The organism is Nitrosomonas sp. Nm166 (genome assembly GCF_900112825.1).
GTDB lineage: Bacteria > Pseudomonadota > Gammaproteobacteria > Burkholderiales > Nitrosomonadaceae > Nitrosomonas.
Genome location: NZ_FONE01000014.1, coordinates 1 through 57,671, shown reverse-complemented (window position 1 = coordinate 57,671; position 57,671 = coordinate 1). Strand labels below are relative to the sequence as shown.

The following is a 57,671-nucleotide window of genomic DNA, read 5'->3' as shown; positions in this document are numbered from 1 at the left end:
GATATGCCCGGAATTCTCACCGCCGAGATGCCATCCCTGCTTGTGCAGTAATTCCAATACATAGCGATCGCCAACATTGGCGCGGAGGAACGGAATATTGAGTTCCTTGAAGTGATTTTCTATCGCAAGATTAGTCATCAAAGTGCCAACAACACCGCCGGTAAGTATTTTTCTTTGTTGGCGATGTTTGGCGATGATATAGATTAGCTGATCACCTTCGTAAAGCCTGCCTTGCTTATCCACCATCATGACGCGATCACCATCACCATCAAATGCAATGCCTAAGTCGGCATGATGATGTTTAACGGCTTTTTGTAGTGTCGCACAATGAGTGGAACCACACTCGAAATTAATATTTAGACCGTTAGGCTGTACACCAATGGTGACGACATCAGCGCCTAATTCATGCAATACATGACCGGCAATATGATAGGTTGCGCCATGTGCACAATCTACCACGATCTTTAATCCGCGTAAGTCAAGATGGTAAGGGAAAGAACTTTTACAGAATTCGATATAACGACCGGTTGCATCTTTAAGGCGCTGTACTTTACCGAGTTTTTCGGAAGGCATGGTTTCAATGGGTGCATCTAACAAAGATTCTATATGATGCTCCATGTCATCGGGTAGCTTGCACCCATCGGCAGAAAAAAACTTAACACCATTATCCTCGAATAAATTATGTGAAGCTGAGATCACAATACCGGCCTGCAATCGCAGGGCGCGAATCAGATAGGCAATGGCTGGGGTCGGCATAGGTCCGGACAGCAACACATCCACACCTGCAGCACATAATCCTGCTTCGAGGGCAGATTCGAGCATATAGCCCGATACTCGCGTATCTTTTCCAATAAGAACTGTTGGGCGTTTTCCTTCTAACAGATGCCAATCAGCAGCAGCCAGAACTTTTCCTGCTGAATATCCCAAATGCATAATGAACTGAGGGGTAATAGGATGCCTACCTACTCGTCCTCGTATACCATCGGTTCCAAAATATTTTTTAGTCAATTTGAGAATTAGATCGAAATGAAAAAGTATGAAACAGTGAGTTATTAAGTTGTTGGTTAATATATATCATATTTTTGCATTGCTGCGTAGACGGCAAGTGCATCTCTGCTTGCTTTAACATCATGCACACGTACAATTTTGGCACCTTTGACGACTGCCAGCAAGGCTGCAGCAACACTTTCATGAATTCGATGATTAACGTTGTTACCAGTGATGGCTCCCAGCATGGATTTACGCGATAATCCGGCTAATACGGGGACCCCGAGTGTTGTAAATTCATTCAATCGGTTAAGTAGCACAAGATTATGCTGGAGCGTTTTACCAAAACCGAAGCCGGGGTCGATAATCAGCCGATTTTTTAAGATGCCTACAGATTCAGCTGCATGGATGCGTTGTTGTAAGAAGTCTTTTACTTCAGAGACAATATTTTTATAGTAAGGGTTTGCTTGCATATTTTGGGGCGTACCCTGCATGTGCATTAAGCAGACCTGTACGTGATCATTTTGCGCAACAATTTCTAGAGCCCCTGGGCTCCGCAGTGCAGTAACATCGTTAATTATAGAGGCACCTGCGGCTATTACATGCTTCATTACTTCAGGCTTGGAAGTATCAATAGAAATAGGAATGCTAGTATTAACTAATGCCTCCAATATAGGCATAACACGGCTGAGTTCTTCATCAATACTGACCGGTTGACTACCTGGGCGCGTTGATTCTCCGCCAATATCTATTATATCAGCACCTTCATCTATCAGATTTCTAGCATGTGCGATGGCTTGCCGAGTCGACAGATAAAGACCTCCATCCGAGAAGGAATCGGGCGTTACATTGACAACACCCATCATCAGTGGATGATGGGTTGAGAAAACGAAATTCTGCTGTAATAAAGGCAGCATTAACGAAATAATAGATGGAAATAAAAGCGGGATACGATCAAAAATCGTATCCCGCTATTTGAACTTATCAAAAATTAATCAACTTCTTTCGCTATTTCCTGCGGTGCCGCGGGTTCATTCTGTGCGTTAGGTTTTACTGATGAAGGTTCGCCGCTGGGGGTTGAAGGCCTTGATTGAGGCGGTTTGGGCGGACGTGGTGGACGACCTTCCATAATGTCCTTAATCTGATCGCTATCAATCGTTTCCCATTCTAATAAAGCCTGAGTCATTGTTTCGATTTTATCTTTATTGGCTTCGATGAGTTTGCGTGCCAGGGCATATTGCTCGTCAACGATACGACGAACCTCCGCGTCAACCTTTTGCATGGTTGCTTCGCTCATGTTTTTATGAGTAGTCACTGAACGTCCAAGAAAAACCTCTCCTTCATTTTCGCCGTATACCATTGGGCCAAGCTCATCAGACATCCCCCATTGGGTTACCATTTGCCGTGCTAATTCTGTTGCACGCTCAAAATCGTTGGATGCTCCCGTTGTCATCTGATTCATGAAGACTTCTTCGGCAATACGTCCACCGAACATTACTGCGATCCTTTGCAGAATTTCTTCACGCTCCATACTGAAGCGATCTTCGGTTGGTAATTGCATGGTTACACCTAAAGCGCGTCCACGTGGAATAATGGTAACTTTGTGCACCGGATCGGTTTTGGGCAGTAACTGAGCTACTACGGCGTGCCCTGATTCATGATAAGCAGTGTTTCGCCGTTCATGTTCAGGCATGACTACTGAACGCCGTTCTGCGCCCATCAGAATTTTATCCTTTGCACGCTCAAAATCTTCCATGTCCACCAAGCGCTTATTACTACGTGCGGCAAACAGCGCTGCTTCGTTGACCAGATTGGCCAGATCAGCACCGGACATGCCCGGTGTACCACGTGCCAGTATATCTGCTTTTACATCAGGTGAAAGTGGCACTTTGCGCATGTGCACATTAAGGATCTGTTCGCGTCCGCGGATATCAGGCAACGGTACAGTTACTTGACGGTCAAAACGGCCGGGGCGCAGCAATGCTGGATCTAACACATCAGGACGGTTGGTGGCTGCGATGACAATTACACCCATTGAACCTTCAAAGCCATCCATCTCTACCAACAACTGATTGAGGGTTTGCTCACGCTCATCGTTTCCCCCGCCTAGACCAGCACCGCGTTGACGGCCTACCGCATCGATCTCGTCAATAAAGATGATGCAAGGGGCGTGTTTTTTGGCTTGCTCAAACATATCGCGTACCCTGGATGCACCTACACCTACAAACATTTCGACAAAATCAGATCCAGAGATGCTGAAAAAAGGTACTTGTGCTTCTCCTGCAATTGCGCGAGCTAGTAATGTTTTACCCGTTCCGGGACTACCTACCATCAGAACGCCCCGTGGAATACGCCCACCCAGTTTCTGAAATTTGGTCGGATCGCGCAGGAATTCGACCAGCTCTGCAACTTCTTCTTTGGCTTCCTCGCAACCTGCAACATCATTAAAAGTTACTGTGTTGGCCGACTTGTCGAGCATGCGCGCCTTGCTTTTACCGAATGAGAATGCGCCTCCATTTCGTCCACCACCTTGCATTTGACGCATGAAGAAGATCCATACAGCGATCAGCAGCAGCATTGGAAACCATGAAATGAAAATACTCATCAGCATGGAAGGTTCTTCTTCCGGTTTGGCTTCGATAATCACGCCGGCTTTCAGTAGATCACTGACCATCCAGGGATCGGAAGGCGCATAAGTAGTAAAACGCCTGCCATCAGACTTTGTACCTTTAAGCGTCCGTCCTTCGATGACAACTTTAGCGATTCTACCTTGATTCAATTCGGTGATGAATTGAGAGTATTCCATTGCTACTTGCGTCGGTTGACGTACGCTGAATTGATTAAATACTGTCATCAACACAAGTGCAATTACTAGCCAAATGGCCATGTTTTTAATTAGATTATTCAAAGTAGCTCCTTGGTTTGCACCTTAAAAATCATTGATTAATCATTCTAACCTATTTTATAAATATAACAGAATAGTTCGTGTTATATATCATTTGCTGTAAGAACTATAATCTACTTATTTACTTATAGTAATATTCAGAGCCCATTTTTATTTTTTAGCAAATTTCCCTGCTTCTTCTCAAGGCCTAATAAATATAATTCATTACTGCGATCACGCGAGGCTTTGGGTTTCCTTATCATAACATTCTTGAATCCAGCGCGCATGTCACGTAGAAACTGATCAAAATCCCGTCCTTGAAACACTTTGACCAGAAAATTTCCGCCATAGTTCAGTTGCTCCATTGCGAACGCCAACGCTAGCTCAGCCAAATGCATACTTCTCGCCTGATCACTGACAACAATACCACTGATATTGGGTGCCATGTCTGAAATTACAAGATCTGGCTGAAGCTCACCCAAATGCTTTTTCAATTCAAGAATAGCGCATTTTTCTCTAAAATCGCTCTGAATGAATTTAACCCCTGGTAGTGGCGCCATCTCCAGAATATCTAATGCAATCACTTTACCTTGATTCCCTACGATATGACTAGCAATCTGAGACCAGCTACCGGGTGCTGCACCTAAGTCGACTACCATCATACCTGGTTGTAGTATGTGATCTCGCTCATTGATTTCGATCAGTTTATACGCGGCACGTGATCGATAGCCCTCTTTTTTGGCCTTCTTAACAAAGAAGTCGTTGACGTGTTCTTTCATCCAGGCTTTGCTGGTTTTAGCTCGTTTCATCAAGTAAAATAGTATATTTAAAGGGAATTCATGTTAACACTAACTATCGCTCATCGGCGTGAACTAAAAGCCCGGGCACATGCACTTCATCCGGTTGTGATGATCGGAAAGACCGGGTTGTCGGTCAACGTTATTGAAGAACTGGATCGCGGACTTGCAAGCCACGAATTAATTAAAGTTAAAGCTCAAATTGATGATCGAATTGCTCGCAATGCACTTTTTGAAGAAATTTGCCGACAATTGGACGCTGCACCGGTACAGCATATTGGTAAAGTTTTTGTTATTTATCGACCTAAACCGGAAGAAATTGATAAAAAGCCTGTGCATGCACCCAATAAAAAGAAACGTGAACCATTTCGCACTAAGCGCAGTTTCCAGAACTGAAGTTTCTATTATTTGCTAGATATGCTAGATATATTTGACATCGAGAATTTCATACTCGCGTCTGCCGCCGGGTGCCTGAACTTCAGCGATATCTCCTGCATATTTACCGATCAGTGCGCGTGAAATGGGAGAGCTGATGGAAATTTTTCCTTCCTTGATATCAGCTTCATCATCACCAACGATTTGATAAGTAACTATGTCACCGCTTTGTAAATCTTCCAATTCCACCGTGGCGCCAAAAACACAGGCACCGTCCGCATTAATAAGTGCCGGATTGATAATTTGTGCGCTGGAGAGTTTACTTTCCAGCTCAGCGATGCGACCTTCAATAAACCCTTGCTTTTCCTTTGCCGCATCATATTCGGCATTTTCAGAAAGATCGCCATGAGAACGCGCTTCAGCAATCGCTGCAATGACGGCAGGGCGATGTATGGTTTTCATTTCACGCAGTTCCTTGCGCAGCGCTTCCGCTCCTGCCACTGTTAATGGAATAGTACTCATCGTAATTTCTTGCCTTTAATTTTTATCCTGTTTTTCAGTAAGTTAAGGAGAATTTTTTTGCTTGTGCATTAAGTTATAAATGTAATTTCTGCAAATTATAAACTTGCAGTTCACGTTTATTAGTGATACCTACACAGGCTGCGCGCGCACCTGCCAGCGTTGTATAGTAGGTCACTTTTGCCTGAAGCGCGGCATGTCGAATCGAGGACGAGTCCCGTATTGCACTGAGTTGATTTTTAACGGTATTAATGATCAGATTGATTTCGCCGTTTTTGATCATATCCACGATATGCGGACGACCTTCCGCTACTTTATTAACAATAGTAACATCGATGCCAGCTTCTGCGATCGCAGCAGCAGTTCCACGAGTAGCATAAAGAGTGAAGCCGAGTTCTGCAAGACTACGCGCAATTTCGACTGCATGCGGCTTATCGGATTGCCGTACGCTGATGAAAATCTTGCCGGAAGCTGGCAGACGAACATCGGTTGCCAATTGAGATTTAACGAAAGCTTCAGCAAAGGTGGCGCCCATTCCCATCACTTCACCCGTTGATTTCATTTCAGGGCCTAATATCGTATCAACACCAGGAAGTTTAATAAAGGGAAATACAGCTTCTTTGACGGAATAAAAATTAGGAATTACTTCTTCAGTAACACCCTGATCAATCAATGTTTTTCCTGTCATACAACGAGCCGAAATTTTTGCTAGCTGAAGGCCGGTTGCTTTGGAGATGAAAGGCACGGTGCGTGATGCTCTGGGATTGACTTCGAGCACATACACCGTATTGTCCTGAATCGCAAACTGTACATTCATAAGTCCTCTGACATCCAGTGCACGTGCCATTGCAGCCGTTTGACGACGCAATTCATCCAATGTTTCAGGCTGCAAGTTAAAGGTCGGCAGAGAACAAGCAGAATCACCCGAGTGCACACCTGCCTGCTCAATATGTTCCATAATGCCACCGATCAGAACGGTTTCTCCATCAGAGACAGCATCAACATCTACTTCCGTTGCATTCGTGAGAAAGTGGTCCAGTAATACGGGAGAATCATTGGAAACCTTAACAGCTTCACGCATATAGCGTTCCAGATCAGATTTTTCATGTACAATTTCCATGGCGCGACCACCTAGTACATAGCTGGGTCGCACGACCAGCGGATAGCCGATTGCTTCAGCAGCGACCAAAGCAGCCTCCGGATTGCGTGCTGTGCAATTAGGCGGTTGTCGTAACCCCAATTGTTGCAGCATTTTCTGAAAACGTTCACGATCTTCGGCACAATCGATCATGTCGGGACTGGTGCCAATAATCGGTACACCATTAGCCTCCAGGTCGCGTGCAAGCTTCAGGGGAGTTTGTCCACCATAGTGGACAATGACGCCATGTGGTTTTTCTATCGCGACAATCTCGAGCACATCTTCCAGGGTCAGCGGTTCAAAATACAAGCGATCCGATGTATCGTAATCAGTTGAAACCGTCTCTGGATTGCAGTTAACCATAATGGTTTCAAAGCCATCTTCGCGGAGAGCCAATGCTGCATGTACACAGCAATAATCAAACTCAATGCCTTGACCAATACGATTGGGTCCGCCGCCCAGTACCATAATTTTCTTTTTATCCGTGGGACATGATTCGCACTCGTCTTCGTAAGTGGAATACATATAAGCCGTGCTGGTAGCAAACTCAGCTGCGCAAGTGTCAACACGCTTGTAAACCGGTCGCAGATTGAGTTGGTGTCGATAAGCGCGGACTGTAGTTTGATCAGTATTGAGTAACTTTGCCAAGCGCCGATCGGAAAAACCTTTGCGCTTGAGTTTGCGTAATGTTTGTTTATCCAGTACTTCTAGTTTGGTATGGATCAGAGCCTGCTCTTGTTTGACCAGATCTTCAATTTGCGCCAGAAACCAAGTATCGATATGTGTTAATTGTTGAACTTCGTCGATGGACATATTGCAGCGGAAAGCATCGGCGATAAACCAGATCCGTTCTGGGCCAGGGTTGGCCAGTTCAGTGCTGATGGTTTCCAGGTTATCGGTTTTCTCATCTAAACCATCCACGCCGGTCTCCAGCCCACGCAAAGCTTTTTGCAAAGATTCCTGGAAAGTACGGCCGATCGCCATGACTTCACCAACCGATTTCATCTGCGTTGTCAGGCGATCGTTGGTTTGCGGGAATTTTTCGAAAGCGAAACGCGGCACCTTGGTGACGATATAGTCAATGGTAGGTTCAAAGGATGCCGGGGTGATGCCACCGGTAATATCATTGCCTAGTTCGTCCAGCGTGTAGCCGACTGCAAGTTTGGCAGCAATCTTGGCGATCGGAAAACCGGTTGCTTTTGAGGCCAATGCCGAAGAGCGTGAAACCCGCGGATTCATTTCAATTACCAGCATACGGCCGTTTTTAGGATTAATCGCAAACTGAACATTGGAGCCGCCTGTTTCTACACCGATTTCACGCAACACAGCAATCGACGCATTGCGCATCAGTTGATACTCCTTATCGGTCAGCGTTTGTGCGGGTGCTACCGTAATGGAGTCACCGGTATGCACACCCATCGGATCGACATTTTCAATGGCGCAGACGATGATGCAATTGTCCTGTTTGTCGCGTACCACTTCCATTTCAAATTCTTTCCAACCAATCACGGATTCTTCAATCAGTAATTCTTTGGTAGGAGAGGTTTCCAATCCGCGTTCACAGATATTCAGGAATTCTTCCCGGTTGTAGGCAATACCACCACCACTGCCGCCCATGGTAAAAGAAGGACGAATAATTACCGGATAGCCTACCATGGCTTGGACTTGCAGCGCTTCTTCCATACTGTGCGCAACTGCCGAACGAGCGGAATTGAGTCCAATGCGCGTCATTGCCTGCTTGAATTTTTCACGATCTTCAGCCATGTCAATGGCTTCACGTGACGCACCGATTAGCTCAACGCCGTATTTTTCCAGTACGCCGTGTTTGACCAGATCCAGTGCACAGTTTAGGGCAGTCTGACCACCCATGGTTGGCAGTAATGCTTCAGGTCGTTCAATGGCAATGATCTTTTCAAGCATGGTCCAGGTAATGGGCTCGATATAGGTAGCATCGGCCATTTCTGGATCCGTCATGATAGTAGCGGGATTGGAATTCACTAAAATGATGCGATAGCCTTCTTCACGCAAGGCTTTGCAGGCTTGTACGCCGGAATAATCAAATTCGCAGGCCTGGCCGATAATAATCGGACCGGCACCGATGATGAGAATGGATTGAATGTCAGTACGTTTAGGCATACTTTTTAGCGGATAAGAATTGCGTAGTAATGAACTTATATGCAAGTTACTAATTAATTTTTAACGTTGCATCATTTTAATAAAGTGATCAAATAAATAATCGGCTTCATGCGGCCCTGGACTGGCTTCCGGGTGACCCTGAAAGCAAAACGCAGGCTTATCCATTAACTTGAATCCTTGCAGACTGCCATCAAACAGGGACACATGGGTGATGCGCACATTGGCAGGCAGCGTATCTGTATCAACAGTAAATCCGTGGTTCTGGCTGGTAATGATTACCCGGTTAGTATCAATATCCCGTACCGGATGATTGGCGCCATGATGGCCAAATTTCATTTTGACGGTACGCGCGCCAGTGGCTATGGCCAATAATTGATGACCGAGACAAATGCCGAATATCGGGATATCCTGTTCCAGTAAGGTGCGGATGGTAAAAATTGCATAGTCACAAGGTTCCGGATCACCGGGGCCATTAGATAGGAATATTCCATCCGGTTGAATTGCCAAAACTTCTTCGGCTCGAGCCTGCGCGGGGAATACTGTTACCTTACAGCCACGTTGCGCCAGTTTACGCAAGATCGTGCGCTTGATACCAAAATCAAACGCGGCGACATTAAATTTTGGATTTTCCTGAATCCGGAAACCGGATTCCAATGACCATTCGCTTTCCGTCCACGTATAGGCTTGCTGGCAACTGACCACTTTGGCAAGATCCATACCATTTAACCCGGGAAAAGCTCTGGCGGCCTGTAATGCTTTATTTTCATCAACCTCTCCCGTCATGATGCAACCAGACTGTGCACCCTTTTCTCGTAAAATGCGGGTAAGCTTACGTGTATCGATATCAGCGATAGCAATCACATTTTGTTCTTTGAGAAATTCGGAGAGCGTATGGGTCTTGCGGTGACCGCTGGCGACCAGAGGAAGATCACGGATTACCAAACCAGCGGCATATACTTTATTAATATTACCTGATTCATAATCTTCCGGATTGGTACCGGTATTGCCGATGTGCGGATAAGTTAGGGTAATGATTTGTTGACAATAAGAAGGGTCGGTTAATATTTCCTGGTAACCTGTTATTGCTGTATTAAAAGCAACTTCGCCTGTATTAATACCTTCAACGCCAATAGACACGCCATGAAAAATGGTTCCATCGGCAAGTGCGAGGATGGCGTGTGAACGTTGTGACACAAAAACTCCTTGGATACTGACAAGATATGGAAACAGAACCAAGGCTGATAAGTTTCAAATACCTTGGTTTTTGAACCTGAAATTATACGTGAAACAGGTTTGTTTTTCTATGTAGTGAGAATATGTTATTGATTATACCATTTCATTTTAGCAGTCTGCTGTGGTTTAGTGATCGCTTAGCTGATCAGATCAATGGCGAATAAGGGATTTTATTCTCAATTACTGATTAGAAGGCGAGCCTGTACACTTATAAAGCAGAGCGCTTGATTAATGAATTTAGATGAATTATCCCATTGCAGGGGCTGATAGTTGCTACTGATTTTAAAGTGTTTTTTAGGAGCTACCGATTTGCTGTTGTCAGCAGCTAATTCTTAATATAATCGGGCTCTATCAAGGTATATAGGGATATAAGATTATTAAGATTGAAATAGCAGATGAAATAGAAGCACGAATCTGAGGTAAGGGGAATGCATAGATATGTGTTTGAAAATAAGAAATATTTTAAGATAATTTGAAAGTTAATGGTTTGCTATCGTTATGCATGCTGATTATGCGTTTATTTTCTTGTTTTCGGCATAACCGATTAAACAAATTCAAGCAAATAGGGGGTTATCGTGAAGCAATACTTTATATCGTCAGAAAAACAGTTTTTGTTTTATATTTCAATAGCATTCTCTCTCATCACATCGTTATCGGCCTGTAAGTTAATTCCAGAGACTGATCCTGATCGTGGTGCAGCTACTATAGAACAAGATCAATTTGGTGATAGCTATACCACTATCAAATATCTTGAACAAGGCTGGGATATTGCTGACAGTTTGTGGTTTTATACGACTACGCAGGGTTCAAACCTGATGCCTTATGATTTTTTTATGGTATTGGAAAGACCGGGAGAATCTACCCTGTTTCGCTCTGATGAGAATATGAATTTCTATCGCTACTTACCCCAGAAAGCGACTTCCAGCAATCCGGATGCATTGCCCGTTGGATGGGTCAAAGATAATTACAAGGGGAAAGAATACATCGGTCTGACTTGTGCAGCCTGTCATACCGGGCAGATCAATTATAACGGTATTGGTATTCGTATTGATGGCGGACCGGCAAGTGCAGATATGGAAGAAATCATGAAAAGCTTTGCCAGCGCTTTGAAATACACATTTGAAAATGAGGAAGTCAGGAATCGGTTTGTTAAGAATGTATTGGCAAAGGGCAATTATAAATCGGAAGCTGAAGTACTTGCTGATATGGAGAAATTCGAGCTGCGCCTGACCAATTATAACATCATCAACCGTAGCCCGACCCCCTATGGTTATGCACGGCTGGATGCATTTGGACGTATTTATAATCGAGTCCTTGAGCATTTGATCAATGAGAGAGAATTAAGAGAGTTATTACGTGATCGCAAGATCATGCGTAATGATGAGTTAACGGAAGAAGAGCTAAATAGTATATTGAAAGATTTAGATAAAGTACTTACCAGTGATCAACGCGATCATGTGTTTGAACGTCTCTCTAAAACACTGACCAAATGGCAGCTGGGAAGGTTGCGTAAAGAATTATTCAATCCCGCGGATGCGCCTGTCAGCTATCCTTTTCTATGGGATATTCCCCAGCATGACTATGTGCAATGGAACGGACTGGCCGCCAATGCGGGGTTAGGGGCGGTGGGACGCAATACCGGCGAAGTCATTGGCGTATTTGCTACGCTTGATTGGCAAGAAGGGAAAAGAACTACATTATCCAATATTATTGGCGGTACTGATATTGATTTTTCTTCTTCTGTGAATGTGCATAACCTGCGTAAAATTGAATCACATCTGCAAAAACTGCAATCACCCTTATGGCCGGAAGATATTTTAGGTCCAATCGATAGAGAACGTGCTTTTCGAGGCGAATCCATCTTTAATAAATATTGCGTGAGCTGTCATGCCAGGATTGAACGTACTGATCCAGAGCGACGAGTTGTTGCACATATGTCCAAGGTCAGTGCGGTGGGAACCGATCCCCGCATGGCTGAGAACAGTATTCATGCCCAGGGATTTTCCGGCATTCTGCGAAATCAGTACGTTGGTCTCGGTGTAGGTGATATTTTACTGGATCGAAAAGCACCTGTTTCTGCCTTGCTTACTAAGGCGACTTTAAATGTGGTGGCTACCCCCGATTCTGTCAAATGGTTCTTTCAACGTTGGGCTGACTGGATTGTAGATCTAGCCAAGGCATTTTTTCATAATGAAATTAAGCCTTCTATCAAGCAGGGTAATTATGATCCGGATACCACAGCCAATCCAGTTGCTTCATTGAATGCTTACAAAGCGCGATCACTAAATGGTATCTGGGCAACTGCACCTTATTTGCACAATGGGTCCGTACCTACCCTTTATGATTTACTCTTGCCCAAGAAGCGTGATGGCGATCCGGAAGATGGGGAATATCGTCCTGATCAGTTTGAAGTTGGATCACGCGAATTTGATCCTGTCAAAGTCGGCCTTAAAAGTAGCGGCTATCAAGGCTTCACCTTTGATACCAGTTTAAGAGCGAATAGTAATGCTGGGCACGAATACGCATCCGGTAAGACTGCGCAGCTAAATGGTAAAGTTTTAAGGCCTCTTACCAGAGAGGAACGGTTGGATCTGCTGGAATACCTCAAGACGCTGTGATCTGAAATATTCTTTAACAATGATTATTAAAAGGGAGTAATGCAATGAATACGGATACAAGCTATCTTGAACAGTATGATACAGCAGCTGATGCCGATAAATTTCCACTCGTGCGCCGCTGGATTGATACGGAGCCTTTGCCATTTTTTAGAGAATTGCGTGAAAAACGTCCTATTTTGGTAACGCCAAAATGTACACTGGTCACCCGGTTTGATGATGTCAGGGAAATCCTGACGATGTACAAGGTTTTTACGGTCCAACCTTATGTGCCGAAAATGGCTAATTACCTAATGATGCATGATGATGACGCGCTGCATACTCGAGAGAAATCACTCATGCAATTCATGCTGAATCGTGATGATCTGCCCAAGGTACGTGTCATGGTGGCTGATATTGCCAGGGGAATTCTCAGCCGGACAAATGGCCAGATTGAGATTGTCAACGATTTTTGCCGTATGGTTCCGGCTACGGTAGTGCAGAAATATTTTGGACTAACGGGTGCCAAAAGTGCTGATTTGATTGAATGGTCTTACTGGAACCAGTATGACACTTTTCACAATCATCCGTTTGACTTGGTGCCTGCGGAGTTATCGCAGCAGGTTATAGATCGTCACAACGAAACTTCTAAAAAACTGGAAAGTTTTATCACGAAACTCATTGCAAAACGCTTTCTGGCTGTAAAAGCCGAAAAACTGACGTTTTCAACAATCATTAAATTGCGTGATGATATTGTTACCAGAATGCTACGCACCAGTTTCGCAAAAGAACTGGATTTCGACATTAAGCGCTTGGGCGTTAACGCCGGTGGCCTACTGATTGGCGCCATTGAAACGACTTCGCAGGCAGTCGCTCAAGTGCTGCAATATTTGTTTCAGCATCCGGAATGGCTGGATATAGCCAAAAATGCTGCGCAGAAGGATGATCCAGCTGAATTCGATGGTATCGTTTGGGAGGCTTTGCGCTTTGTTCCGATCACGCCTTATTTATTCCGTACTACTGCAAGCGATTATACGGCAGCCAAAGGCACGAACTATGAAACGGTTTTGCGCGCAGGTACCTATGTTTTGCCTGTGACACTGTCTGCCATGTTCGATGAGCGGGCATTTGAATCCCCGGAAAAATTTATTCCTCAGCGTAACTGGTATAACTATTTCCATTTTGGATTTGGCAGCCATCAGTGTCTCGGTCGTTATGTGGGGATGGTGATGATTCCCGAAATGGTGCGCCAAGTACTGCTGAAGAAAAGTATTGAACCTAAAGGCAATATAGATTATAAGTCTGGTCCTTTCCCAGAGTCGTATCATCTTTCATGGTCTGTGCGATGAAATTTTTCACCTATAGCGACTGAATACAGGCTTGCGTGGCGAGATCATGCTGATGCAGAGAAATACAAGTCAATAACACTAAAAGACACTACAGTGTTCTATAACTTGGATTTGCTTGTGATTTAGAGTTATAGAACACTGATTGACACTTACTTTAGTAATTGGATTTTTCTTCAGTTGATCTGGCTTTGCCTCTGCCTTCTTGATCACTGGCCGGTATTTGATGGAAAGGCTGAATAGTCTTGCCATACGACTCAGGGTTAGGCGTTTCCGGAGCCGTTGGTCTGCCACCGCACGCAACTAAAGCCAAAACTGCTGAAATACAAAAAGTATGAATTCTCATATGAAACCTTTTCAGTATTGGTTGATGACGAATCATTTTTGTTACCACAGTTCGTAGGTTACCGGTTACGGATATGCAAGACATTGATCTTGATCAACCAAAGTAATGTTAATTTAACAATAGCCTTGTCAATGGCGCAGATCAGACTTCATTTTTATCAGTCCTTAAATGATTTTCTCGCACCTTCATTGAGTCATACTGAAATTATTCATAACTTTGATCGAAAGGCTTCAGTAAAGGACATGATCGAATCTTTCAATGTGCCGCACACCGAAGTAGGGCTAATTTTAGCGAATGGGATTGCAGTCGATTTTAATTACATTGTTCAAGATATTGATTATATTCGAATTTATCCGGCGCTTGAAGATAGTCCAGGAACATCGTCAGTGCTACTTCGTCCAGAACCATTACGTCCACCCCTATTTGTAGTGGATACTAATCTTGGAAGGTTAGTGCGCTATTTAAGACTATTGGGATTCGATTGCCTGTACCGTAATGATTACGATGATGACGCAATAGCACAGATAGCCAGCGAACAACTGCGCACGGTGCTGACTCGCGATCGGTCATTGTTACAGCGCAAAATCATCACCTATGGATATTTTGTCCGGTCGGACATGCCTAAAATTCAAACCAAAGAAGTTTTGAAAAGATTCGATTTATATTCTTTTTTAAAACCGCTCAGCCGTTGCACTCACTGCAATGGAAAATTAATGGAAACTGACAAACGAGAAATAGCCCATCGATTGAAACCATTGACAAGGCAGCATTACGACAGATTTTTGATTTGCTCAGAATGCAATCAGATTTACTGGCAGGGAAGTCATTCTCTGCGTGTAAGACATTTAATCAATGAATTTTCTATCAAAAGATGATGATTTTATTTCATTACTAATAATCAAAGCCAGGCAGAGGTTTATGCCGGTAATCAGCTTTCCGATTAGCTCATCAGTGCTGCTGAGTTTCTCTAGATTCATTCGCAATCGTAAACATTTCCAACAAATATGATTTCTTTGTCGACACCGGGAATTTCATATTTGCCTGAATTGTTGGCGTAGATAATATGCACCGTATTGCCGCCCAGTTTCTGCGCTTCGCTTCTTAAATTGTTTCTGGCATTCATTAGCCGGCTAATATAGGGGGTGTCTTTTTCCTCGGTCCGACTGTCTTTTGAAGAGCCTTTTACTTTGCCGAGTAACTTGCATCCATCAGGACTGTGCTCGCCGACCTGTATAGTGACTGTTTTTACTTCTTTTGGTTGTGCTGAAATTTCAGAACAGCCCATAATGATGAATACGCTTGCGATTGTTTTGACTAATTGGCATGATTTTATTTTGATAACACTCATGAGTGACTCCTGATTCCCAGACATTTTTAAGCCAGTAGCATAGATAAGCGCACCATTGGCCGTCAATAACTAAACTCCTGCCTGAAGCTGAGCAGTGTGGGGTGTTGGTCATGTTTCTGCATGAGTTTTTGCATTTCGCCTAGTTGAGTTAATTCGCGCATACACAATTGCGCCCTTGTTTTTTTGCGCGATAAAGTTGTTGGTCTGCCAGAGAAATTAATTCATCCAACGATACATGGATATTGTTAGTATGGGCCACACCGAAGCTTGCGGTGAACGAGAGCTTTTCTCCTTTAACAGTTGCAAGCTGGATAGTAGAGACTTTTTTGCGTAGCCGCTCCGCAATGAGGGTGGCATCGGATAATTTAGTGTCAGGTAAGAAAATAAGAAATTCCTCACCTCCCCAGCGTGCCAGAATATCCCCACTGCGAGCTTCTTTCTGTAACGTTTCCGCTAAGCGCACAAGAACCTGGTCTCCAAGGGCATGGCCATAATTGTCATTGAACAGTTTGAAATTATCGATATCTAACATGATGGTTGAGGTATGACTGTTGTTGCGTAAGCCCATGGCCCAAATCGGTTTAACAAATTTATAAAATGACCATCGGTTATTCAGATTGGTCAAAGAATCAATTCCAGCCATTTTCTCGGCAACCAATTTTTCGTTCTGACTGATATTAAAGCGCTCCGCAAGTGCAAGTGCAAGCAAAATGGCATCAGCCATCATACCAATTTCTACTGCGCGATAAGTAAATAAGTTAAAAGGAATTAATCCCCATATTGCATTTGCCGTGACAGCGCCGCCACATATCGTGGAAATCGACGCCAGCAGGAAGTACTTGGCAAATCTATTGCCTGCTTGCAGCGACATAACACCCAATATGACCATCAGAATAGAAAAGAAGAAGATAAAAATGAGCGACATCAGAAGTGTTATTGCATAGCTGCCCGTCAGTGTAGCTATTAGCAGTAATAAGATACTAAACCCCATGCAGCTTCCAATGACAATACGGTAAACGCGGGGTAGAGCTATTTTGACATTCAGGAAATGCAGCGCAAATATAAGCCCACTGATGGAGCAGATGACGATCAGAACAGGATTTGACCATTGCTGCCATCGGGGTGAATCAGGCCACAGCCACTGATAGCCGTGGCCGGTATAAGAAATATTCAGTATTAAGAAAAATAACAAGTAAATAGAATAAAACAAATAGGAGGGGCTATTCTGTAATCCTACGTAGAGCATGAAATTGTAGGCGATGAGCGCCAGTATGACGCCGTACACGAAGCCATAGCTATAGCTTTGCAATATTTTTCTATCAGCTATCTCTTCATTACTCATGAAATAAATGGGTAGGACCATGGCATCGATTGACTCTACCCGGATTAATACAGTGGTCTCACCGTATTCAAAATGATGTCGTGTGACAAAAAATCGATGATTGAGTGGGCGTTCCGGAAACCGCATGTGATCACCGACGTGATAGCTGTTGATTAATTGATTTTCCTGGAGAAAATAAATATCAATTTTGTCCAGCCACGAAGTTTCGAACAGAAGATTTCGATGGACAGCGCCAGGTCTAGGATTTCTTACCTGAAGCGCAAGCCAGACCGGTTTTGAATTAATGCCAAAATTAATGATAGGATGCCTGGTTGAAGAAAAATATCCATTTCTGTAGGCTTCTAAAGCATCGTCCAGACTTAAGTTAACATCCTCATTCTGATAAACTTGAATATATTGACCAATCGTTCCTTGGTACTCTTTAGAAATATCTATTGTTTTTGCACTTGCCGGAAAAGACCCGAAAAGCATCCCTATAGAGGCGGCCAGCAATAGAAAAAAAGGGTTTTTCATGCAGTACTTTATTGTTATGTTTAAGCTATTAGAAGAGATTATAAGAGAATAGGCTGCGCATGCCTGGTTTGAAACCAAATAACTTAAACCTCCTGAGCCAGTGATGTGAGAACTATCTTATATAATAGCTCAATATTATTCGGTTTCTTTTTTCAGATAAAGGCAGAAAGTATGGCTCACCTTTAGGAAAAGACAAGTTGTAGGTATGATGCTTTCATAAGGAGCTATATTGCTCGGTATCTGAGAATAACATCATTGATGAATAAACCATTTAATTTTACTCATTGGAGTTTCAAACTTTCACTGTTTGCTGCGTTAATCGCAGCTTTTGCTGTGTTGGGGTATCGGTTAAGTATTGTTGATTTTCAACCGGCGTTATGGGGGTTGATAGTCAGTACTTGTATCGGATTACTGGCAACTGTTTTAGGGTCGGTGGGAACGCTGAGGGCGATCAAGGCGAAGGAATCAGAAATAATTGCCTCTACAATGGCTGGATCAACATTGGGTTTGTTGGTCGCGATGCCTGTCCTTTTGACTGCATTAGGTGGTGTCGGAGTGCCGCGTATTCATGATATTACGACCGATTTGGAACATCCGCCTGAGTTTGTGGCAATTAAGGCGATACGGACACCCGAGCATAATTCTCTGGATCGCCTCAAGCCAGAGAACCTAGCGCTGATGCAGCAAGAAGGTTATCCCGATCTTGGTCCTGCATGGATTAATCGTCCATTTGCTCAAGTGTTCGAACAAGCAGTCGTGTTGGTAAAGAAGCGGGGCTGGGATATTGCTGTCGTTTCCGCTGCCAATGGCAGAATTGAGGCAACCGATACGACACCCATCATGAGCTTCAAGGACGACATTGTGATTCGGGTCCAGGAGATGGGAAACAGAACGCGGGTTGATATGCGCTCGGTTTCCAGGGTTGGGGAGAGTGATCTGGGCGTAAATGCCAAGCGTATCCGGCTTTTCCTCACCGACTTAGGGAAACGCTGACTAATTCGGCGAACGTGATGAAGCGCGAGGCGCACGGAACGCAGCAACCGAGACATATCAATCAGATAGACGAGGAAGCGAGTACCGCGCAACGAAGCGATTCGCTCGTACAGTCAATTAATCAGCGTTTCCTTAGAAAAATGATGGTCAATATCTCATCGGGCATTTCTATTTAAATAGCGTGGATTAACAAATCCCAAACACACGGTTAGTGTAATTGTAATGCTATCATTACAAAATTTTTTCTTATCTACTTCATGAGTTTATGGCAACATGATTAATCCAACATCTATTCAAATAATTGCTGCAGCGTTGTTTGCATTGGCTGTGATTCATACCTTCTCAACCAAATATTTTGAACATCTGGCACATATTCAGCCGCGCCATGCAGGTATCTGGCATTTATTAGGTGAAGTGGAAGTCGTGTTTGGGTTTTGGGCGTTGATTCTGATCCTTTTTATATTTGCCATGAGTGGTCAGCAGGAGGCGATTACTTATCTCGAGTCGCGTGATTTTACCGAGCCCATGTTTGTGTTTGTGATTATGGTAATTGCCGGTACTCGTCCCATTCTGGATGTTACGGCTTCCACTGTTCAGCGCGCTGCATATCTTTTGCCGATCAATACAGGCATGGCCATGTATTTTTTATTGCTGTCTTTTGTTCCTTTATTAGGTTCATTTATTACCGAACCTGCTGCAATGACACTTGCAGCCCTGATGTTGCGGGATACGTTTTTCAGCAAGGAAATATCCACCCGTCTGAAATATGCCACAGTTGGTGTGTTATTTGTCAATATTTCTATTGGTGGCACGTTGACGCACTTTGCGGCGCCACCGGTGCTGATGGTGGCAGCAACATGGAATTGGGATACCAGCTTTATGCTCACGACTTTTGGTTGGAAAGCTGCACTGGCGGTGGTTGTCAATGCATGCACAATTACGTGGTTGTTTCGGCATGAATTGAGGCAAGTTGATCAAAAGAACAGTGCTGTTATATCGAAGACGCCATTGCCTGTAGTCGTGGTTCATCTCATATTTCTTATCTTGGCTGTGATATTTGCTCATCATTCTGTTGCATTTATGGGTATATTGCTATTCTTCCTTGGGTTTACAACTGCTTATCAACGATATCAAAACCCGTTGATCTTGCGCGAAGCACTACTGGTCGCATTCTTCCTGGCCGGATTGGTGGTATTGGGTGGACAACAACAGTGGTGGCTTCAGCCGTTGCTGATGGATATGGATGATACAGCTGTGTTCTTTGGCGCTACTTTACTAACGGCGGTAACGGACAATGCAGCATTGACCTATCTGGGCTCCTTGGTTGAAGGGTTGAGCGAAGAATTTAAAATTGCCCTGGTTGCGGGCGCAGTCACTGGCGGCGGTTTGACAGTTATTGCAAACGCGCCTAACCCTGCGGGTTTTGCTATTTTAAAAAATAAATTCGACGAGCAATCGATTCACCCGCTGGGTTTATTGATTGCAGCATTACCACCCACACTGGTAACTATCATTGCATTCCGTGTTTTATGAACACTTCTTGAGTAGTGAAAGATTGAATCAATGGATGAATTGCACTATCAGTAATTTAATCATTCATTATTTTAAAAACAGGACTGAATGATAAGATTTTCATCCTGTTTTTTTAGAGCAAATTATGCATTCTTAGCAGGATCTTGAGCAACTTACGGTAATGGGAGCGATTCCGGCTGAGCAGGTGCTTCGGATTGAGCAGGTGATGGTTTTTCAGGCTTATCGTCAAACCAGCGGTATAACATCGGCATGACGACCATCGTCATCATGGTTGCTGTTGTTAACCCGAAAATCACCACGATGGCAAGCGGTTTTTGCACTTCAGACCCCAAACCTGTAGCAGCCAGGAATGGCGCCAAGCCTAGTACTGTCGTGGCCGCCGTCATCATAACGGGTCTGAACCGTTGTGCACAAGCTTTCCTGACAGATTCTTCGATACTGAGCCCTTGACTGCGCAGTTCCCGAATGAAAGAGATCAATACCACACCATTTAATATCGAGGTGCCCCATACCGCAATAAAGCCTACGGATGCCGGCACAGACAGGTATTGACCAGTAACAAAAAGTCCGACAATGCCACCTACCGATGCGAATGGCAATACCAAATAGATGAGCCCAGCCAGCTTGACTGAATTAAACAGCATGAACAACAAGAAGAAAATGGCTGCCAGGGTGATGGGTACAATCACAGAAAGCGTTGCCATGGCACGTTCCATATTCTCAAATTGCCCGCCCCAGGAAAAATAGTAACCTGGCGGCAATTGGATTTCTTTCGCGGTACGCGCCTGGAGCTCTGCGACAAAACCGCCCAGATCGCGTTCATGCACATTGGCACCGACGACTACGCGACGTTTGGCAAATTCACGGGAAATAATCGCCGGCCCGTCGACCACTTGAATATCCGCTACCGCGCTGAGCGGTACCAGCATGCCGCCAGCCGCTACTGCGCCTGATGTCGCATGAGTAGGAGGCATTAACAGCAACTCCTTTATCGCTTCAACATCATAACGGAATTCTTCCGGGAATCTCAAAAGCAACGTAAAACGTCGCTCACCCTCAAAAACCTTCGTCACGGCTTTGCCGCCGATTGCCGTAGCAATCAGCTCGTTGACATCAGAGACATTCAGGCCATGGCGGGCAATCGCGCGGCGGTCGATATGAATCGTCAATTCTTGCTGACCAGATAAGCGTTCAATACGGATATCCCTGGCACCACGGGTTGATTTGACAATACGCGCTACCTGTTCTGATAGCTTGCGTAATTCTTCCAGATTATCTCCAAAAATCTTGATGGCTACTTGTGAGCGTACCCCGGTCACCATTTCATCCACCCGCTGTGCAATTGGCTGGGAAATCACAATATTGACACCCGGCAGCACTGTCAACGCGTTACGAATATCCTCTTCAATTTCTTGCTGCGTGCGACCTGTTCCCTCCAAATCCAGATCTGCAATAGGATCCGATTCATTCTGCGACGCCGGGTCCGCAGGCGATTCACCTCGTCCCAGCTTGGATACCACGGATTTAACTCCAGGTATGGCGGCAATCATCTTCATCGCTTCTGTTTCTAGCTTGATGGCTTCTTCCAGCGAGATGGAAGGCGCGCGGATAATCACTGGCGTGACAGCGCCTTCCTTCATGATCGGAATAAAGGATTTACCGAGTAGCGGAAACAGTGCGAATGCGACCATCAATAAACTGATGGCAATGAACATGGTTTTTTTCTGATTACGCATCGCTAGATTGAAAACGCGCAGGTACGCGTCTTTGAGAAAAGCGATTATACGCGTATCCTGTTCGCTGCCGCCTTTTAACAAATAGTCGCTCAGTACAGGGGATAGAAGAACTGACACGAAAAGTGCAATCAATAGCGAGATTGCAATCGTGATAGCCAATGGACTGAATGTTTTGCCTTCCATGCCTTCCAGTGTCATCAGCGGCAGAAACACGAGTATCGTGACGAATACGCCAAAAATGACAGGTGTGCCGACTTCAGCCGTAGCCTTAACGATAATTTCAAATTTGGATTGTCCGGTACCCTGCGCCTGACCCAAGCGCTGGTAAATGTTTTCAACGACAACGACGGTCGGATCGACCATCATGCCCAGTGCAATCGTCAATCCGCCTAACGACATCAAATTAGCAGGCATACCGTAATAATTCATTACCATAAAGGTAATCAAGGGCGTGATAATCAGCGTAAAACATACCACTATGCTGGTTCGCACAGTGCCCAGAAATATCGATAACACAACAATGACAAGAATCAAGGATTCCATCAGGGTACTTTGAACAGTGGCTAATGCGCCATCCACCAAATCCGTCCGATCATAAAACGGCACTATTTGAAGCCCACCCGGCAGTATCCCACGTTCATTGATTTCAGCTACTTTTGCCTTAATTCGCTCAACAATTTCCTTAGCATTGCCACCGCGCAGCATCATGACAATACCGGCAACCGCTTCGGTGTCGCCATTCTTGATACTCGCGCCCTGACGAACTTCACCGCCAAATGTTACATGAGCTACATCGCGCACGTAGATCGGTACGCCATCCATTTCTTTGAGCACGATATTACGAATATCGTCCAGTGTTGCAATCAAACCCACCCCACGGATCAGATATTGCTCATATTGCAGTGCCAGAATATTTCCGCTGGCATTGGCATTGTTACTTGCCAGTGCGCGGTCGACCTGTGTCAGGGTTAAATCGTAGTGCCGCAGCTTGTTGGGGTCGACATAAACCTGATATTCCTTGACATGCCCGCCAATAGAGTTAATTTCCGCCACGCCACGAATTGAACGTAACATGGGACGCACGACCCAGTCCTGTATCGTGCGCCGCTCGGTGAGCTCCTCTACAGTCAGGGCACGTTTGCCGTCATCCGGGTGTTCTATTGTGTATTGATAAACTTCACCCAAGCCCGTAGAAACCGGTCCAAGTACCGGTGTAATGCCAGGTATCAAACGGGGCGTTACATCAATAATGCGCTCCATCACTAACTGGCGGGCAAAATACACATCAGTTTTATCGGTGAAAACCAACGTGATCAGCGATAATCCGCTCTTGTTCATCGAGCGCATCTCAACCAATCCGGGCAAACCCGTCATGGCAATTTCAACCGGTACGGTAACTAACCGTTCCATCTCTTCAGGACTGCGGCCAATTGCGACAGTAGCTACCTGTACCTGGATATTAGTCACATCAGGGAATGCATCGACGGAAAGATTCTTTGCGGCAAAACCGCCGGCAATACATAGCGCCAGTCCGATCACCAGAACCAGCAGACGTTGCTTAAGCATGGCACGTACGATAGCTGCGATCATCGGTTACTCCAGTTCAGCAAGCTTGCGCTCGCTGTCTAAATGGAAGGCACCCTCTAGTACAATTCGATGATCAATCGTAATTCCATTCAGTACAGGGCGAAAGCCAGCGACTTCGGAGCCCAATTCAACCGGTACACGCTCGAAACGGTTATCACTGACTGCTATAAAGACATAATCCTGATTTAATTCGCGGACGACGGCTGCTTCCGGAACCACCAATGTTTTATTGTGTGCATCTGTGATATGCATGTTGGCCAACATATCCGGCTTAAGCTTACGGTCCGGATTTTCTACCAGCACGCGAGTCATGACAGTACGTGTTAAGCGGTTGACAGTATCTGAGACAAATATGATGACGCCATCCAGATTACCACTGCCTACCGCAGGCACATTAATTTCCACATGTTGGCCAAGCCGGACATCGCGAGCAATTTGCTCGGGCACATCCCCGACCACCCAGACATGGGATAGATCAGCAACCTGAAACAGTGGATCAGCAGGTTGCACAACTTGGCCAACAATGACTTGACGATCAATAACATAGCCCTCTCGGGTTGCTTTAATATCGAGCCAGGGCAAAATTCTTCCGGTTTTGTCCAATTCTTTCAATTCAGCATTGCCCATCCCAAACAGCCTTAATTGATCTGCGGCAGCACTAAATTCAGCCTTGGCAATTTCCAGTTCGGATTGCCGCCGCTCCACCTCTGCCACCGGTATGGCATCGGCAGCCAGCAAATGGCGGGCGCGGTCAGCCGCTTTTTGGGTTACCACGACACGTGACTCAGCGCGTAAATAAGCGAGTTGAGATTGCGTTAAGTCCGGGCTGGTGATACGCGCCAGGCGGTCGCCTGCTTTGACGTAATCGCCCAATATCACAAACAAATTGATGATACGCCCGGTGACATAAGAACCAATTTGTGCTGTCCTTTCCTCATCGACTTGAACCCGGCTGGGGACCTGTATTTTGTCGGCAAGATCAATCAGCGTGGGTTGCCCAATCTTCAACCGGTCTGCCAGTTCTGGCCGAACAGTAATGCTGTTGATATCCCGCTCATCATCAGCTGAATGCTGGGAAGCTTCTTCCTTGGGAACGCTGTCTGATTCTTCAGTGCCGCATCCTGTCAGCAACAATGTAGAAATAATGGAGGCGTTGATAAAAAATAATCTGAAATTCATTCTGGAATTAACTCCTTGGGATATTGTGCGCGCAGCCGGTCAATTTCAGCGACTGCCGATTGCAGATCAAAACGGGCCTGCAGGGAATCGCTCAGAATTCCCCGGAGTATGCGTTGCGTATCCAGAAACTCTATTAAGCCTCGCTCACCAAATTTGTAGGCAGCTTCAGCAACTCTTACCGCGTTTTCCGCTTCTTTGATGAGGCCGCCATCGAACATGGCCACCCGTTGTTGAGCAATCTGAAAAGCCTGCCATGCCGCTTCAAACAGTTGACCGATTTCGTAACGTCGGTATTCAAGTGTTTCCTTGACTCGTGCCGAATCATGGATAGCGGTATCAATTTCACCACGGCGGCGATACCAAATCGGAATTCTGACGCTCATGCCAGCAGTATTGGAAGTAAATTGTTGATCTTGATAGTTGGTATATAAAACATTCAATGACGGTAAAATGGAAGCGCGTTCTTGGCTGATCCGTTTATTGGCGCGTTCCTGCTCGGCTTCCAGGCGAACGATATCCGGATTGGCGGTAGGTACTTGTTGGCGCAATACATCCAAGGAAGGCAAATCAATCGGGTCTTTTAACGAGGCCTTGATCTGGAAATTTGCTGGTAATGCGCCGGCTGTCAGTTGCAGCAAAAAAACCTTTGCACGTACTGCATTTAATCGTGCAGCTTCCTTGCGGTTGGCTGCGCTTTGCAATTCAGTATCTGCCCGGATGAGTTCAAAACGGGCTGCTTCGCCTCTTTCGACGTTAGCTGCAATGCGCCGGCGCACCTCGTTCAGCAAGTTATAGATTCCTTGTTCCATGGCAGCTTGTTCCTGTCGCAGCAGTAACTCATAAGCACGCACCCGCAGTTGTGCCGCCAAATCTGCGCTTATTTGATCAAGACTGGCCCGGCTGGCATCTACTGCTGCTTCCGATGCACCGATACGTGCACTCCGCATGAAAGGGTTTTCAATTGGCTGAATCACTGTTATCGAGCGCTGATCGTTTGCGGGTCCTGTCAAATTTTCCGGAAGCCGCCTGTCCATCGGCCCTAGCATAAACATGACTTCCGGATTGAGATAGGCTGAAGCGGCGACGACTCCACCTTTAGCCATACCGACCTGCGAACGCGCGGCAAGAACCAGACCATTCGCCTGTAAGCCTAATCTTTGCAGCTCTTCAATCGTAAAAGGTGCTGCGGGCCCGCCTGGCTCAGCCGATGGCTCAGCCGATGGTGATGGTAATTGTGGCTGCGGCAACTCCTTAATTCTTAAAGGTGTTATGGATGGAACCTCACGCGCAGGCGGCGACGAGAGCGCTGGTTGTCGCAGCGTATCTGTCCCAAGTGGAAGTGGGGCTGTCGGTTGTGCTGATGTGGTTGATGATAAGAATACGAAGAATAAGCTAAGCAATAAATACCGAGATGAAAGAATTTGCATAGAGCCTTCTTTTCTTGAAAATGACGAGGATGTTGTGCTCTTCACATGTTTTTTCACATGTTCTTCACATAAAATTAACCGCCAATAATATACCAATTTTAAGATTCAGCAATATGAACATCCGAGATAATATATTCTTTTGTTTTTGTTTTGAGTCAACATTGTATTGAAATTAGTCATTAAAATAGGTAAAGAATGAATCAGCGGCAGATCATCTTTATTCCCGGAAAAAATCCTAAACCTCCGACCGATCAACACCACAAATTATTATGGCGCATCCTTCTGGAAGGTGTGCGTCGTGCTGAACCTGAAATTGCGAGTAATCTGAGCCAGTATGCTGATAATTTCAAGTTGATCGCATGGAATTATCTTTATTATCATAAAAATAAGGATATCAGCAGTGAATTGGCCTGGATTGACGCTTTAATCAATCAACATGGTCCCACTGAACAGGATATTCGCGAGGCCAATGCGCAGCATCGAAGATTAGATCGTTTTCTTTATTACCTTGTTGATCACTTAAATTTTTTGCTGCGTTTGACACCAAAACCGCTGCAATCGACCGCGAAGGAGATGACACGCTATTTTCAGAACGAGCAGAACATTGCTTGCAAGATTAGGGACTTATTGAAACAATCATTGCGTCCGCTGCTGACTAACAATGACAAAGTGCTATTGATCGGTCATAGCTTAGGTTCGGTAATTGCTTATGATACCTTATGGGAATTGTCGCATCTGGAGCGCTTGCCGGGTAAGATTGACCTGTTTTTAACCCTTGGTAGTCCGTTGGGTATGAATTATGTGCGGCGCCGCTTAATGGGTAACAATTGGACAGGAAAGAAAAAGTATCCCACCAATATCCGGCACTGGGTGAATATTTCTTCCGTGGGCGATATGACCTCACTGAACAGAGTTTTCGCGGATGATTTTGCACCCATGTTATCGTTGGGGATTATTGACTCCATTGAGGATCACTGCGACGGAATTTACAATTTTTATCGTAACGAGCTAGGATTGAATTGTCATCGCTCGTATGGGTATCTGGTAAATCCTGCGGTAGGTAAAGTGATTGCGGATTGGTGGCAGCGATCCGCATGAGCTATGAGATGTTAAGTCACTATCTACGATGGGTAAAAATACTGACATTGATTTTGATTGGATTTTCGATAGCGTGGGGGATCGTCGGTGTATCTCTGCGGATGTACGAATTGCGTGACGATGATCCTGATCGTGGTGCTGCCATCATTGACGTCAATAAGTTCGGTGATCACTTCTCCCGGACAGTTTATCTTGCGCAAGGCTGGTCGGTCTCGGATAGCTTGTGGTTCTACAATACCACGCAAGGCTCCAACTTATTACCTTATAGTTTTTTCTTGGTACTTGAGCAATCAGATTCTAAAGCTTTATTCCGCAGTGATGGAAACATGAACCGTTATGGCTATCTGCCACAACGTCCGACAGCAAGCAATCCAGATGGCCTGCCGGTCGGAATGGTGCGTGACGAATATCAGGGCAAGCCCTTTATGGGATTTACTTGTGCTGCCTGCCATACGACTCAGATCAACTACCAGGGTATCGGAATTCGTATCGACGGGGGTCCTGCCAATGCAGATATGGAAACTTTCATGATCGATCTGGCAGAAGCGCTGTATGCAACGCTGCAGACTCCGGCAAAACTTGACCGCTTTGTGACCCATGTATTGAGATACAGTCATTATAAAAACGCAGAGGAAGTATTGGCTGATCTGAAGAAATATGCGCAGCGTATCAAGACCTATACCATCATCAATACACCACGGGACACCAAACGCCCATTAACGCGTTATGGGTATGCGCGGTTAGATGCCTTTGGGCGTATCTATAATCGGGTACTCGAACATATTATGAGTGCCCAACAACTGCGTGAACTGCTGGCTGAGATACTTACCCCGGCTGAACTGACTGAGGTCATGTCAGACGTAGAGCCACTTCTAAGCAGTAGTGATCGTGACCATATTATCGAACGCACGCAGGCGTATCTTACGGAAAAACAAATCATCAAATTACGCAATAAAATCTATAATCCGGCAGATGCACCGGTGAGTTATCCGTTTCTGTGGGATGTTCCTGTGCATGATTATGTTCAATGGAATGGCAGGGTCGATAACAGTGGAATTGGACCGATGGCGCGCAATGCGGGGCAAATAATCGGCGTATTTGGCACACTGGACTGGCAGGAAAAAGAAGGGTTTACCTTATCCTCGGTTTTGGGTGGACAAGGTTTTGGCTCCAAACATATCGACTTCCAATCCTCGGTTGACATCCGAAATTTGCGCCGGGTAGAAAAGCATTTGCGTCAATTGACATCCCCATCTTGGCCAGAACATATTTTACCCAAGATCGATAAGACACGACTGGCTAGGGGTGCAAAACTATTTGCGCTGTATTGTTCCTCGTGCCACGATCAGATTAACCATGCCGATCCGAATCGCCGGGTGGTGGCTCAGATGATTTCGGTTTCTTCAGTAGGGACCGATTCAAAAATGGCTGAGAACAGCGCAGCGTTTACTGGCTATAGCGGTATTTTGCGCAATCAATATGTCCAAACCAATGTAGGAAACATCTTATTGCAACACCAGGTACCGGCGGTTGCCTTATTGACAGCCGCTACACGCAATGTAGTGACTACACCTGATCGAGATAAGTGGTTCATACGGCGATGGATCGAACGGTCGCTTGATTTTACCCATACATTTTTTGATAACGAAATTCGACCTTCACTGAAAAATGGAAATTACACACCCGATACGACAGCCAATCCTTTTGCTTCGATAATGGCTTATAAAGCTCGTCCATTGAACGGTATCTGGGCAACTGCTCCTTATTTGCATAATGGTTCAGTACCGACGCTGTATGATTTGCTGTTACCCAAAAGACAAGCAGATGATCCGGCAGAGGGTGAATACCGACCGGATGAGTTTATGGTCGGTTCGCGTGAATTTGATCCAGAAAAGGTTGGTTTTAAATCGAAAGGTTATGATGGTTTTTTGTTTCGAACCAGCATCTGGGGCAATAATAACGGGGGGCATGAATACGCTTCTGGCCGTACACCACAACTTGACGGAACATTTCTTCCCGCATTGACCAATGAACAGCGGCTGGATCTATTAGAGTACCTCAAATCTTTATAAGCTGTGTAAATCACCTAGGAAGAAGATAAGAAAGATGAAAAATAATCCTGCAATATCTAATTTGATTTTCATATCCTAATCACTATTTCATGAGGAACAAAGTGACTTTACGAATTTCACGCACATTCAAATTTATCATCATAATGAGCCAGGTGGTCTGGCTTGGTAGTTGCGTTAATCTACCTTATTATGCGCAAGCGATTGGCGGACATATTGATGTTCTGCATCGCGCGCAACCCATCCAAGCAGTCATTGCTAATCCGGATACCGATCATAAATTAAAGCATTCTTTGACCAAGGTTGTGCAGTTACGCGAATTTGCCAGCCGTGAACTCAAGCTGCCGGATAATTTGAGTTACACCAGCTATGCGGATTTAGGACGCCCTTATGTAGTATGGAATGTCTTTGCTTCACCCGAACTTTCTCTTAAGCTCAAGAAATGGTGTTTTATTCAAGCCGGTTGTGTCAATTACCGTGGTTTTTTTTCTCAAGCTAAGGCAGAGCAGTATGCGGAAGAGCTCAGAAAAGAGGGTTATGACGTATATGTTGGTGGAATTCGCGCTTATTCTACCTTGGGCTGGTTCAGCGATCCGGTATTGAATACCTTCATCGGTTATTCAGAAATGAGTCTTGCCCGCTTAATATTTCATGAGCTGGCCCATCAGGTGGTGTATGTGCCTGATGATAGTGTTTTTAATGAATCTTTTGCCAGCGCGGTTGAACATGAGGGTGTCCGACGCTGGTTTGAAAGCAATGGTACCGTTATAGAGCAATCTGCATTAAATGCAAAACAAAAAGGGGAGGCTATCTTTGCCGAGCTGGTATTAAAACATCGCAGACGCTTACAAGAGCTGTTTCAGTTAAACATCAGCGACATTGAAAAACGCACCCAGAAAGCACGCATTTTTGCCGAGCTGCGTGAAGAGTTTTTGCGATTGAAAGCTGAAAAAGCTGAACTCAGCAACTATGATCAATGGTTTGCGCAGCCATTAAATAATGCATTGTTGGCAACAGTTTCGATTTATAACCAACTGTTACCTGCATTTCAGGCAATACTCCAGCAAAATGATCAGGATATGGGACGGTTCTTCGATGCAGTGATGAAAATCAGCAGGCTGCCAAAGAATGAGCGAGATTTTGTGCTGCGAGAAGTTGCTGAAGGCCATCAGCAATGGAATATCGCCGAGCGCTAAATAAAATCAATCAAATATAAGGACTAACATGGCTTCAACGGCGTCGCAAGCCATCGATCGGCCTGAGCCAGTATCCTTCAGGCAGGCATTCATCTATTGGCTCAAGCTGGGTTTTGTCAGCTTTGGTGGACCGGCTGGTCAAATCAGCATGATGCACCAGGAGTTGGTTGAAAGGCGCCGCTGGATTTCCGAACAACGTTTTTTGCATGCTCTCAATTACACCATGGTATTGCCGGGACCGGAGGCTCAGCAATTAGCGACTTATATTGGCTGGTTGATGCATGGCACATGGGGTGGCATTGTGGCTGGTGTGCTTTTTGTATTGCCATCTCTTTTTATCCTGATCGTATTAACATGGATTTATATGACTTATAGTGGAATTCCAGCAGTCGCAGGAATTTTGTACGGCATAAAACCTGCGGTAACAGCGATTGTTCTTTTTGCAGCTTATCGGATTGGCTCCAGGGCCTTGAAGAACAATATACTGCGCGCTATTTCAGTAGCAGCATTCATAGCCATATTTGTATTCAATCTACCTTTTCCCTACATCGTGCTGATGGCGGGCCTGATCGGTTATGCAGGTTCTCACTTGATGCCTGATAAATTTCACGCCAGTGGACACCATAGGCTTTCAAAAATCACCTACGGCCCTGCACGGATCGATGATGATACGCCTGTTCCAGAACACGCTTGCTTTAAATGGAGCCGATTCCTGGTATTTGCAGTAATCGGAGTTTTAATTTGGGGAGGCGTAATGGCTCTGCTGGTAGTGCAATATGGCTGGGAAGGGACCCTGACACAAATGGGCTGGTTCTTCACCAAGGCGGCGCTAATGACATTTGGTGGTGCTTACGCTGTTTTACCTTATGTTTATCAAGGTGGCGTTGAGCATTACGGTTGGTTAAATGCTTCGCAGATGATCGACGGATTGGCATTGGGTGAAACTACCCCGGGACCACTCATTATGATTGTGGCTTTCGTCGGGTTTGTCGGTGGCTGGACTAAAGCGCTTTTCGGACCTGACTTGCTTTCTCTGGCGGGTGTGGCGGGTGCAGTGATTGCTACCCTCTTTACATTTTTACCCTCTTTTATTTTTATTCTGCTCGGAGGGCCGGCGGTTGAGGCCACCCGACATGATATTAAATATACTGCGCCATTGACAGGTATTACAGCAGCTGTGGTTGGGGTTATTGCCAATCTGGCAATATTCTTTGCCTATCATGTCTTATGGCCCCATGGTTTTGAGGCTGAGTTTGAATGGCTCTCCGCTTTGATCGGAATCGCGGCATTTATTGCATTATTCAAATATAAAGCTGGTATTGTTCCTGTCATCAGTGCTTGTGCGATGGTTGGATTGAGCTATTCATTCTTTGGTCTTCATTAAAAATTCAGGGGAGCCATTTTCTGCACTGAGCTTATGGTGTTTGAAACTAAATTTCGATGTTTTACCTGGATTTTAGGAACTGTGATGCATAGATTACATAGTATTTTGGTAATAAATTTAAGTATCCTCAATTACTTATAAAACTATATGTGTTAGCGATTATTTTTCCAATCAGCTTGGTAATACTGCTGGGGCAGGAGCACGCAGGATAATGGAACATCTCGCGCAAATCATTTTGCTTTTAGGTGTGGCGGTAGCCGTTGTGCTTACATTTCAGCACTTGCATATTCCAACCAGTTTGGGATATTTGCTGGTAGGTTTGATTCTCGGACCGCATACGGTTGGGCCAGTAGTTTATGTGCCGGAATTCAGGATGCTCGCCGAATTTGGAGTGGTTTTCCTGCTGTTTACAATCGGACTCAATTTTTCTTTGCCGCAGTTGCGTGCGTTGCGGCACCAGGTTTTGGGGCTTGGAACCGGGCAGGTTGTATTCACAACGGCAATAGTAGGAGCCGTTGTGTGGATGACTGGATTATCTGCTGCTGCTGCATTCGTTATCGGAGCGGTTTTTGCGCAATCATCAACGACTATCATCGGCAGTCAATTGGCCGAACAGGGCGAGGAGAACAGTCATCATGGTCGATTCGGACTTGCCATGTCGGTTTTTCAAGACGTTACTGCTGTTCCCTTCCTTGTAATCATACCTGTGCTTAGTGTGTCAGTTGGCACCGATGTACTTGTCGGTGCCTTGGGGTGGGCGTTTACAAAAGCAGTCATTGCATTCACGCTCGTGTTTATTACAGGTCGTTGGCTGCTACATCCGCTGTTTCATATGGTTGCTGCACGACGATCTGCAGAAGTATTTACCTTGGCAGTGTTGTTGGTTGCATTATTGGCAGCATGGACCACAAGTAGCTTTGGGTTATCTTTGGCATTTGGAGGATTTCTTGCTGGAATGATACTGGGTGAAACAGAATTTCGTCACCAAGTAGAATCGAGCATACGCCCCTTCCGTGATGTCCTGCTGGGTCTTTTCTTTGTCGGTATCGGTATGCGATTTGATCCAGCTGCTATATTTCCGATATGGCATTGGGCCATACTGGGGACATTGCTCATTATGGCGAGCAAAATACTGATTGTCGCCGCCATGATGCGTAAAAAAGGAATTGATGTCATGGTTGCATGGCGTACCGCTTTACTGCTAGCAGTGGGAGGGGAATTTGGACTTGCCCTTGTGGTGATAGCGCTCGATTCTGGCGTAATCGATATGCAACTGGGTCAAATAGCGATGACATCAGTCCTATTCTCGATGATTGCAGGCGCTTTTATGATTCATTTCAATGGGATTGTGGCAAATTGGTTAGTTGGAAGCCGAAACGATGAGGTTGGGAGTGTTCCTGATAAGTTATCAGAGGCTCCGGAGCAGCAAGTATTAATCGGTGGTTATGGACGTGTAGGGCGTACGATAGCCGTGCTGCTTCAGTCAAGCGGAATTCCATTTTTGGCTTTAGATACCGACCCGAAGCTGGTGGCGCAGGGTCGGATTGATGGTCATTCGGTATCGTATGGCGATATTTCTGATCCGGAATTACTGACTGCCATCCATGCTGAACGGGCTTCTTTGGTTGTGCTTGCTGTTGATCATTCCACTACAGCCTTACGGGCAATTTTATTTCTACGCAAAAATTGCCCGCATGTACCCATTATTGCACGGGCCCGGGATCTCGAAACCAGCTCCCGCTTTCTTGATGCAGGCGCAACTCATGCATATCCGGAAGCAATTGAGGCGAGCCTGCGCCTCGGTGAAACTGCCTTGAAAATACTTAATGTTGCAGAGGAAGATATCGATCTGGTAATCCAGGATGTAAGAGATTGGGGTTATAGATCCATTCTTGATGAAGAACAGGATAAATAAAGAAAAAATAAAACTTCTAAGTACCATTGAAATCTTTAAACGGCCCATTAATCTAAAAGTGATTAAGGAGCATGAAATGAAACAGTTCAGTAATATCCTATGTGCAGTGTCGGCTGGAGAATCAAGTAGACCTACTTTAGAACGGGCAATATCATTGTCAGAAAATAATCAGGCGCAACTTACGGTTGTCGGCGTGATACCACGCGTTACAGGGGGTCTCATAATGACAGATGGAACAGCTATCTCTGCTGATTTGCAGGCTGCGATGATAACTGAATGTTTGCAGGTGTTGCAGTGCTTCACTGAACCTTATCAGCAACGGCTCTACATCCAGCACGAGGTACTGATAGGGACCGGATTCCTGGAAATTATTCGCACCGTGTTGCGCAATGGGCACGATCTGTTGATCAAGCCGGCTGAAAATCCAAATTTCGTTGATCGGTTGTTTGGCAGTGACGATATGCATTTGTTGCGCAAGTGTCCTTGCCCAGTATGGCTTACGCAGCCAGCCGAAAAATCAAATTACAAGTGTATTCTGGCTGCGATTGACTTTGATCCCGAGAGCCCTGACGCAACAGAGCAGGATCTTAATCAACAGATTCTTGATTTATCCAGCTCGCTTGCACTGTCCGACTTTGCGGCTTTGCATTTTGTTCATGTCTGGGATGCTCCTGGCGAAGCGACTGTACGGTCATGGAGCAACAATGCTAATGAAGCGGCTATAAGCTATGTTGAAGGGGAACGATTGCGCCATGAAAGGGGGTTGGATCGGTTGCATGAGCAGCTAAAGAACTATCTAGGCAAAGAAGCCTATGAATATCTCTCTCCTCAATTCCATCTATGCCGCGGAACAGCATCTATGGTAATACCGGCAACAGCAAGACAATTTCAGGCGGATATGGTGGTTATGGGAACGGTTGCACGAACAGGTATAGCTGGATTACTTATTGGTAATACCGCAGAGACTATTCTTGAACAGTTAAGATGTTCTGTACTGGCTATTAAGCCTGCTGGTTTTATTTCACCGGTAAAGCTCGCTGAGTAACAGTTGGCTAGGGAAATTCCATGAAATATAGAAGATGTGGCTTATCACAGCCTGAATCGCTGTAGTGCTAATCCGAGCGCGTATGGATTTCGCAAGAAGCAAAAAGTCCAGACTGACTTGACGTATAAGTAGCGTGAATTTGATACCGGGCGGAAACCGAAGGATAGCCTTATGATTTTTTTGCGTATGCGATACACCAGCCTTGCGGGCTGATACTGCCTTCTACTACCTTACACTCGCCGCTTGCTTCAGCGGTCTCGCCTGGGACGAACTGCATGCAATTACTACATTTTTCCTGTCCATTGGGTTTGTCTCGGTACTGCATTGCTTCCTTTGAAGCTTTTGCCGCTTGTGCTTGACCAACGAGCGAATTTATTAAGGGAACGGTGGCCCCTAAGACCATGAATTTTATAATCTTGCGACGTGATAATTGGTTCTGATGGTCATTCATAATCGCTTCTCCAAATTTGATAAGTTAAAACGCAATAACCGGTGCAAATATGCTCACGCATGCTATTAATAAATTTGCAGTAAAGCTAATTTCAGGAAGATTGATACTGTTACAATAAATTGCTTATGTGAACCGGGTCTTTTCAATCACTTGCAAAATTAAAAAAATAATACCCTGGCTTAACATTTATTTCAGTTAATCAGCACACTTAGTAGTGCTTGACTTCCGAAAGCTTGCATATAGAAATCTTATCGTCTCGTCTCGATAATAACTTGAGGTAGTATAGTTTTTGTTAAAGCTATTCTATTATTGGCCATTTATTTCAAATAAAAAATCAGGATATTTCATGAAAGCCATGGAATGATGGGTGGTGGAGTGCGCGGTGGTCGAGGCAGGATGGGAATGATGATGTCGCAACCGCATCCTATTCATCTGCATGGTCAGCAGTTCCAAATTCTTTCGCGAACGCAAAACGATCGGGAGAACGGCTATGATACGGTTAAAGATGGATTCATAGACAGTGGCTGGAAAGATACTGTTTTAGTCATGCCTGGTGAAGAGGTTGAAATTATTAAACCATTTGAGAATTATACCGGCTTATTCCTTTATCACTGCCATAACCTGGAACACGAAGATATGGGAATGATGCGCAATTTTTTTTGTGAGCTGAGCGGATGTTGTAATTGCCTGATTCTGAGTTTGGTGATCTGATTGAATAAATCAGATCCAAGTTTTCTCAGTTTCTTTCTCATTGATCTTAAGCTTTCTGCGAAGTCCGGCAGATCGAATTAATGGGTTGTTGTGATTGGCTTTTTCAATAGCTAAAACAGAAGAACGGCAAATGCGTAGCGTTAAACGCTTATGCCAACATAACCGCAGCTTCGTTTTTTAGACTATGGAATTGGCTTCAAGTGAATCGACTTCAGGTCGATTTCTTTGAAGATGTTCTTGTCTTCAGTGAATTCTGAAAGATGCCAGATGTGAAAACGGCTATTTTCTCTTAAGCCATCTTTGTTGAAGACATATTCGTCCAATTCTCCAGCAAAGCGGCGATTGTCCCAGATAGCGGCCCTTTCCATAACGATTCGTAAGACCTGACGTGCATCAGTTACATAACGTATATTGAAAAGCTGTTTGAGCCAGTAATGTACTAAACTCTGGCGTTGCATTTCCTCCGCAAAATGCAAGCTCGTATCGGCGAGAAGATCATTAACAATAGAGCCAATGTCCCTTCCTCGTTTTGCATAACCATCCTTTTGAAAATTATCCACTGGCATTGGGTGAGTGATGTAGAGTTCAGGAAGTTTAGTCTCAGTTTGAATCCGATTAAATATGGCTGCCTCCACGACAGTGTCACTCAAAATTATCCTGGGAAGGGGTGAGTCAGTCCAGAGAGTGCCGACTTGTTCAAGCAGAACACGGGCATTAGACCATTTGCCTATAAAGAAAATGCAATCGATGTTTTTCAGTATATCCCATGAAGGAAGCGTCATACTGGAAGAAAGTAAGACAGTGACTTGCTTTTTTTCTTGAAGTGCGGCAATGAATTCATTGATGAGGAAATCAGAGTAAGTAGGGTTGGTTGGATCGCTGACGATCCAAAACGCCTTGACATTGTCTCTTTTGGCATTGTTCTCTTTAGAAAGTCTTTCGGCGAGCGCGAGCTCCGCAGCAGTTTTTGCTTGCTCCTTGTCGGTCGGTGAGAACCTAAAAATTGGATAATACTGATGATTCTCGGCGATGGTGGGAGGGAGCAGATTCGGGTTAGTCTCTATCGGAAGAATAACAGGAATCGGCGGCTCGGTTTGGAGATAGGCTGGAAGTGCCATCAGACTCTTTGAACTTGTCATGTGACCGATCACCATTAAAGTATCGACGCGCTCCGCCAATTTCCCGGACAGCATCTTGGCGTTCTCGGTGGATCCTTTGTCATCGATGCGCTGCAGATTGACCGGAATATTATTAATTGAAGTCTTTTCAAATTCTTCAGATATACCTTTCCAGAGTTCATCTGCAATCTGACGATTTTGCCCGCTAAAGTCTCCGACTACATACACGTGATAGGCTTTAGGTCCGGCCCACCATTCGGCGATCCTCGAGAGTAAGACAGCCGATATCGCCATCCCGATTAGAGGGAGAATAATAAATGTAGATGCCCATTTACTTAGCATCTGCCGCCCCTTGGAAGCAGGGCGGCCTGTTGTGTCCTCTTGAGAGTTCTTTGATGATGTTTGATCGTCAGCCATATTCTTTAGTGATCAATATCACTGTTTTCTCCGTTTCTTTGATTATGCATGCCTTAAACAAATGCTGTAAAGCAGTTATAAACTTGATGGATAATTTATAATCTGAACAATTAATAAATTTGCCGTAAAAAGATTTTAGATATTTTGAACAGGAATCCATCATGAAAAGAAAACAGACGTTACGTATGATTGTGTTTCTGATAATGCTGCCGCTGCTATCCGGTTGCTGGACGTTGATAGCTGCTGGTGCGGGAGCTTATGGAGGCTATAAAATGAAAGAAAACGGCTATACCTTACAAAATCCGATTACGAAGGAAAAAAATCTAGTCGATAAGATAATTTATCAGGAATGGGATTGCGGGCGATTACTTAATTTTTTTGCCGGTACTTTGCGGATTTCTCTTATGCTGAAAGCTTTCATAAATCATCAGCACAGCACCGATAAAAATAGCTGAATCGGCGACATTGAAGGCTGGCCAGTGATAGTTGCTGATATAAAAATCCAGAAAATCGATGACATGGCCCAGTGTAATGCGGTCGTATAAATTGCCCAAAGCTCCGCCCAAAATCAAACTTAATGACAGGCAGAACAATTTCTCAGATTGGTATTTATTGAGCAGATAGATGATCAGAACAACGGCAATGCCTGCAACGCCACTCAAGAACCAACGTTGCCAGCCGGATTCTTCACTCAGAAAGCTGAAGGCGGCGCCTGGATTATAGGTTAATACCAAGTTAAAAAAACTGGTGAGTGGGATTTTCTGACCAAACTCTAGCATAGACTCTACCCAATATTTGCTGGCGAGGTCCAGTATCAGAACGATTAACGCAATGCTCAGGCTAATGTAAAGCTTCATAATGAGAAATTCTCTCTAAAAAGGTTAAGCATAATGCCGTTCTTCACCATTGCCATACAGATTGGTGATGCAGCGTTTGCACAAAGTCGGATGCTCTCTATGATGGCCTATATCCTGGCGGTAATGCCAGCAGCGCTCACATTTTGCATATCTGCTTGGCGCAACAACAATACATTCTTGTTGCGCGTTACTGACCTGAATGAGTTTAACTTCCGAGGCAATCAGCACAAAGCGCAAGTCATCGCCCAATGTATTGAGCAGAGCAAAGTCTTCGCTGTTGAGTGATATTTCAACGATTGCCGCCAATGAAGAACCGATTTCTCCCTGCGTACGGGAATCTTCCAGTTTTTTCAGTACTTGAGAGCGCAAAGTGCGTATTTTCTTCCAGCGTTGTTGCAGTAGCCCGGTATCTGGCTGCGATGGAAAATGATGCCAGCAATGTAACAGCACGCTGCCCTCGGTGTCATTCGTGAGGTGTTCCCATACTTCTTCCGCGGTAAAGCTCAGGATCGGCGAAAACAAACGCACCAGGCTATGTGCGATATGGTACAGCGCAGTTTGTGCCGAACGGCGCGGCATGCCTTTGGTCGCTGCCGTGTACAGGCGATCCTTGAGGATATCCAGATAGAAACCGCCCAGATCTTCAGAGCAGTAATTATGTAACTTGTGCACGACTTGATGGAACTCATATCGCTGATAGCTTAGCGTTAAATCTTCCTGGAAGGCTTCTGTAAATGCCAGCATGTAGCGATCAATTTCAAGGCAGTCTGTGATGTCAACCAGATCTGTCTTTGGATTAAAATCCATCAGATTGGCCAGTAAAAAACGCAGTGTATTACGAATGCGTCGGTAACTTTCTACCACACGCTTCAGAATTTCCTCAGAGATAGAGAGTTCACCGGAATAATCAGTTGATGCTACCCACAAACGTAGAATATCGGCGCCGGAAGTATCCATTACTTTCTGGGGTGCAATAACATTTCCTTTGGATTTACTCATTTTATGGCCATTGCCGTCCACCACAAAACCGTGCGTAAGCAGCGCGTCATAAGGCGCACGGCCATCAATGGCGCAGCCGGTCAGCAGCGAAGACTGAAACCAGCCGCGATGCTGGTCGGAGCCTTCCAGATACAGATCAACCGGAAATTTTAGCTGTGCATCGGGCTTAACGACAGTGTCATGCGTGGTGCCAGAATCAAACCAGACGTCCAGCGTATCGGTCAGTTTTTTGTAATCCCTGGCTTCTTCTCCCAGCAATTCAGCAGCATCCAGCGCAAACCAGGCTTCGATACCTTGCTGTTCTACCTTTTGCGCTACCTGTTCGAGCAGCTCGAGTGACCGTGGATGTGGTGTGTGGGTATCCTTATGTACAAAAAAGGTCATCGGAACCCCCCAATTACGCTGGCGTGATACACACCAATCCGGACGGTTTTTAATCATTGCTTCCAGCCGGGCTCTACCCCAGGCTGGGTAAAATGCCGTGAATTCTACCGCCTGCATGGCCAGTTCGCGCAAGGTTTTTTTCTGTGCAGTTACATCAGCTGTGCGGTACAGGTTCATGCCAATAAACCATTGCGGTGTAGCACGAAAAATGATGGGAGTTTTGTGCCGCCAGCAATGAGGATAGCTGTGGTCGATTTTTTTTAGGCAAAATAAATGCGCGCTGGTTTTGAGTGTGTCAATGACGACATCATTGGCTTTCCATACCGACAGACCGCCAACCAAAGGCGTATTGGCAATAAACTTGCCATTGCCGTCAACCGGGCTTTCGCAGGGCAAGTTGTAATTCTGTCCGACAAAATAGTCGTCCAGACCATGTGCTGGCGCAGTGTGTACAAGTCCTGTCCCGGCTTCCAGTGTGACATGCTTGCCGCAAATGATTTTTACTGTGCGTTGCTCAAACGGATGCTGTAAAGGCAGATGTTCCAGCGCCTGACCTTTGCAGATAGCCAGTATTTCTCCCGTTAAGTTATAACGTTCCAGACAGGTCTGTTTAAGCTCACGGGCGAGTATCAATAATCCACGCGCAGTTTGCACCAGTGCATAGTCGAAATCAGGGTGGACGCTGACTGCTTGGTTAGCCGGTAATGTCCAGGGCGTGGTAGTCCAGATGATGGCATAGGCTTGAGTATCCGCAGGAATGGGGATACCAAAGGCGCCGTTGAGTTGCTGGCTTGCATCGGAGTCGGATGATTGGACTGCGAAACCTACGTCAATGGCGGGTGAGGTTTTGTCCTCATATTCCACTTCCGCTTCAGCCAATGCAGAACCGCAATCAATACACCAATTGACCGGTTTCTGGCCCTGATACAGATAACCGTTCTGATAAATTTTTCCGAGTGCGCGAATAATGTCGGCTTCTGTTTTGAAATTCATTGTGAGATAAGGATTATCCCAGTCGCCCAACACACCCAGGCGTATGAAGTCAGCTTTCTGACGTTCTACCTGTTCCCTGGCAAAAGCACGGCAAAGCTCGCGCACCTTGCCGGCGGGCAAATGCTTGCCCTGTTTTTTCTCGATCTGATGTTCGATGGGTAAGCCATGGCAATCCCAACCCGGGACATAAGGCGCATCAAAACCAGCCAGGGTTTTGCTTTTAATGATGATGTCTTTGAGAATCTTGTTAACCGCATGACCGATATGAATGTCGCCATTAGCATAAGGAGGGCCGTCGTGCAGGATGAATTTAGGGCGTCCTTTGCTGACAGAGCGGATTTTTTGATACAGATTTTTTTCTTGCCAGGCTTTAAGCATGCCGGGTTCACGGCTGGCGAGATTGCCACGCATCGGGAAAGGCGTGTCGAGTAAATTGAGAGTTTTTTTATAATCAGTCATGACTGTAAAATGGGTGAGTTAAAGGGCGCTGCATACACTACTTGAATGAATTGGGGTTGTTTTGAAAAAGTCCTTGGCCTGCGCGACATCTTGCTTAATTTGCTGGATGAGCGTGTCGATGTCTGCATATTTTTCTTCATCACGCAGCTTATGCAGGAAATCAACCTGTAAGTACTGCCCATAAATTTTATAGCTGAAATCAAATAAATGTACTTCCAGTACGAGTTTGCCATTCTCATGGGTTGTAGGCCGCACACCCAGACTGGCAACGCCAGGCAATATTGTTGCGGGTGACGATTGGATGGCGCCATGGACGGCTACTACAAAAATACCCGAAAGGGGGGGATGAGGATTTTTCAATTGGATATTCGCAGTTGGAAATCCGATTTGCTGGCCTAATTTATCGCCATCGATCACACGTCCACTGATGCTGTATGGCTTACCCAACAATTTTGTGGCTGTATTCAGATCGCCGCCGCCAAGTGCTTGCCGGATAGTGGTGCTGGAGACACGCTGACCATCCATGGTCACGCTGGGCATGACTTCCACTTCAAAGCCATTTGTTGCTGAAAAAGCTTGTAGCATAGCAAAATCACCAGCACGCCGAGCACCAAAACGAAAATCATCTCCTACCAATAACCAGCGGACTGATAACTTTCGATTCAAGATGCGCGTAATAAATTGTTCAGGGCTGATTTTGGCAAAATTATCGTTGAAGCGGCAAACATGAATGCAGTCGATTCCTGCCTGGGCGATTAATTTCAGTTTTTCCCGTAGACTGGTCAGTCGTGCAGGCGCCTGAGCCGGTGCAAGAAATTCACGCGGATGCGGCTCAAAAGTCATTACACAAGCAGGAAGTCCTAGCTTATGGGCCCTTTCTTTTAGGCGCGTCAATATGGCTTGATGGCCTAAATGGACACCATCAAAGTTACCTATGGTCAGTGCAATTGATGTCTTAGCGTATATCGATGCTCTTCGCCAAGTGTGCATGAGCAGAAACCCAAAAATTGGCAATTTTAGCTTGTTTAAGGTAAACAGGTCTAGTTTGCGCGATATTATTATGGGTATTGATTTAGAATGATTATTGAGTATTCGCTCAATAAACTGATGAGCAAGAATCTGAGTTAAGCGCTGAATAGTTTTCGCGCGGGTTTATTATTTTGCTATATTTTAGCTATTGCTTTTTTATTTATTCACCGCTATCCAATTGAAACGCGCATCTCAATCAATAAAATCAAACGAGAGGAAAGATCAGATCTTGCAAGCTCTGGCCGGGATGCTGGAGCATCCTCAAAGAATAAGAGTTACTGTCGCAGCACTAGCCGCTCAACTGGGAGTTTCTGAGTCATCGCTATATCGCTACTTTTCCAATAAATCTCGGATGTTTGAAGCTTTGATTGAATTTATTGAGCGAACGTTATTCGTATTGATTAATAAGATCTTGCAAGAAGAAAATTGTGGCGCTAAGCGGATTGAAAATCTACTCCTGCTGCTACTGGGTTTCTCACAAAAAAATCCGGGTATGACTCGTCTCTTAATCGGTGATGCGCTGGTTAATGAAAATGAGCACTTGCAGTTGCGTATTAATCAGCTGCACGATCGGCTGGAGGCAACTTTAAAGCAGGCATTACGATTTGCAGTCAATGAGCGACAAATAAATGCCAGCTTTGACATTGCGGCGCAAGCTAATTTATTCATGTGCTTTGTTATTGGCCGCTGGTATCAGTTTGTGAAAAGTGAGTTCAGGCGCGACCCGCTTGCTAATTGGGAATTACAGCGATTGACTTTACTTCCATCTGAGCTTCTTTAAGGTGCAAAGATTAACGGCTTATTGCGACAGCATAAGTGGGTGTGGGTATTGTTGTGTAACATACCGGGCAAGCCGGGTCTTTGTGCAGCTTGATTGAACGCCAGTTCATCGTAAGACCCTCCAATAATAGGAGGCGACCATTTAGGCTTTCACCGATATTTAATAAAATTTTTAGTGTCTCCGCGGCTTGCATGCAACCGATGATACCCACCAGTGGCGAAAACACACCCATGACTGCGCAGGGCATGTCCTCGTGCCTTCCATCGGCTGGATATAAGCAGTGATAGCATGGGCTATTTGAGTATCGTAAATCAAACACACTGACTTGACCGTCAAAACGTACTGCGGCGCCAGAAATCAGAGGTTTCTTATGCAAGACGCAAGCGTAGTTCACATGATAACGGGTGCTGAAGTTATCACTGGCATCAACTACGGCATCTACTTCTGCAGCAAGCTGCCGGAGTTTTATGGCATCCACATGCTCCTGGATCGCGATGACATTTACTTCCGGGTTAATTTTAACGAGTGATTGTTTTGCCGAGAGAACCTTAGCCTGGCCGATTGAATCGCTATTATGAATAATTTGCCGCTGCAGATTGGTCAGATCAACCTGATCACCATCACAGATGATCAGGTTACCCACTCCACTAGCCGCAAGGTACATTGCTACAGGAGAACCCAGACCGCCAGCGCCAACAATTAATACGCTTGATTGATTAAGCTTCTCCTGTCCTTCGATATCAATTTGTGATAGCAGAATATGACGGCTATACCGGAGTAATTGGTTGTCATTCACTGTCCTTGAAATCAGCTATCTGTTTTTTCATTCTTTCTCTCGGGCGATGATGAAGTAATACCCTTAAAGTAATTCATCGCTTGAGTTAACAAAAGATCTTCTGCAGAGCCAAATTCGATAGGTGTTCTGCTTTTCTTTTCTTTATCTTTTTTCTCTTTCTTGCTATTTACAGGCTTTTGCGCTGCTTTCTCAGTTTCAAGAACCGCTTTTGCTTTTGTCTCTGCTTTCTTGCCGTTGGACAGATGGCGGTTCAGATCCGCTTCACGTAAACGCTCTTCATCACCATTATCAGTTTCATCCAGAATATCAGGTGTAATTCCTTGAGCCTGGATGGATTGACCATTAGGCGTGAAATAACGGGCAGTTGTCAGTTTAATCGCAGTATTATTTCCTAATGGCAATATTGTTTGGACAGATCCTTTACCAAATGTTTGTGATCCCATTACTAAAGAGCGTTTATGGTCTTGTAAAGCGCCCGCTACAATTTCTGATGCAGAAGCAGAGCCGCCGTTGACCAAAGTAATCATTGGTACTGTTTTGACTTCGGGAGGTAATCCTTTTAAATAATCTTCATCAGGGCCGCGTAGATAATACTCTGGAGTTGCATGCAACTTCATTTTAGCGTCAGGACTGCGTCCTTCCGTATACACAACCAGTGCATTTGCTGGAAGAAAAGCGGCTGATACAGCGACAGCACCGTTGAGTAATCCACCGGGGTCATTACGCAAATCCAATATGAGCCCTTTCATCGATCCAGTATTCTCAGCAAAGAGTGTCTTGATGGCTTGCGCTAAATTTTCTCCCGTCTGTTCTTGAAATTGTGTGATACGGATATAAGCGTAACCTGGTTCAATCATTTTTGATTTGACACTCTGGATTTTTATGATGTCACGTACTAAATTAAAAACGAGCGGTTCCGACTCACCTTCTCGTACAATCGTGATCTTTATCGAAGTTTTGGGTTTGCCACGCATGAGCTTTATGGCATCATTCAGCGTCATGCCTTTTACAACAATATCATCCAGCTTAACAATCAAATCGCCAGTTTTGATTCCCGCGCGAAACGCCGGCGTATCTTCAATGGGTGAAATAACTTTTACTACACCATCTTCCATCGTAACCTGAATGCCGAGTCCACCGAATTCACCTTGTGTTCCGATTTGTAATTCTTTGTAATCGTCTTTATCAAGATAAGATGAGTGAGGATCTAATCCAACCAACATACCATTGATAGCCTCGGTAATGAGTTTTTTATCTTCTACAGATTCGACATAATCACTCTTAATTCGACCGAATACTTGGGCAAATGTACGTAATTCTTCGATTGGGAGCGGATGAATTGCTTCCAGATTGTCTTTTTTGGCAATCGCAGAGAAATTCAGACTAAGCATCATTCCAGTGATTATGCCAATTAGAATTAAGCTTGTTTTTTTGATTACGTTACTCATGATGCTATCTCCGCACTGATCGAATTGATATCAATAAATATAATATTATGTTCACTCTATTTTTATCCATGTCATAGGGTCAAATGGTTTGCCTCTATGACGCAGTTCAAAGTATAAACCCGAATCTGCATTACCACCGCTATTCCCAACTGTTGCTATTGTATCGCCTCCTCGAATAACATTACCTACTTGCTTATGAAGAGTTTCATTATTGCCATAAAGGCTCATATAGCCGTTTCCGTGATCGACAATGATCAGATTGCCGAAACCCCTCAACCAGTCTGCAAATACCACTCTACCTTCAGAAATAGCTTTTACATCGTTGCCGTTCCGTGATTGAATAAACAATCCCTTCCACGTCACTTGCTTACCTGAGCGTTGACCACCAAAGCTATTCAGAAGTTTCCCTCGCACTGGCAAATTTAACTTGCCCTTGAGTGATGAGAAAGGAATACCCGAGGTGGAAGCATCAGGAAGTTTGTTACTGATCAGTGTACCCTTAGATTTCACTTGAACAAGTAATTTATTAATCTCATTGACTAGCTTAGTGAGGCGTTTCTCATCATTTTCGAGTTTATTAATTTCTTGTTGTTGTTGGATAATTTGACCGGATATCTGAGTCAGCAGAATCTGATGCCTGCTCTTTTCCTGTTCAAGTTTTTTACGTTGTTCGAAATATTCGCTTTGAACAGCAGTGATCTCTTTTTTTTTCTGGTGGCTCTCCTCGGCTAAGGCATTAATTTTATATTGGTTATCCTGAAGATTCTGAATGCTGCTTGAGCGCGCGAGTGAAAGCTGCTTGTAGTAATGCATATCTCTTGCAATTTGGTTAGGATCTTGCTGACTCAATATTAACCGCAAGTAACTTTGCTGTCCTCCCAAATATTGTTGATAAAGCAATTTTTCTAGTTGATTGCGTTCTGTCTCGATTTCGCTTTTAATTTGTCTTTGCTGTATTTGTAATTGTTTGAATTCTTCAGTAGCTTGCCGGTCATGCTCAATGAGTTTGGTTAGCCTATGATTAATAGCGCTGATTGTGCGTTCAGCTTCCTGTAAGGTGTCTGAGGTATTCTGTTTTATTATTTCTCTATCTGCCAGATCCTTTTGCAAGGACTGGATACGTTCGCGTAATGCTTTAAGATTCTCTTGATTATCAGAAAAAGCTGAAAATGGGTAAAAAGAAGTCAAAATGCAAATCAGCATTATTTTGAAGACACTGAATATAGATAAAATTAAACGTACCGATTCCCAATATTGTATGTTGTTCAACTATATTCTTAAGCCTTTGATTTTCCCTGATTGGCCACCATCTGCATGGCTTCTTGAATCTCGGAGAGATTTCCCAGGTAATAGTTTTGGATGGGTTTCATATCGTCATCTAGCTCATAGACCAATGGAATACCCGTAGGGATATTGCAGTTTAGAATTTCTTCCTCCGACATATCATCCAGATATTTAACCAGTGCCCGTAATGAGTTGCCGTGTGCCACGATGATAACGCTTTTACCTGCTTGAACTTGAGGTGCAATGGTTGTATTCCAGTAAGGTAAAAATCTTGCAACAGTATCTTTGAGGCACTCGGTCAAGGGTATTTCATTACGATTCAAGTTTTTGTAGCGAGGGTCAGCGCCTGAGTAACGATCATCATCGATTGTTAATGCAGGTGGTCTAGTGTCATAGCTGCGTCGCCAAATCAAGACCTGATCATCCCCATATTTAACAGCAGTTTCAGCTTTGTTCAATCCCTGAAGCGCACCATAGTGACGTTCATTCAATCGCCAACTATGCTGAATCGGAATCCACATTTGATCCAATTCATCAAGTGTTATCCATAGCGTGCGGATTGCGCGCTTGAGAACAGATGTGTATGCAATATCAAACGCATAACCTTGTTCTCGTAAAAGTCGCCCAGCATTTTGGGCTTCTTGTAGGCCTTTAGGCGTTAAATCAACGTCTGTCCAACCGGTAAAACGATTTTCTTTATTCCAGGTACTTTCTCCATGCCGAAGGAGAACAATTTTCTTCATATTTATCTTTGTAAGGGGGAATGATCAAGGGTAAAAATTCCCTCATATTTTATTATATTTTACTTTGAAATGCAGCATCTGGCTGATTTTTTACGCGAATATAATATGAGCTATCGACTTTTCTGTGAAAAATAAGAATGCAATTTTGATTTGAATAGGCTCTTTTCCAAGCAGGGTTTCAAGTGCTAGAAATGTATAAAGATTTAAGACTTGCAGGCATGGTGTTAATATGCATAAATTTAGCTAGTGAAGTTGACAAAATCTCGCGATTTTCTAGTTTCTGATAAAATTAATCTACTTGGGAAAATAAAAATTATATGGAACTATCATTATTTCAAGATCATTTTCTTCTTAGGCTCGAGAATTTGTTGTTTATAATTACTGCGGTAGTGAGTGGCTTATTGTTACTGTGGCCGTTAGTATCACAGCGCGGAATTAAAGAAATAGATACGCGCGTTGCTGTACAATTGATCAATTATCAAGATGCATTGGTGCTTGATGTTCGCGATGATAGTGAATATGCGGCAGGTCATTTGCCTAATTCAAAGCATGTCCCTTCCGAAAAAATTGAAGAGCGCTGGGTCGAGCTGCAAAAATTTAAAGAAAAACCTATTGTGGTTATCTATCGTAGCGGTATTCGATCGAATCATCCCAGCTTAATTCTAAAAAAGAATGGGTTTACTCAGGTATTTAATCTGATGGGCGGTATTGATACCTGGAAGCGCGCAAATTTACCTATCGTTAAAAGATAAAAGGTCATGCCTAAAGTTACTATGTATACAACAGGTTTTTGCCCTTATTGCAAAATGGCAGAAAGTCTGTTGCGCGCAAAAGGGGTCCAAGATATTGAAAAAATCCGCATTGATCTGGAACCTGCGCAGCGCATGGAAATGATAGATAAAACAGGACGTCGCACGGTTCCACAAATCTATATTGGCGAGAGGCATGTGGGTGGCTATGATGATTTAACACAACTCGATCGCAAAGGTGAGTTGTCTGCACTACTGATAACGGGATCATAATTGGAATGAAGGCAGTTCCAGTTTGATGCGTTAACTTTTTATTAAACATTCTTCCGAGTAAAAATAAAGATGAGCGAACAGCCGCAACCAATTTTTGCCATAGAAAAAATTTATGTAAAAGATTTGTCTTTGGAAATTCCTAATGCGCCCACTATTTTTTTAGAAAGAGATGCGCCTGAGATTAACATGCAGCTCGGGGGTAAGCATGAGAGTATTGATGAAGGGCTATATGAAGTGCTATTAACAGTGACAATAACAGCTAAAATCAAAGACAAAACAATGTTTCTGGTTGAAGTTCATGAAGCAGGGATTTTTCGTATTCGAAACTTATCGGATGAAGAAATAGATCCCGTTCTGGGGATTGGGTGTCCGAATATCCTATTTCCTTATTTGCGTGAAGTCGTGTCAGATACTGTGACACGCGCCGGCTTTCCACCCGTCATTCTCAGTCCAGTAAATTTTGAAGCAATCTATCACCAAAAAAAAGCAGAGGCCCATAAAAACGAGAACCAATAAAAATTAGAAAGAACTGAAGGATAATACAATGTATGTCAATGAGAAAAGACTTGATTAAGGTATTCTCGTTAAAAAGCAAAGTAAATGCTTTTTTGACTGGCATCTTGTTGTTTGTGCCTGGTTACACAATTGCTGAGATGGAATATTTTTCAATAGCAGAGAACGCTGTTGTGATGTATGACGCACCATCCCTCAGAGCGGATAAGCTATATGTGGCAAGTCTTCATCTTCCAGTTGAGGTTATCGTAGATGTGGAAGGTTGGGCAAAAGTACGCGATAGTAGCGGCAGTCTTGCGTGGGTTGAGAAAAAGGCATTAAGTCAACAACGTTATGTAGTTGTGACAGTGCCGCTCGCTGATATATACCAATCCGCAGAGACGAATTCAATGCTAGTATTCCAAGCTGAAGAAAATATTGTTTTGGAATGGCTGGATTCCGATACTAAGGGCTGGGTAAGAGTGCGTCACTCCGATGGACAAACTGGTTATGTCAAAGTCAATCAGGTTTGGGGTTCATGAAAATTGCCATATTAGGTGCAGGTGCATGGGGTTCAGCATTAGCAATTAATTTATCGGCACGCCATCAAGTCAGTCTGTGGACGAAGGATCCAGATCACGCGAAAGAGATGGGGACTCATCGAGTCAATCAAAATTTCTTGGCAGGTTATGGTTTACCAGAGTCTTTGAAAATCACGGCAGTACTTACTGAGGCATTAGACACCGCAGATCTTGCTTTAATTGTTGTGCCTATTGCTGGTTTACGTGAAACTTTGCGCGCAATTGCAGCAAGCAAAATTAGAGTACCCATTCTATGGGGTTGTAAAGGATTTGAATCGCAAACCTCCAAGTTGCCTCATCAAATAGTTGAAGAAGAATACTCTACTGTATTGCCGTCCTGTGGGGTATTTTCTGGCCCTAGTTTTGCGGAAGAGGTAGCGCAAGGTTTGCCTACTGCGTTAACGCTAGCATCTAAAGATACAGATTTTTCATGCAAGGTGGCCACTGAATTGCATAGTTCGAGATTACGTATTTATACCAGCCAGGATGTGATTGGCGTGGAAACAGGGGGTGCCATAAAGAATGTGATTACCATTGCAGCAGGCATCTCTGACGGCCTTGGGTTTGGGCATAATGCCCGCGCTGCATTAATTACACGGGGACTAATGGAGATTACCCGATTAGGGCTCGGCTTGGGTGGGAATATGAAGACTTTTATGGGACTAGCTGGGGTTGGTGATCTAATTCTGACGAGTACTGGCGATTTGTCGCGAAATAGGCAAGTGGGATTGATGCTGGCTGAAGGGAAGTCATTAAGCGATATTCTGAATGAATTAGGGCATGTTGCTGAGGGGGTACATACGGCGCGATCAGTATTGCGATTAGGTAATCAGTTAAATATTGAAATGCCTATTACCCAAGCAGTTTGCAGTATTCTTCATGAGGGTGTGGCAGCTCGAAATGCGGTTGAAGTGTTGTTAAATCGGGAACAAAAAACAGAGATTTATTGATATAAAATTTTATCAAGAAATTCTGGATAGCTTTAGAATAGAGTGGTTAGTTTTTATAGACTTAAAGTTAATGCTAATGATAGTTCTTGTCAAAATGAGTGAAATGACTAAATCAGCGATGTAACGGGAAGCCTTAATTTGCTTGACCAGGCGTTGACAGCTTGATATAAGAACGTTTGCAGTACTTGCTTGTGATTTAATTACCATTAACTTAGAAGGGGAATTATATGAACAAATCCGAACTTATCGAAGCTATCGCAAAGTCAGCTAAAATTTCCAAAGCCTCAGCAGGTAGTGCGTTAGATGGTGCATTAACCGCAATAAAAGGGGCGCTTAAAAAAAACGAAAGTGTAACGCTGGTCGGATTTGGAACTTTTAAAGTTGGTACAAGAGCTGCACGTACAGGCCGTAATCCACGTACTGGTGCCGCTATTAAAATCAAAGCAGCAAAGGTTCCTAAATTCAGTGCTGGTAAAGCACTAAAAGATGCAGTAAACTAGCGAGCTTTATGATTGGGTGCTTAGCTCAGCTGGTAGAGCGTCGCCCTTACAAGGCGAATGTCGGCGGTTCGATCCCGTCAGCACCCACCAGTCAGTTTAACGAGTTCTAGGAGTGGTAGTTCAGTTGGTTAGAATACCGGCCTGTCACGCCGGGGGTCGCGGGTTCGAGTCCCGTCCACTCCGCCAAATAAAATTTATCAGTTACAGTAACGATAATTTTTCGATTTTTTTTCCACTTCTTCGTATTTTCGGGTTCTAATTGTGTTTGATTTTGTCAACCGTAAGAAACGTGTCGTTCAAGTCATAATGGGGTTGGCGGTATTGCCCTTTTTGTTTTGGGGGGTTGAATCATATCGTAATATGGGTGACGAGGGCTATGTTGCAATAGTTGATGGGGAAGAAATACCGCGTCGTGAGTACGAACAAGCTTTGCGCGATCATCACGAAAGAATGCGAGCCATGCTGGGTGCTAATTTTGACAGTGCAATGCTGGATAGTTTCGAAGTAAAAAATTCAGTTCTGGAAAGGCTCATTCAACAACGATTACTTCGCCGAGAAGCCATTAGCAATGAATTTATTGTTCTTGATTCGCAACTTATAAAAACAATTCGTGATGTACCTGCTTTTCAGAAAGATAATAAATTTTCTAAGCAGCAGTACGAGGAGTTATTGCGCAATCAAGGGTTGACACCGACAATATTTGAATCGCGTGTGCGTCAAGAGCTTTTATTGCAGCAATTGCTAGATGGCTATAGTGAAAATGGATTTGCGCCTAAAACAGTCGCTGAAAAAGTGAGATATTTAAGTGAAGTGCAACGTGAAGTCAGTCAATCGAAGATAGAACCAGAACAATTTTTATCGCAAGTGACACCGGAAGAAGCGGATATTAATGCTTACTATGAAAAACATCAAACGGATTTTCATTTACCTGAGCGCGTGCGGATTGAATATTTAGTTTTATCACTGGATGAAGTCGCTAAAAATGAAACAGTCAGTGACGAAGCGGTCAATGCTTATTTTGCAGAACATCAAGACGAATTTAGTCAACCTGAAGAACGCAAGGCCAGCCACATCTTGATCAGTGTTTCGACTGATGCTTCAGAAGATGAGAGGCGGTTGGCTCGAGAGAAAGCTGAAAATATATTAGAACAAGTTAAGCAGAATCCAGAGCAATTTGGAGAAATCGCAAAAGAACACTCGGATGATCCTGGTTCTGCAGCTCGCGGCGGAGACCTTGGTTTCTTTAGTCGCGGTGTAATGGTTAAGTCTTTTGAGGATAAGATTTTCTCTATGCAATTGGGTGAGATCAGTGACATTGTAGAAACCGATTTTGGCTTACATGTGATCCAGTTAACTGATATTAAGGAACAAAGACGCCCCAGCCTGGAAGATGTGCGAGAACAAATTGAGAATAAGCTGAAACTGCAGATGGTGGGAAGCGTTTTTGGGGAAATTACTGAGGATTTCAGAAATGTTGTCTATGAACAATCTGATAGCCTTCAAGCAGCAGCAGAAAAGTTTGGATTAACGATACAACAATCGGATTGGATCACAAGAAATTCAACAGAACCTTTTATTATTGCTAATGAAAAATTGCTATCAGCTGTTTTTTCTGATGATGCGATTTCTAATCAGCGTAATACCGAAGCTATCGAAGTGAAACCCGATACATTGGTATCGGCTCGTGTCATTGAACATAAACCTGCCGCTGCGCAGTCATTAATGACGGTTAAGGATCAAATTATTGAGAAGCTCAAGAGGCAAATGGCTGAAGCAAAGGCAATTGAAGAAGGAGAAGCAAAACTTGCACGCTTACAGGCCGGTGAAGATGCTGATGTCAGCTGGGGTGAAGCCAAGCAAGTATCTTACATGCAATCGCAAGGCTTAGATCATGAAACTCTGCGAGCAATTTTCAGAGTAGAGACCAGTAGTCTGCCAGTGTATGTAGGAGCAGCAAATCCAAGAGGTGAGTTTAATCTGATACGAATTAATAAAGTTATAGAACCGGAGCCTACACAAGAAACAAAGCTTAATAATTTTAATAGACAGCTACAACAAATGATTACTCAAGAAGAGGTATCTTCTTATCTTGCTGGGCTCCGGAAACAATATGATGTGAAAGTTAAACAAGATAGCTTCTAACCTAGCTCTGCAATTAATTAGTCCATAAGGTTAAAAGCGACCGTGTTAAAACCTGCATCAACATAGGTTATTTCTCCGGTAATGCCACTAGCTAGATCGCTGCACAGAAAAGCTGCAACATTTCCTACTTCGTCAATTGTAACGTTGCGGCGTAGCGGTGAAACCTTTTCTGTATAGCCTAATAATTTTCCAAAATTTCCAATACCGGCTGCAGCCAGAGTTTTAATCGGACCAGCAGAGATGGCATTTACGCGTATTCCCTTAGGACCCAGGCTAGAAGCCATGAAACGGACATTTGCTTCAAGACTGGCTTTAGCCAAACCCATCACATTGTAATTTGGCATTACCCGTACTGCACCTAGATAACTTAATGTTAGCAATGAGCCATTCCTACTTTGCATTAGAGGCAGCGCCACTTTGGCAAGTGCAGAGAAACTATAGGCGCTGATGTCATGCGCAATGCGAAAAGCTTCTCTATTAATACTTTCCAGATAATCGCCAGTTAATGCTTCACGTGGGGCAAAGGCAATGGAATGAATAATACAATCCAAACCATCCCAATGTTTTTGTAAATTTTCAAAGCACAACATGATCTCGTTATCGCTGGCCACATCACAGGGAAATAGCAAGTTACTGTCAAATTCATGTGCCAGTTTCTCGACTCGCCCACGCACCTCTTCGCCCTGATAAGTGAATGCTAATATTGCCCCTTCACGCTTCATTGCTTTGGCGATACCGTAAGCGATTGAACGGTTACTGAGAAGTCCGGTAATGAGTATACGTTTGTCCTTGAGAAACCCCATATAATTTCCTTGTAAAATTTAGAGAATTGACGAATTATAGCTGAAGGACAGGAGAAGGGGGAGTTGTGCAATAGCTGATGTCTACGAGGTACGGATGTTTATTTAAATTAACTTCAATTCTGGTTATCATGATCAAGATGATTAATATGTCGTGGCTACTGATTTCATTTGCGGTCCTATTAGCGGCCTGCGATGAGCATAATTGGAATAATCCATATTCAGCAATCGATACTGGAAAAAATATACTTTATAGTGTATTTACAGAACGCCCTAAGCATCTTGATCCAGTGCAATCCTACAGTTCCAATGAGATTCAATTTACTGCACAGATTTATGAGCCTCCACTGCAGTATCATTATTTGAAACGACCTTTTGCATTGATACCTTTAACGGCAAAAGAAATACCTGTGGTAAGGCATTTCGATATTGAAGGTCATCAATTACAGAATGATGCGCCGGCTACAGATGTTGCTTATAGTATTTATGAAATTTCAATTAAACCAGGAATTTTTTTTCAACCGCATCCAGCACTTGCAAAAGACGAGCAGGGTGATTGGTTGTATCATAATTTAGGTGATCAAGAATTAGCTTCAATATTCAAGTTATCTGATTTTTCTCGAACTGGTACACGTGAATTAACAGCGGAAGATTATATTTATCAGATCAAGAGGCTGGCGCATCCTCGACTGCACTCCCCGATATATGGACTGATGGCAGACTATATAATAGGACTTAAGGATTATGTCGATGTGTTAAAACAAGTCAATCCAGAACGATCTGAAGGAGGAACATATCTGGATCTAAGAAATTATCCTTTAGAAGGAGTGCAAGTTATTGATAGATATACTTACCGCATCAAAATAAAAGGTAATTACCCACAATTTATCTATTGGTTAGCGATGCCTTTTTTTGCACCAGTTCCTTGGGAAGCTGATGCGTTCTATTCTCAGAAGGAATTGATACAAAAGAACATTACATTAGATTGGTATCCGATTGGCACAGGTCCTTATATGCTCACAGAAAATAATCCGAATTTAAGAATGGTATTGGAAAGAAACCCTAATTTCCATGGTGAATATTATCCAACCGAAGGCATGCCAGAAGATCAAGAAAATGGTTTATTGATGGACGCTGGCAGGGAATTGCCATTCATTGACAAAGTCATTTTTACCCGAGAAAAAGAGAGCATTCCGCGATGGAACAAGTTTTTGCAAGGTTATTATGATGCTAGCGGGATTGGCTCAGATAGTTTTGATCAGGCTGTGCAATTGGTAGGGCACGGGGAAGCAACAGTTACCGAAGAAATGGCAGCGCAAGGAATCAGGCTGGAGACAACTGTGGCGGTATCTACTTATTATATGGGATTTAATATGTTAGACCCCGTTGTTGGTGGAAGTAATGAGCAACAGCGCGAGTCGGCCAGGAAATTGAGGCAAGCAATTTCAATTGCTGTGGACTATGAGGAATTTATCTCAATTTTTGCAAATGGCCGTGGATTGCCAGCTCAAAGTCCTATTGCGCCAGGTATTGCAGGCTATCGCGAAGGAAAAGAAGGCGTTAATCCAGTTGTGTATGACTGGATTAATAATCGGCCGCAGCGTAAATCTATTCAAGTAGCAAAAGCTTTGCTCGCAGAAGCAGGCTATCCAGATGGAATAGATCAGAAAACAGGCGCACCACTTATTCTGTATTTTGATGTGACTGCACGTACTGCGGAAGATAGGTCTAAGCTTGATTGGATGCGTAAGCAGTTCCAGAAGCTAAATATACAATTAGTAGTCAGAAGCACTGACTATAATCGCTTCCAAGACAAAATCCGTAAAGGAAATGCACAGATTTTTGAGTGGGGGTGGAATGCGGATTACCCTGATCCAGAGAATTTTCTTTTTTTGTTGTATGGGCCGCAACGTAAAGTGGGCAATAATGGGGAAAATGCTGCTAATTATGATAATACTGAATATAATCAGTTATTTGAACAGATGAAGAACATAGAAGATGGACCCAAGCGTCAGCAAATAATCGATCGTATGGTAGAGATATTACAGCATGATGCCCCTTGGTTATGGGGATATCATCCAAAAGACTATGGTTTGTATCACGCCTGGTACCAGAATGTAAAACCAAACAGAATATCGAATAATAACCTTAAATATTTCAGGATCGATGCGAATTTGAGAGATCAGAAACGACGGGAATGGAATGAGCCTGTCTTGTGGCCAATAGCAGTGATGCTGGCTATGTTGATAATCAGTTTTATTCCGGCAGCCATGGCTTTCCGACGCCGAGAAAGTAGCACTGCGGTAAACAATATACCATCATCTTAAAGTTGCGACTGAGTAGTGACGATGCTTAACTATATTCTTCGGCGTGCCCTGTATGCGATACCAATTCTTATCGGTGTGAATCTTATTACTTTTACTTTGTTTTTCGTAGTCAATACGCCTGATGATATGGCACGTATGCAGTTGGGTATTAAATATGTATCGCCCGAAGCAATTGAGAAATGGAAAATCGAACGAGGCTATGATAAACCTTTACTTTTCAATCAGGAAAAGGAAGGATGGGAGAAGTTAACTAAAACAATTTTTTTTGAGAAATCAATATCGATGTTCATCTTTGATTTTGGACAGGCAGATGATGGGCGGGATATTGCGCAGGAAATCAAGTCGCGCATGATTCCCAGTCTTGCCATTGCATTGCCCGTCTTTATCCTGGGATTAATAGTGCATATTACTTTTGCGTTACTGATGGTTTTCTTTCGTGCAACTTACATCGATTTCTGGGGGGTAATTCTATGCGTGGCGCTCATGTCGATTTCCAGCTTGTTTTATATCATTGCTGGGCAATTTTTAGTAAGCAAGCTATGGCATCTGGTGCCTATCTCAGGCTATGAGAGTGGATTGGATGCAGGAAAATTTCTGTTATTGCCCGTCATAATAGGCATAATAAGTAGCCTTGGATCAAGTGTGCGTTGGTATCGCACAATTTTTTTAGAAGAAATGAATAAGGAGTATGTACGCACAGCCAGAGCAAAAGGACTGTCTGAACGCATTGTTTTATTCAAACACGTATTAGGAAATGCATTAATTCCTATCTTAACGGGTGTGGTTGTGGTAGTACCTTTGCTATTTTTAGGCAGTTTGTTGGTTGAATCGTTTTTTGGGATACCGGGTCTTGGTAGCTATACCATTGATGCTATCAACTCACAGGACTTCGCGATCGTGAGAGCCATGGTTTTTTGGGGTTCAGTGCTATATATAGTGGGCTTGGTCCTAACAGATATATCTTATACACTTGTTGATCCGAGAATCCGTTTAAAATAGCCGGTTTAATGAGTTGTTAATAATCTTCAATAAAACTAGCTATATTATAAAACTAGCTATATTATTAGCTTCTTACTAATAGAGTTAATAGCCTAAAACTTAAAATAGCCTAAAACTTAATTGACTTATGAATATAATATATTCATAATTACTGGTTTCGTTTGGAGGGGTTCCCGAGCGGTCAAAGGGATCAGACTGTAAATCTGACGGCTCTGCCTTCGAAGGTTCGAATCCTTCCCCCTCCACCACGTCTGGAATTGGTATAGAGAATGAGGTTGAGGGAGTGGCTAATTTAATTCTTAATGGTTTTTCGCCTTCGCCTATGGATGTAGAGATATGCGCGGGTGTAGCTCAATGGTAGAGCAGAAGCCTTCCAAGCTTACGACGAGGGTTCGATTCCCTTCACCCGCTCCAATTAGAAGAATTGCAGGTTTAAGTTTAATAATGTTGTTATGCTTGCCCATGTAGCTCAGTGGTAGAGCACTCCCTTGGTAAGGGAGAGGTCGCCAGTTCAATTCTGGCCATGGGCTCCAAGGTGCATGATGGGATTGGTATAGCTAAAGCACGTAAAGGGGAACAAGTGATGGCAAAAAGTAAATTTGAGCGTTCGAAGCCACATGTTAATGTAGGAACGATAGGGCATGTTGATCATGGTAAGACGACGCTGA

Annotated in this window: 48 protein-coding genes and 5 tRNA genes (1 of these 53 running past the window's edge); 30 read left to right on the top strand and 23 right to left on the bottom strand. The window is 44.1% G+C overall.

Annotated features, from left to right (window positions below; all coding sequences use genetic code 11):
- The 4 genes from glmM to BM021_RS05850 all read right to left on the bottom strand — a co-directional run.
- Positions 1-1,008, bottom strand: the 5' portion of a protein-coding gene (gene glmM, locus BM021_RS05865) for a phosphoglucosamine mutase (RefSeq protein WP_090719822.1). Its footprint begins 354 nt before the window's first position; 1,008 of the gene's 1,362 nt are visible here — the first part of the coding sequence; the start codon lies at positions 1,006-1,008; the stop codon falls past the left edge of the window.
- 56 nt (positions 1,009-1,064) lie between these two features.
- A complete protein-coding gene (gene folP, locus BM021_RS05860; RefSeq protein WP_090719819.1) occupies positions 1,065-1,904 on the bottom strand; it encodes a dihydropteroate synthase in 840 nt (279 codons plus the stop codon).
- Positions 1,905-1,978: 74 nt separating this feature from the next.
- Positions 1,979-3,895: an ATP-dependent zinc metalloprotease FtsH gene (ftsH, locus tag BM021_RS05855; protein ID WP_090719817.1), complete on the bottom strand. Its 1,917-nt coding sequence runs from the start codon at positions 3,893-3,895 to the stop codon at positions 1,979-1,981.
- 134 nt (positions 3,896-4,029) lie between these two features.
- Positions 4,030-4,680, bottom strand: coding sequence for an RlmE family RNA methyltransferase (locus BM021_RS05850; protein ID WP_090719815.1), 651 nt, complete (start codon positions 4,678-4,680; stop codon positions 4,030-4,032).
- 30 nt (positions 4,681-4,710) lie between these two features.
- Between BM021_RS05850 and yhbY the strand changes: the two genes are divergently transcribed.
- Positions 4,711-5,064, top strand: coding sequence for a ribosome assembly RNA-binding protein YhbY (gene yhbY / locus BM021_RS05845; RefSeq protein ID WP_090719813.1), 354 nt, complete (start codon positions 4,711-4,713; stop codon positions 5,062-5,064).
- A 24-nt stretch (positions 5,065-5,088) separates the two neighbouring features.
- Here yhbY and greA read toward each other — a convergent pair whose 3' ends face one another.
- The 3 genes from greA to carA all read right to left on the bottom strand — a co-directional run bounded on the left by greA (position 5,089) and on the right by carA (position 10,030).
- On the bottom strand, positions 5,089-5,565 hold the full coding sequence (greA, locus tag BM021_RS05840; RefSeq protein WP_090719811.1) for a transcription elongation factor GreA: 477 nt from the start codon (positions 5,563-5,565) through the stop codon (positions 5,089-5,091).
- A 73-nt stretch (positions 5,566-5,638) separates the two neighbouring features.
- Entirely contained in the window at positions 5,639-8,836 is a 3,198-nt protein-coding gene (carB, locus tag BM021_RS05835; RefSeq protein WP_090719809.1) for a carbamoyl-phosphate synthase large subunit, read from the bottom strand.
- A gap of 60 nt (positions 8,837-8,896) precedes the next feature.
- On the bottom strand, positions 8,897-10,030 hold the full coding sequence (gene carA, locus BM021_RS05830; RefSeq protein WP_090719808.1) for a glutamine-hydrolyzing carbamoyl-phosphate synthase small subunit: 1,134 nt from the start codon (positions 10,028-10,030) through the stop codon (positions 8,897-8,899).
- Positions 10,031-10,644: 614 nt separating this feature from the next.
- Here carA and BM021_RS05825 point away from each other — a divergent pair.
- Positions 10,645-12,687: a di-heme-cytochrome C peroxidase gene (locus BM021_RS05825; protein ID WP_090719806.1), complete on the top strand. Its 2,043-nt coding sequence runs from the start codon at positions 10,645-10,647 to the stop codon at positions 12,685-12,687.
- Positions 12,688-12,731: 44 nt separating this feature from the next.
- Entirely contained in the window at positions 12,732-14,012 is a 1,281-nt protein-coding gene (locus BM021_RS05820) for a cytochrome P450 (protein WP_090719805.1), read from the top strand.
- A gap of 154 nt (positions 14,013-14,166) precedes the next feature.
- Here BM021_RS05820 and BM021_RS05815 read toward each other — a convergent pair whose 3' ends face one another.
- Positions 14,167-14,355 (bottom strand): hypothetical protein, encoded by a 189-nt coding sequence (locus BM021_RS05815; protein ID WP_090719803.1) that lies wholly within the window; start codon positions 14,353-14,355, stop codon positions 14,167-14,169.
- A 131-nt stretch (positions 14,356-14,486) separates the two neighbouring features.
- On the opposite strand from BM021_RS05815, the gene BM021_RS05810 reads away from it, so the two are divergent.
- Positions 14,487-15,230: a Mut7-C RNAse domain-containing protein gene (locus BM021_RS05810; RefSeq protein WP_090719801.1), complete on the top strand. Its 744-nt coding sequence runs from the start codon at positions 14,487-14,489 to the stop codon at positions 15,228-15,230.
- Positions 15,231-15,328: 98 nt separating this feature from the next.
- Here BM021_RS05810 and BM021_RS05805 read toward each other — a convergent pair whose 3' ends face one another.
- Together BM021_RS05805 and BM021_RS05800 are read right to left on the bottom strand one after the other, a co-directional pair.
- Positions 15,329-15,769 carry a DUF4156 domain-containing protein gene (locus BM021_RS05805; RefSeq protein ID WP_256207800.1) on the bottom strand — a complete coding sequence of 147 codons (441 nt, stop codon included), beginning with the start codon at positions 15,767-15,769 and terminating at the stop codon, positions 15,329-15,331.
- Between the two features lie 82 nt (positions 15,770-15,851).
- On the bottom strand, positions 15,852-17,558 hold the full coding sequence (locus tag BM021_RS05800) for a sensor domain-containing diguanylate cyclase (RefSeq protein ID WP_090719799.1): 1,707 nt from the start codon (positions 17,556-17,558) through the stop codon (positions 15,852-15,854).
- Between the two features lie 258 nt (positions 17,559-17,816).
- On the opposite strand from BM021_RS05800, the gene BM021_RS05795 reads away from it, so the two are divergent.
- The 3 genes from BM021_RS05795 to BM021_RS05790 all read left to right on the top strand — a co-directional run bounded on the left by BM021_RS05795 (position 17,817) and on the right by BM021_RS05790 (position 20,084).
- Positions 17,817-18,551, top strand: coding sequence for a DUF1499 domain-containing protein (locus BM021_RS05795; protein ID WP_090719797.1), 735 nt, complete (start codon positions 17,817-17,819; stop codon positions 18,549-18,551).
- 17 nt (positions 18,552-18,568) lie between these two features.
- Entirely contained in the window at positions 18,569-18,727 is a 159-nt protein-coding gene (locus BM021_RS15450; protein WP_177186307.1) for a hypothetical protein, read from the top strand.
- Positions 18,728-18,824: 97 nt separating this feature from the next.
- The gene (locus BM021_RS05790) at positions 18,825-20,084 is read left to right on the top strand and encodes a putative Na+/H+ antiporter (RefSeq protein WP_090719795.1); all 1,260 of its coding nucleotides are present in this window, start codon (positions 18,825-18,827) and stop codon (positions 20,082-20,084) included.
- 152 nt (positions 20,085-20,236) lie between these two features.
- On the opposite strand, the gene BM021_RS05785 is transcribed toward BM021_RS05790, so the two are convergent.
- The 3 genes from BM021_RS05785 to BM021_RS05775 are packed head-to-tail and all read right to left on the bottom strand — an operon-like array spanning position 20,237 to position 26,013.
- Positions 20,237-23,410 (bottom strand): efflux RND transporter permease subunit, encoded by a 3,174-nt coding sequence (locus BM021_RS05785; protein WP_090719793.1) that lies wholly within the window; start codon positions 23,408-23,410, stop codon positions 20,237-20,239.
- A 3-nt stretch (positions 23,411-23,413) separates the two neighbouring features.
- Complete coding sequence (locus BM021_RS05780) at positions 23,414-24,586, bottom strand: efflux RND transporter periplasmic adaptor subunit (protein WP_090719791.1); 1,173 nt, start codon at positions 24,584-24,586, stop codon at positions 23,414-23,416.
- Positions 24,583-26,013, bottom strand: coding sequence for a TolC family protein (locus BM021_RS05775; protein ID WP_090719789.1), 1,431 nt, complete (start codon positions 26,011-26,013; stop codon positions 24,583-24,585). Before BM021_RS05775 ends, BM021_RS05780 begins: the two co-directional genes overlap by 4 nt.
- Before the next feature lie 195 nt (positions 26,014-26,208).
- On the opposite strand from BM021_RS05775, the gene BM021_RS05770 reads away from it, so the two are divergent.
- The 6 genes from BM021_RS05770 (at position 26,209) to BM021_RS05745 (ending at position 34,720) form a co-directional block, all read left to right on the top strand.
- Entirely contained in the window at positions 26,209-27,111 is a 903-nt protein-coding gene (locus tag BM021_RS05770) for an alpha/beta hydrolase family protein (protein ID WP_090719787.1), read from the top strand.
- Positions 27,108-29,183: a di-heme-cytochrome C peroxidase gene (locus BM021_RS05765; protein WP_090719785.1), complete on the top strand. Its 2,076-nt coding sequence runs from the start codon at positions 27,108-27,110 to the stop codon at positions 29,181-29,183. The genes BM021_RS05770 and BM021_RS05765 overlap by 4 nt, the downstream gene beginning before the upstream one ends.
- Positions 29,184-29,284: 101 nt before the next feature.
- On the top strand, positions 29,285-30,376 hold the full coding sequence (locus tag BM021_RS05760; RefSeq protein ID WP_256207799.1) for an aminopeptidase: 1,092 nt from the start codon (positions 29,285-29,287) through the stop codon (positions 30,374-30,376).
- Positions 30,377-30,404: 28 nt separating this feature from the next.
- Positions 30,405-31,760, top strand: coding sequence for a chromate efflux transporter (gene chrA, locus BM021_RS05755; RefSeq protein WP_090719781.1), 1,356 nt, complete (start codon positions 30,405-30,407; stop codon positions 31,758-31,760).
- A gap of 211 nt (positions 31,761-31,971) precedes the next feature.
- Complete coding sequence (locus tag BM021_RS05750) at positions 31,972-33,675, top strand: cation:proton antiporter (RefSeq protein ID WP_177186306.1); 1,704 nt, start codon at positions 31,972-31,974, stop codon at positions 33,673-33,675.
- Between the two features lie 76 nt (positions 33,676-33,751).
- Entirely contained in the window at positions 33,752-34,720 is a 969-nt protein-coding gene (locus tag BM021_RS05745; RefSeq protein ID WP_090719836.1) for a universal stress protein, read from the top strand.
- 169 nt (positions 34,721-34,889) lie between these two features.
- On the opposite strand, the gene BM021_RS05740 is transcribed toward BM021_RS05745, so the two are convergent.
- Positions 34,890-35,171, bottom strand: coding sequence for a high-potential iron-sulfur protein (locus BM021_RS05740; RefSeq protein WP_090719777.1), 282 nt, complete (start codon positions 35,169-35,171; stop codon positions 34,890-34,892).
- A 360-nt stretch (positions 35,172-35,531) separates the two neighbouring features.
- On the opposite strand from BM021_RS05740, the gene BM021_RS05735 reads away from it, so the two are divergent.
- Positions 35,532-35,882, top strand: a complete 351-nt coding sequence (locus tag BM021_RS05735) for a multicopper oxidase domain-containing protein (protein ID WP_371116172.1) — start codon at positions 35,532-35,534, stop codon at positions 35,880-35,882.
- Positions 35,883-36,064: 182 nt separating this feature from the next.
- Here BM021_RS05735 and BM021_RS05730 read toward each other — a convergent pair whose 3' ends face one another.
- The 4 genes from BM021_RS05730 to BM021_RS05710 form a co-directional block, all read right to left on the bottom strand.
- Entirely contained in the window at positions 36,065-37,417 is a 1,353-nt protein-coding gene (locus BM021_RS05730; protein ID WP_090719775.1) for an ABC transporter substrate-binding protein, read from the bottom strand.
- 365 nt (positions 37,418-37,782) lie between these two features.
- The gene (lspA, locus tag BM021_RS05720) at positions 37,783-38,274 is read right to left on the bottom strand and encodes a signal peptidase II (RefSeq protein WP_090719770.1); all 492 of its coding nucleotides are present in this window, start codon (positions 38,272-38,274) and stop codon (positions 37,783-37,785) included.
- A 24-nt stretch (positions 38,275-38,298) separates the two neighbouring features.
- Positions 38,299-41,109 (bottom strand): isoleucine--tRNA ligase, encoded by a 2,811-nt coding sequence (gene ileS, locus BM021_RS05715; protein WP_090719768.1) that lies wholly within the window; start codon positions 41,107-41,109, stop codon positions 38,299-38,301.
- Between the two features lie 18 nt (positions 41,110-41,127).
- Complete coding sequence (locus tag BM021_RS05710) at positions 41,128-42,099, bottom strand: bifunctional riboflavin kinase/FAD synthetase (RefSeq protein ID WP_090719835.1); 972 nt, start codon at positions 42,097-42,099, stop codon at positions 41,128-41,130.
- A gap of 217 nt (positions 42,100-42,316) precedes the next feature.
- On the opposite strand from BM021_RS05710, the gene slmA reads away from it, so the two are divergent.
- Positions 42,317-42,919 (top strand): nucleoid occlusion factor SlmA, encoded by a 603-nt coding sequence (slmA, locus tag BM021_RS05705; RefSeq protein WP_090719833.1) that lies wholly within the window; start codon positions 42,317-42,319, stop codon positions 42,917-42,919.
- A gap of 10 nt (positions 42,920-42,929) precedes the next feature.
- On the opposite strand, the gene BM021_RS05700 is transcribed toward slmA, so the two are convergent.
- From BM021_RS05700 to gpmA, 4 genes are read right to left on the bottom strand one after another with little or no spacing between them, the layout of a single operon-like run.
- Positions 42,930-43,715 carry a HesA/MoeB/ThiF family protein gene (locus tag BM021_RS05700; RefSeq protein WP_090719766.1) on the bottom strand — a complete coding sequence of 262 codons (786 nt, stop codon included), beginning with the start codon at positions 43,713-43,715 and terminating at the stop codon, positions 42,930-42,932.
- 11 nt (positions 43,716-43,726) lie between these two features.
- Entirely contained in the window at positions 43,727-45,163 is a 1,437-nt protein-coding gene (locus BM021_RS05695; RefSeq protein WP_090719764.1) for a S41 family peptidase, read from the bottom strand.
- A gap of 51 nt (positions 45,164-45,214) precedes the next feature.
- Positions 45,215-46,432 carry a murein hydrolase activator EnvC family protein gene (locus BM021_RS05690; RefSeq protein WP_256207798.1) on the bottom strand — a complete coding sequence of 406 codons (1,218 nt, stop codon included), beginning with the start codon at positions 46,430-46,432 and terminating at the stop codon, positions 45,215-45,217.
- Between the two features lie 8 nt (positions 46,433-46,440).
- Positions 46,441-47,190 carry a 2,3-diphosphoglycerate-dependent phosphoglycerate mutase gene (gene gpmA / locus BM021_RS05685; RefSeq protein ID WP_090719761.1) on the bottom strand — a complete coding sequence of 250 codons (750 nt, stop codon included), beginning with the start codon at positions 47,188-47,190 and terminating at the stop codon, positions 46,441-46,443.
- Between the two features lie 368 nt (positions 47,191-47,558).
- Between gpmA and BM021_RS05680 the strand changes: the two genes are divergently transcribed.
- The 9 genes from BM021_RS05680 (at position 47,559) to BM021_RS05640 (ending at position 52,877) form a co-directional block, all read left to right on the top strand.
- Positions 47,559-47,942, top strand: coding sequence for a rhodanese-like domain-containing protein (locus tag BM021_RS05680; protein WP_371116169.1), 384 nt, complete (start codon positions 47,559-47,561; stop codon positions 47,940-47,942).
- A gap of 6 nt (positions 47,943-47,948) precedes the next feature.
- Positions 47,949-48,212 (top strand): glutaredoxin 3, encoded by a 264-nt coding sequence (grxC, locus tag BM021_RS05675; protein ID WP_090719757.1) that lies wholly within the window; start codon positions 47,949-47,951, stop codon positions 48,210-48,212.
- A gap of 69 nt (positions 48,213-48,281) precedes the next feature.
- Entirely contained in the window at positions 48,282-48,728 is a 447-nt protein-coding gene (secB, locus tag BM021_RS05670) for a protein-export chaperone SecB (RefSeq protein ID WP_090719755.1), read from the top strand.
- 32 nt (positions 48,729-48,760) lie between these two features.
- Complete coding sequence (locus tag BM021_RS05665; protein WP_256207797.1) at positions 48,761-49,246, top strand: SH3 domain-containing protein; 486 nt, start codon at positions 48,761-48,763, stop codon at positions 49,244-49,246.
- Entirely contained in the window at positions 49,243-50,235 is a 993-nt protein-coding gene (locus BM021_RS05660) for an NAD(P)H-dependent glycerol-3-phosphate dehydrogenase (RefSeq protein ID WP_090719753.1), read from the top strand. Before BM021_RS05665 ends, BM021_RS05660 begins: the two co-directional genes overlap by 4 nt.
- 227 nt (positions 50,236-50,462) lie before the next feature.
- Entirely contained in the window at positions 50,463-50,735 is a 273-nt protein-coding gene (locus BM021_RS05655) for an HU family DNA-binding protein (protein WP_013648000.1), read from the top strand.
- Positions 50,736-50,749: 14 nt separating this feature from the next.
- Positions 50,750-50,825: transfer RNA gene (locus BM021_RS05650), tRNA-Val, on the top strand.
- Between the two features lie 19 nt (positions 50,826-50,844).
- Positions 50,845-50,921 (top strand) — tRNA-Asp (locus BM021_RS05645).
- A 75-nt stretch (positions 50,922-50,996) separates the two neighbouring features.
- Complete coding sequence (locus BM021_RS05640) at positions 50,997-52,877, top strand: SurA N-terminal domain-containing protein (protein ID WP_090719751.1); 1,881 nt, start codon at positions 50,997-50,999, stop codon at positions 52,875-52,877.
- A gap of 17 nt (positions 52,878-52,894) precedes the next feature.
- Here BM021_RS05640 and fabI read toward each other — a convergent pair whose 3' ends face one another.
- The gene (fabI, locus tag BM021_RS05635; protein ID WP_090719749.1) at positions 52,895-53,680 is read right to left on the bottom strand and encodes an enoyl-ACP reductase FabI; all 786 of its coding nucleotides are present in this window, start codon (positions 53,678-53,680) and stop codon (positions 52,895-52,897) included.
- 146 nt (positions 53,681-53,826) lie between these two features.
- On the opposite strand from fabI, the gene BM021_RS05630 reads away from it, so the two are divergent.
- The 6 genes from BM021_RS05630 to BM021_RS16030 form a co-directional block, all read left to right on the top strand.
- Positions 53,827-56,004, top strand: a complete 2,178-nt coding sequence (locus BM021_RS05630; RefSeq protein ID WP_177186305.1) for an ABC transporter substrate-binding protein — start codon at positions 53,827-53,829, stop codon at positions 56,002-56,004.
- Positions 56,005-56,025: 21 nt separating this feature from the next.
- Positions 56,026-57,003, top strand: coding sequence for an ABC transporter permease (locus tag BM021_RS05625; RefSeq protein WP_090719745.1), 978 nt, complete (start codon positions 56,026-56,028; stop codon positions 57,001-57,003).
- Positions 57,004-57,166: 163 nt separating this feature from the next.
- Positions 57,167-57,251: transfer RNA gene (locus BM021_RS05620), tRNA-Tyr, on the top strand.
- 92 nt (positions 57,252-57,343) lie between these two features.
- Positions 57,344-57,417, top strand: a tRNA-Gly gene (locus BM021_RS05615).
- Positions 57,418-57,461: 44 nt separating this feature from the next.
- Positions 57,462-57,536, top strand: a tRNA-Thr gene (locus BM021_RS05610).
- A 50-nt stretch (positions 57,537-57,586) separates the two neighbouring features.
- Positions 57,587-57,671: GTP-binding protein (locus BM021_RS16030; RefSeq protein ID WP_090718653.1), on the top strand; the 85-nt coding region annotated here is incomplete at its 3' end.

Coding starts and splice junctions, on each gene's coding strand:
- BM021_RS05765 (WP_090719785.1), top strand. CDS start 27,108: ATGAGCTATGAGATGTTAAGTCACTATCTACGATGGGTAAAAATACTG.
- carB (WP_090719809.1), bottom strand. CDS start 8,836: ATGCCTAAACGTACTGACATTCAATCCATTCTCATCATCGGTGCCGGT.
- grxC (WP_090719757.1), top strand. CDS start 47,949: ATGCCTAAAGTTACTATGTATACAACAGGTTTTTGCCCTTATTGCAAA.
- BM021_RS05745 (WP_090719836.1), top strand. CDS start 33,752: ATGAAACAGTTCAGTAATATCCTATGTGCAGTGTCGGCTGGAGAATCA.
- BM021_RS05750 (WP_177186306.1), top strand. CDS start 31,972: ATGGAACATCTCGCGCAAATCATTTTGCTTTTAGGTGTGGCGGTAGCC.
- BM021_RS05735 (WP_371116172.1), top strand. CDS start 35,532: ATGATGGGTGGTGGAGTGCGCGGTGGTCGAGGCAGGATGGGAATGATG.
- BM021_RS05625 (WP_090719745.1), top strand. CDS start 56,026: ATGCTTAACTATATTCTTCGGCGTGCCCTGTATGCGATACCAATTCTT.
- gpmA (WP_090719761.1), bottom strand. CDS start 47,190: ATGAAGAAAATTGTTCTCCTTCGGCATGGAGAAAGTACCTGGAATAAA.
- BM021_RS05850 (WP_090719815.1), bottom strand. CDS start 4,680: ATGAAACGAGCTAAAACCAGCAAAGCCTGGATGAAAGAACACGTCAAC.
- fabI (WP_090719749.1), bottom strand. CDS start 53,680: ATGGGGTTTCTCAAGGACAAACGTATACTCATTACCGGACTTCTCAGT.
- BM021_RS05800 (WP_090719799.1), bottom strand. CDS start 17,558: ATGAAAAACCCTTTTTTTCTATTGCTGGCCGCCTCTATAGGGATGCTT.
- lspA (WP_090719770.1), bottom strand. CDS start 38,274: ATGAAGCTTTACATTAGCCTGAGCATTGCGTTAATCGTTCTGATACTG.
- secB (WP_090719755.1), top strand. CDS start 48,282: ATGAGCGAACAGCCGCAACCAATTTTTGCCATAGAAAAAATTTATGTA.
- BM021_RS05660 (WP_090719753.1), top strand. CDS start 49,243: ATGAAAATTGCCATATTAGGTGCAGGTGCATGGGGTTCAGCATTAGCA.
- BM021_RS05795 (WP_090719797.1), top strand. CDS start 17,817: ATGAATAAACCATTTAATTTTACTCATTGGAGTTTCAAACTTTCACTG.
- BM021_RS05790 (WP_090719795.1), top strand. CDS start 18,825: ATGATTAATCCAACATCTATTCAAATAATTGCTGCAGCGTTGTTTGCA.
- BM021_RS05655 (WP_013648000.1), top strand. CDS start 50,463: ATGAACAAATCCGAACTTATCGAAGCTATCGCAAAGTCAGCTAAAATT.
- chrA (WP_090719781.1), top strand. CDS start 30,405: ATGGCTTCAACGGCGTCGCAAGCCATCGATCGGCCTGAGCCAGTATCC.
- BM021_RS05740 (WP_090719777.1), bottom strand. CDS start 35,171: ATGAATGACCATCAGAACCAATTATCACGTCGCAAGATTATAAAATTC.
- BM021_RS05810 (WP_090719801.1), top strand. CDS start 14,487: ATGGCGCAGATCAGACTTCATTTTTATCAGTCCTTAAATGATTTTCTC.
- BM021_RS05665 (WP_256207797.1), top strand. CDS start 48,761: ATGTCAATGAGAAAAGACTTGATTAAGGTATTCTCGTTAAAAAGCAAA.
- yhbY (WP_090719813.1), top strand. CDS start 4,711: ATGTTAACACTAACTATCGCTCATCGGCGTGAACTAAAAGCCCGGGCA.
- greA (WP_090719811.1), bottom strand. CDS start 5,565: ATGAGTACTATTCCATTAACAGTGGCAGGAGCGGAAGCGCTGCGCAAG.
- BM021_RS05730 (WP_090719775.1), bottom strand. CDS start 37,417: ATGGCTGACGATCAAACATCATCAAAGAACTCTCAAGAGGACACAACA.
- BM021_RS05775 (WP_090719789.1), bottom strand. CDS start 26,013: ATGCAAATTCTTTCATCTCGGTATTTATTGCTTAGCTTATTCTTCGTA.
- BM021_RS15450 (WP_177186307.1), top strand. CDS start 18,569: ATGAAGCGCGAGGCGCACGGAACGCAGCAACCGAGACATATCAATCAG.
- BM021_RS05695 (WP_090719764.1), bottom strand. CDS start 45,163: ATGAGTAACGTAATCAAAAAAACAAGCTTAATTCTAATTGGCATAATC.
- BM021_RS05780 (WP_090719791.1), bottom strand. CDS start 24,586: ATGAATTTCAGATTATTTTTTATCAACGCCTCCATTATTTCTACATTG.
- BM021_RS05770 (WP_090719787.1), top strand. CDS start 26,209: ATGAATCAGCGGCAGATCATCTTTATTCCCGGAAAAAATCCTAAACCT.
- BM021_RS05630 (WP_177186305.1), top strand. CDS start 53,827: ATGTCGTGGCTACTGATTTCATTTGCGGTCCTATTAGCGGCCTGCGAT.
- BM021_RS05815 (WP_090719803.1), bottom strand. CDS start 14,355: ATGAGAATTCATACTTTTTGTATTTCAGCAGTTTTGGCTTTAGTTGCG.
- BM021_RS05710 (WP_090719835.1), bottom strand. CDS start 42,099: ATGCACACTTGGCGAAGAGCATCGATATACGCTAAGACATCAATTGCA.
- ileS (WP_090719768.1), bottom strand. CDS start 41,109: ATGACTGATTATAAAAAAACTCTCAATTTACTCGACACGCCTTTCCCG.
- BM021_RS05820 (WP_090719805.1), top strand. CDS start 12,732: ATGAATACGGATACAAGCTATCTTGAACAGTATGATACAGCAGCTGAT.
- folP (WP_090719819.1), bottom strand. CDS start 1,904: ATGCTGCCTTTATTACAGCAGAATTTCGTTTTCTCAACCCATCATCCA.
- BM021_RS05785 (WP_090719793.1), bottom strand. CDS start 23,410: ATGATCGCAGCTATCGTACGTGCCATGCTTAAGCAACGTCTGCTGGTT.